Consider the following 46,708-nt stretch of genomic DNA (forward strand, 5'->3'; position numbering starts at 1 on the left):
CGTGATCAGGCCGTCGCGGATGTTGCCGGGGCTGGGGTTGTCGGCGAAATGCGTGCCCACGGCTTCGGCGCGCGCTTCGAAATCGCGCATCAGGCCCAGGAAGCGGCGCTTGTCATCGTCGTTTTCGCAGCGCTCGATCAGGTTGGCCTCGACGCCGCACAGTTCCGGGAATTCGGCCAGGATGGACGAGCCGCCCACGGCCACCACCATGTCCGACACCAGGCCCATGGCCGGGTTGGCGGAAATGCCGGAAAAGCCGTCCGAGCCGCCGCACTTGACGCCGATTTTCAGGTGCGACAGCGGCACCGGCTGGCGCCGCACCTTGTTCGCTTCCTTCAGCTGCGCCAGGGTATCCGTCAGCACGGCCTTCATCATGGCGTCTTCGCTGTCCCATTTCTGCTGCTCGTAGATCAGGCAGGGCTTGTCGAAATGCGGGTTCTGTTTTGCCAGCGCGTCCTGGAACATGGCGATCTGCGCGTTCTGGCAACCGAGGCTGAACACCGTGATGCCCGCCACGTTCGGGTGGTCGGCATAGGCGGAGAGAATCTTGCACAGCGAACGCGCATCGGCGCGCGTGCCGCCGCAGCCGCCGTTGTGCGTGATGATGCGCACGCCGTCCAGGTTCGGGAACGGACGCACGACGGGCTTCGGCGCTTCCATGTCCTCGCCCAGCAAGGACAGGGTGAACGACGCCAGGTCGTTGCGCGTGTAGCCCAGCGGCGCCTCGAGCGCATTGCGCAAGTGCTCGACGTTGCGGTTTTCGCAGAAGACTAGGGGGAAGATCAGCCAGTAATTGGCCGTGCCCACCCTGCCGTCGGCGCGCACCACGCCGGGGAAGGTGGCGCCATCGAGGCGCGCCACGTCAGGCGGCGTCCAGCTGTATGGCGCCTGCGGCTCGAGCTCCACTTCGGCCGCGTAATGGTGCAGGTTTTCCGTGGTGACGGCTTCGCCGCGGCGGATGGCCACGGTGGCCTTGCCGACGGGGACGCCGTACAGGCGCAGGATGTCGCCTGCCGCGAAGGCGCGGCGGGCCAGCTTGTGCTTGGTCTTCACGGCGCTGCTGATGAGGATGGACTCGCCCTCCCAGTTCACCACTTCGCCGGCGGCCAGATCGGACAAGGCGACCAGCATGTCGTCGTCGGGATGGATACACAACACTTTTTGCATGACTAATTCCTGGCGGCGGCTATGGGATTACAGCTGAAAATACTTCTGCGCGTTTTCGTAGCAGATGCCGCGCACGATGGTGGCCAGCGCCTCGAAATCGTTCGGGTATTCGCCGCCGTGCACCCATTCGCCGATCTGGCGGCATACCAGGCGGCGGAAGTAGTCGTGGCGCGGGTAGGAAGCGAAGCTGCGCGAATCGGTCACCATGCCGACGAATACGCCCAGCACGCTGTGGTTGCCGAACCCCACCAGCTGCTGCAGGTTGCCTTCCTTGTGGTCGTTGAACCACCAGGCCGGGCCGAATTGCAGCTTGCCCGCCACCGTGCCGTCCTGGAAGTTGCCCACCATGGTCGACAGCACTTCATTCATGTTCGGATTCAGGCAGAACAGCATGGTTTTCGGCAGGCGGTCGTCCAGGTCCAGCGCGTTGAGCAGCGAGGCCAGGCCGGCGCTGCAGCTCATGTCGGAAATCGAGTCGTAGCCCGTGTCCGGTCCCAGCAAGCCGCGCATGCGGTCGTTGTTGTTGCGCTGCGCGCCGATGTGCAGGCACATGGTCCAGCCGTAGTTCGCATACACGCGGCCGATCGCTTCGAGCAGGCCGCGCAGGTACAGGCCGTTTTCCACGTCGGTCAGCAAGGTGCCTTGCAGGCGCTTGGCGAACAGCGCTTCGAGCTCCTCGGCGCTGGCCGCCTGCACGGGCAGGGTCACGTCGACGGCGTGGTCGGAGATGCGCGCACCGCGCGAGTGGAAAAATTCCACGCGCACGGCCAGCGCGGCGATCAACGAGGCAAACGAGGTGACGGGAACATCGGCCACCGCGCTCAGGCGCTGCAGGTAGTCAGGGAAGCGCGGCTGGTTGATGCGCATGGCCTTGTCAGGACGGTAGGCGGGCAGCACGCGCGTCTTCAGGCCGGAGGCGGCGATTTCCGCGTGCTGCAGCAGGTCGTCGGCCGGGTCGTCGGTGGTGCAGGCGATTTCCACGCCCGCCTGTTCCAGCAAGGACCAGGTATCCATGGTGGCCAGCATGTCGTTGGCCTGTTCCCAGATGGCGTCCGCATTCGCCTCGTTGATGATGAGGTCGATATTGAAGATGCGGCGCAGTTCCAGGTGGCTCCAGTGGTGGATCGGATTGCCGATGGCCAATGGCAGCACCTTGCAGAAGGCGCGGAATTTTTCCTGGTCCGAGCGCTCGCCCGTGATGAATTCCTCGGCCACGCCGGCCGTGCGCATCAGGCGCCATTTGTAGTGGTCGCCCGCCAGCCACAGTTCGGCGATGTTGCGGAAGGTCTTGCGGCTGGCGATCTCGCCCTGCTGCAAATGCGAGTGGTAATCGATGATGGGCAGGTCGGCCGCCACTTCGTGGTACAGCTTGCGGGCCGTCTCGGTGGTGAGAAGAAAATCCTGATTCATGAACTCGGTCATCGTAGCCATCTCCTTGCTGCGCGCGACGGGCATCGCGCTGTGTTTTTGTCGTGGCACCAAACTGGCGCACTCTGATATATCAGGATATTAAATGTAATATATCAGTAAAAGCAAGCGCAAAAATCAAGCGGGGGTCGCAGATGGGCGTGGAAACAACAGGCGGTCAAGCTCAAGGAAAGGAGGGCAACGTGATTACGCCACATGACGCAATCAAGCGCGCAAGATACCGATCTGGCGGCACACCAGGGACGGGAAACAACCGACGGCAACGTCTACAGTTCCGGTTTTACTCACCGAACGAGTATGTCTTGCAGACCATGAAGCAGGCAGCTGAAGTGGCGCTGAACGTTCTCCAAGTGCAAAAATAGAGAAAATTATCCCGCCTTGCCCAACGCCTACTACGTCTTCCAATATTTATACACAGTGCGGTGCTGCTGGTAAAACGGCAACCAACGTTAAACTAACAATGTAGCCAACTACTCGTGCAGGCTCTGCCAACACCGCGTCGCGCTAAGGCCCAATGGCTAAACGCATCCCGTCAAGCACGATTTTCAAGTACTTAACACTTTTTTGATGAAGAAATCATTCATTGAATTTCTTTACACCCATCTATTTTCCCTCATCGAAATGTTAAACAAAACTTACAAAAAAACAGAACCAACAAAAAAAATAGCTGTCACACAAAAATACAGCAAAAAAGCTTTTCTAAAAATGAATTTTATAAAAAAATTTACAATTTTCTGAAATTAAATGAATAATATATTTAAAAAACTTCTGCAATTTTTCTCCACACCAAAAGGAAAACAGTGGAGGCACATTGCATCTTATTTAATTGTATTTTTAATACTAATCATTCCAGTATCATTTTCAATTCCACCTCAATGGAGAACGTCTTTTATTTTTTTTCAAACAAGAATATTTCTTTTCTTCACAGCCATCGCTGCTTGCGGAATTATTTTTCCACGCACACGCCAAGCTGCATTATTTTGCATTAGAAAAATACAAGACAGCGATAAAATTCTGAATCAGTCTCAACGCCTTTACCGAAATGTCACACTTCTAGGAATTGGCATTTTCGCGTTATCTTTGATTGGCGGAAATAATTCCGCAACACCTTTGGCTTGGATATTTTTATCTTTTTGCATTATTGTCGCGCTCTACGATGCATATCGTTGGTATCGATCAATGTCCGAGCACGCAGTTGGAAAAGCCGCTCTTGGGCTTGGTTTTGCTGCAGCAAGCACGCTTGCATATGCCATTGCCCGGCAAGAAATTGCCGATATTATTCATGTTACGCCAATTAATTTTACCCATACGACATTACTAATGGCAATCCTGATGATTCCAACTCTACTTGTGTTATCTGGCGGATTAATCTATATAACGTGCATGGTCGCATCCTTGCTCGTTGTACCTTTTTTACTATTAGCTCGCAACTTGCCACCAGAAATAAAGGAATGGTTATTTGCCGATATCTTTAAGAGTAACCCTATAAAGTACCCGCTAATTACAAAATTTTTTCAGTTCTTCTTCTATGGGACTCTCGGCCTGCTAATTATGCGAACAGGAGGAATCGCCCTACCACATTACGAATCCACCATTCAAAAACTTATACCCTCCACCATCTATCATCTCGACATGTACCATGGACAAGAGTGCAAACTTCAATCAGGAGAGAAACTAGCTCCATTGGGAGACTCAAAATTTTTAATTGGAAAACCAGTTGTGGGAGTAGAGACTGAAATTTTTCAAATAATCAAATGTGATGACATACCGGCACATTGAATATCAACATTCCCTATTTAACTATCACAGACAATAAATCTGACCATTTTTTTTGCTTTTCAGCATACGATAAAGTATACGCCGGGCTGCTCGACGGCAGCTCCACGATCCGGTAATGCGGGGCCTGTCCGCCCAGCACCTTGATGCCCAATTTGGCGGCCGTGCCGCCGTTGAAGGCAATGGCGCGGATGGCAGGAAAACGGGCCAGCAAGCCGGGCAGATCGTTGTCGTCGCGGTTGCGGATATTGCTGTCGAGACTACCGCTACGGTGCGCCTGCGCCACCACATCCCACAGGCCGACACCATGCGCCAGCAAGGTTGCCAGACGCGCCTCATAGGGCAGGCTTTTCAGATCCACACCCAGCACCTCGCCCAGCAGCATCCAGAACTTGTTTTGCGGATGCGCATAGTACTGGCTGTGCGCCAGCGATTTTTCGCCGGGCAGGCTGCCCAGTATCAGCAAGCGCGTATCGGCATCGACGACGGGATCGAAACAGCGCTTGCGGGTGTCGGCCAGGGGCGCTTGCACGGAAAGAGGAGAGCTCAAGGCGGATGTCCTGCAGTGTCGAAATAGGCCATTTTACCTGCGCCACGGCGGCAAACCGGCGACAAGCCGCCGGTGTAGAATTGCCGGATAACCACTCCTACAAGAGACGCCCATGCGCACCATCGACATCCTGCTGGCCCAGTATGGCGAAAGCCACCGCAACCACGTCAATGAATGGGTGCACATCGTGTGCGTGCCCTTGATCGTTTTCAGCCTGCTGGGGCTGCTGTGGAGCGTGCATGCCAGCGTGGCGCTGCTCGGCAGTATTCTGGCCTTATACTACTATTACAAGCTGTCGCGCCCGTTTGCGGCGGGCATGCTGGCGATGCTGGCCGCCATGCTGGGCCTGCTGTTGCTGATGCCGGCGCTGACCATCCTGCCCGTGTCGCTGGCGCTGTTCGTGCTGGCCTGGATAGGCCAGTTCATCGGCCACCAGATCGAAGGCAAGAAACCGTCGTTCCTGGACGACTTGCGCTTCTTGCTCGTGGGACCGCTGTTCGTGCTGGGCTTTCTATACCGGCGCCTGCGGCTCGCGTATTGAGCGGCAAGCGGCATTGTGGCCTGCCGGGCCGTAACAGATTTTTACTATTCGCAACTAGTTATATGAGGCAAGTGTCCTTATGATAAGTCATCATCTGCCGGTCAATGTAACCGGCAACTAACTTTTGTCCAAGGGAGTCCCACATGAAAGCACCAATTATTGCAGTGGCATTGCTTGCCACCCTGGCCGGCTGCGCCGTACAACCGAACTCGGCGAATGTGTACAACGCGCGCCAGGCGCAGAATGAACAATCGGTCCGCATGGGCACGGTTGAATCTGTGCGCCAGGTCACCATCGACAAGGGTGAAACGGGCACGGGCGTGCTGGCTGGCGCGGCGCTGGGCGGCGTGGCCGGCTCGGCAGTCGGTGGCGGCAAGGGCGCCATCGCGGCCAGCATCCTGGGCGCCGTCGCCGGCGGCATGGCGGGCAAAAGCATCGAAGCGAACGCCTCCAACAAACCCGGCCTGGAAATCACCGTACGCCTGGACAATGGCGACATGCGCGCCATCGTGCAAGACGCGGACGAACTGTTCCGTCCGGGCGAACGCGTGCGCCTGCTGTCCGATGGCCGCAAGACCCGCGTCACCCACTGATCTGCTTGCCGGCGCATGCGCTCAGCCGAAGGCGCCGGCAGCGAGCAAGGCAGAAGGGTGCAGCCAGATGGCAATCACGGCAGTCACGACGACATACACAAGCACGCTCCATACTTTGATCTGCAGTGAGGCTGGCATGGTGGTCCCCTTCAAAGATGCAATTCAGAAAATATTTACTTTATAATAAAGTAAATATTTTCATAAATTTAACATTTTCCAGAAGCACTGCGCTGGCTCAATGCCTGCTGTCTGCTGCCCCCTCGTTGAGCAAGCTCGGCCAAGACTCGCCATCCCCGCGCGATGCCCGTATACTTGCGCGATGTCCTCTCCTCTCCTGTTCATCATTGCCTGCCTGATCTGGGGCTCCACCTTCTGGGCCATCACCTTGCAGCTGGGCGATGTGGCCCCCGCCGTTTCCGTGGTCTACCGCTTCGGCCTGGCTTCCGCCACCCTGTTTGCCTGGTGCGCCGTGCGCGGCGATACCTTGCGCCTGCCCTGGCGCGCGCAACAATGGATGCTGCTGCAAGGCCTGGCCTCGTTTGCCCTCAGCTATGTGTGCACCTACAGTTCCGAACAGTATCTGGTTTCCGCCCTCGTCAGCGTGCTGTTTGCGCTGATGGTATTCTGGACACCGTTGCTCAACCGCATCGCTTTCGGTACCCCCATCACCTGGAGCACCTGCTGCGCGGCGTTTGTCGCCATCTGCGGCATCGTGCTGCTGTTCTACCAGTCGATCGGTGCGGCGCTGCACGATATTCTGGGCGGCGGCAATGGCCACTTCCTGCTCGGCTTCATGCTGGCCCTGGTGGCCACCGTCTCCAGCACGGTGGGCAACGCGCTGGTCATGAAGGTGCGCGAACAGTCGGGTAACGTGATGCTGACCATGGCCTGGACCATGCTGTGGGGTACCTTGATGGTGGCCGTGTGGGCCATTGCCACGGGCCAGTCCTGGCAACTGCCCGCGCGCCCCAGCTACTGGATGGGATTGCTGTATCTGGCCATCTTCGGCTCCGTGATCGCCTTCAGCGCGTATTTCACCCTAATCGCGCGCATCGGCACGCAAAAAACCGTGTATATCGGCGTCGTCACGCCCGTCATTTCCGTGCTGCTGTCGGTGCAGTTCGAACATTACCGGCCCGCCGCCATCGAATGGGTAGGCATGGTGCTGTGCCTGTCCAGCGTGGCCTGGGCCCTGACGTCGGGCGCCCGCAAGACGGCTGCCGTCGCCTCCATTTCCACCCCTCCATCAGCAAAGGCAACATGAACACTACCAACGCCACTCTCGCCATCCGCCCTGCCCGGGAAACCGACGTGGCCGCCATCTTTGGCATGATCCATGAACTGGCCGTGTTTGAAAAACTCGAACACATGATGATCGCCAGGGAATCCATGCTGCACGACAGCCTGTTCGGCACCCATCCTGCATGCGAAGCGCTGGTGGGCGAGGACCATGGCGAGGTGGTGACCTTCGCCCTGTTCTTCCACAATTTTTCCACCTTCCTGTGCCGCAAGGGGCTGTATCTGGAAGACCTGTACGTAAAACAATCGGTGCGCGGCAAGGGCTATGGCAAGCAGATGCTGGTGGCGCTGGCGCAACTGGCCGTCGAACGCGATTGCGGCCGCTTCGAATGGTCGGTGCTGGACTGGAATGAAAACGCGATCAACTTCTACAAGGGCATGGGCGCGGACGTGATGCCGGACTGGCGCATCTGCCGCGTCGCTGGCGATGCCTTGACGCAATTGTCGGCCGGAACACCGACACCCGCATAAACCGATTGCCCAAAAAAATCCCCGCGGGCTAGCGGCACCGCGGGGTGAACCCATTGTCAAGTGGGAGGGGGAGAATGCAATCAACGGTTATCAATATAAACGCTACGACTTGTCACCGTACCGACCTTTACATTTGCTTACCGGGCCTTACATTTTCCTTAAAGTAGTGCGCTCACTGTCCCCCCCTTTGCCACAGTTTATTTCCGTGGCTCAATCAATGTGCCGTGCAAACCGATATGTTGTTGCGTAAGACCATTGCCGCCCTGCGAATTTTTATAGATTTGGTACACTGTCAGGCAGGCGGTGCAGCCAGCAACCACGGCAAAAATGACCATGCGACGCTCCTTGAGTATGCTTGAGGGAATCGGAACCTGCGGCCAATGCGGGCCAGGCCAGGCAGGGAAGATTCAGTGTGGCATCTTCTGCTAGTGGGGCATTGCGGCATATCAAACGCGTCAACGTGACGGCGTGCTGGCGTTTGATGCGTCGCAAAATGGCAGCAATGCGCTCACACACAATGAACGAATCGTTATGTATACGGGAGCCACATCATGAATGTCTCTGCCAAACCGCTCGTCATGAAAATCTACCGCGCCTACCTGCGGTCCCGCCTGGAACGCTACACGCGCGACCTGCAAGCCATCGCCGAGCAGCGCGAGAACGACTTCCAGGCTGAACGCATCCTGCACCAGGCCGTCGTCTCGGTGCGCTCGAAACTGCATTCCCTGTGATGGCGTCAGCGTTGCTGGCCGGTTACGGCCCAGCGCTCCACCAGTTCGAACAAGCCTTGCGTCAGCAGGGCCAGCACGGCTGCGGGGATCGCGCCTGCCAGCAGCATGTCGTTGTCATTCAGCGCCAGGCCGATGGTGATGCGTTCGCCGTAGCCGCCCGCGCCGATGAAGGCGGCGATGGTGGCCGTGCCCACGCTCATCACGGCCGCCGTTTTGATGCCCGCCAGCATCACGGGCAAGGCCAGCGGCAAGTCCACGTGCAGCAGGCGGTCGCGCTTGCTCAATCCCAGCGCCAGCGCCGCCATGCGCAAGCCTTGCGGCACCTGCACGATGCCCGTGCAGGTATTGCGCACGATGGGCAGCAAGGCGTACACGAATAGCGCGACCAGCGCCGGCACGGTGCCGATCATGCCCAGCAGCGGAATCAATATCGCCAGCAGGGCCAGCGACGGCACCGTTTGCAGTACACCCACGAAGGCCAGCACCGTTTGCCGCAGCGGCGCCGAAAACGCCGCCAGCACGCCCAGCGGAATGCCGATCACGCACGCCAGGGCCACCGACAGCAGCAGCAGGGTCAGGTGCTGGCGCGTCAAGGTCCACAGATCGTCGCCGATGATTTTATCGAGCAGCTTGCTGCGCGCGGCGGCCGGTTTTTTCGCCGACGTGCCGGACGCCAGCCACTGGTGCGCCACGCCGGAAAAAGTCTTGCCATCGATTTCCACGGCCGCATTCATGGCGATCATGTCGCTCTCGCTGATGCGCCCCTGCAAGCCTTGCAGCGCCAGCCAGGCGGCGGGAAAGCGGGCCGGCACGTCGAGCCGGTACAGCAGCATGGCATCGTAGCGGGGAAAATACTGCTGCGTGTCGGCCAGCACGCGCAAGCCGTACTGGCGGATCTTCGCATCCGTCGAATAGATGTCGATCACGTCCACCTGGCGCTGCGCCAGCGCTTCATAGGCGATGCCGTGATCGAGCCCGCGCGGGCGCTGCGGCAAGCCGTAGCGGGCGGCCAGGCCCGGCCAGCCATCGACGCGGCCGATGAATTCATGCGACAGGCCGAACTTCAAGGCGGGATGCTGCGCCAGCTGCCCCAGGCTGGCGATGCGCGTTTCATCGCCGCGCATGGCCAGCGCATAGGTATTGTTGAACCCCAGCGGCACGGCCACGCCCAGGCCCAGCGCCGCCAGCTCGCGCCGCATCTGTTCCAGGTCAAGCGGCTTGTCGTGCTTGAGGATTTCGCTGGCGATCGTGCCCATGTATTCGGCATACACGTCGATGCTGCCCGCCTGCAGCGCGGCGAGCACGATGGCCGTGTTGCCCAGCCCCTGGCGGTGCTCCGCCCTGACGTGCGGCGCGGCGCTCTGCTTGACGATTTCGCCGAGGATGTAGGATTCCGTAAAGCGCTTCGAGCCCACTTTCAGGGTACCGCTGTCCATGGCAAGGGAGGACATGGGAGCGGCGGCGAAGACAAGTAACAACAGCAAATAAGCAGCACGCACGCGGCGCTCCAGGACGGATGATCAATCCGTCAAGCTTACCACCGGTGCGCGCCAGACACCGCCGTGTACCACGCCCGCGCACGGGTTCAGGCCCAGCGCATACGACAGGTCGGCCGGACGCGCGATGCGCCACAGGGCGAAATCGGCGCGCTTGCCCACCGCCAGGCTGCCCGTTTCCTGCTGCAGGCCCAGTGCGCGCGCCGCGTGGCACGTAGCACCAGCCAGCGCTTCCTGCGGCGTGAGGCGCCACAGGGTGCACGCCATGTTCATCGCCAGCAGCAAGGACGTCATGGGCGAGGTGCCCGGATTGCAATCGGTGGAGACGGCCATCGGCACGCCGGCCGCGCGCAATGCCGCGACAGGCGGCGGCTGCGTTTCGCGCAAAAAGTAATATGCGCCGGGCAGCAGCACGGCCACCGTGCCGTGATGCGCCATGGCGGCGACGCCCTCTTCCGACAAAAATTCCAGGTGGTCGGCCGACAGGCCGCCGTAGCGGGCGACCAGCGCCGCGCCGCCCAGGTCGGACAGCTGCTCCGCATGCAGTTTCACGGGCAGGCCCAGTGCCTGCGCCGCCTCGAACACCCGCTCGGTTTGCGCCGGCGTAAAGCCGATGCGCTCGCAGAACGCGTCGACGGCGTCGACCAGGCCATCGCCGGCCAGCGCGGGCAGCATCTGCGCGCACAGCAGGTCGATATAGGCGTCCGCCCGGCCCGCATACTCGGGCGGCAGCGCGTGCGCGCCGAGAAACGTGGTGCGCACGGACACGGGCAGCGTTTGCCCGATCCGGCGCGCCACGCGCAGCATCTTCGCCTCGCTGTCCGCGTCGAGACCGTAGCCGGACTTGATTTCCAGCGTGGTCACGCCCTCGGCCAGCAGCGCCAGCACGCGGGGCAGGCTTTGCCGCAGCAACTCGTCGTCGCTGGCCGCGCGCGTGGCGCGCACGGTGGACATGATGCCGCCGCCGGCGCGGCTGATGTCTTCATAGCTGGCGCCGTTCAGGCGCGCCTCGAATTCGTCGCTGCGGTTGCCCGCGTGGACGATGTGGGTATGGCAATCGATCAGGCCCGGTGTCAGCCAGCAACCCTGGCCGTCGTGCAGCACGGCGCCGCTGGCCGGCAGCTCGTCGCCGGGGCCGAACCAGGCGATGCGGCCATCCTTGACGGCGATGGCCGCGTCGAGCAGCTCGCCATAGCCGTGCTCCATCGTGGCCAGGTGGACGTTATGGATGACCAGGTCCCACTCTTGCATCGCTTTTCTCCTAGGTAAACAAGTCGACGCACAGCACGGCCGAACGCTGCAAGGCGTCGAGCCGCCATTCCTGCGCATCGTCCGCGTCGAGCAGCAAGGCGTCGTAGCGGGCCAGTGCGAACTGCTGGTCGCTGGCGCGCGCCAGCACGGAACCTTCGCCGGCCACGAACAGCAGGGTCGCCGCGCTGCGCCGCGCCAGCTTGCCCGGCGCCGTGATCTTTTCCAGCTGGTGGCGGCAGCGGTCGCGCCGCGTCATCACGTTGAAATCCGTCGTGATCCCCTTGACCTGCGCCATGACGGCAGCCTCGCCGGGAAACCACAGCATGGGCTGCGCCGCGCTCAAGGCCACCTTGCGCGCGCCATCGAGCGTCAGCTGCACGCTGTCGCCATCGACCAGCATCAGGCTGCGGTCGATGCCGGGAAAGCAGGAAAACGGCCCGCTGGCCGTGATCGTCGCCAGGCTGATGCGCCAGTCGAAATCGTCGAAGCCGGCGCCCGCTGGCGAAATGGCGATCTCCGTCGTGCTGCCGCCACCATTTTTCCACGGCGCGGCACGCAGGCATTCATGCGGGATGAAAGTGGCCATCAGAGCGCCCTCAATTGCGCCAGGGTGCGCTTGTAGGCGGTGGCGATGGCGTCCTGCGCCACATGGCGACCGCCGCGCACCTGCCACTGGCCGCCGCACAGCACGTCGCGCACCAGGTTGTCGTTGCCGCAAAAGAGAAAACTGCCCAGCACATCCCCGATGGCCACGCCGCCCAGGTTCACGTGTGCCTCGTCGAGCACCAGCAAGTCGGCGCGGCAGCCCGGCGCCAAGGCGCCCAGCTTGCGCCCGGCCGCCTGCGCGCCGCCGCGCAAGGCCGCCTGCCACAGGTAGTCGCCCACACGGCGTTCATCCGGCCTGGCGGCGACATTGCGCTGCTGGCGCTGCAGACGCTGGCCATATTCGAGCCAGCGCAATTCCTCCACGGGCGACTGCGACACATGGCTGTCGCTGCCGACGCCGAAAGATCCGCCGGCCGCGATGAATTCGGCCAAAGGAAACAGGCCATCGCCCAGGTTTGCTTCCGTCGTGGGACACAGGCCCGCCACGGCGCCGCTGGCAGCCATCAGCGCCACCTCGTCGGGCTGCACATGCGTGGCGTGCACGAGGCACCAGCGCGCATCGACGTCGGCGTGATCGTATAAATACTGCACCGGGCGCCGGCCGCTGTAGTCGACACACTGGCGCACTTCGCCCTGCTGCTCGGCGATGTGGATGTGGATGGGACGGTCCGCCGGCAGTGCTTGCGCCACTTCGCGGATCTGCGCCACGCTGGCCGCGCGCAGCGAATGGGGCGCGAAGCCCACCTCCACCTGCCCGCCGCGCAGCGGCGCCAGCGCTTCGATGATGCGCAAGACGTCCTGCGCATCCGTGCGAAAGCGCGCCTGCTCGGCTTTCAAGGGCTGCTCGCCGAAGCCCGCATGGCTGTACAGCACGGGCAGCATGGTCATGCCGATGCCGCTGAGGCGCGCCGCCGCCAGCACCCGTTCGGCCGTTTCGGCGGGGCGCGCATACAGCGCGCCTGCCCCATCGCGCTGCAGGTAGTGAAATTCGCACACGGACGTGTAGCCATGGCGCAGGCATTCGGCAAACAGCTGCGCGGCGATGGTTTGCATCTGCTCCGGCGTGATGTGGCGCGCAAAGCGGTACATCAGTTCGCGCCACGTCCAGAAGCTGTCCGGCGCATTGCCCGTTGCCTCGCCGGCGATCTCCGTCATGCCGCCCAGCGCGCGCTGGAAGGCGTGCGAATGCAGGTTGACCATGCCGGGCAAAACGTATTGCGCCAGTTCCACGCCGGCAGGCGGCGCGGTGCTTTCCATCACCGCAGTCAAGTCGCCGGCCACATCCCATTCCAGCAGCACGTCGCGGCGCCAGCCCTGCGGCAGCAGCGCATGGCGCGCGAACAAACAGCCGCTCAACGCGCCACCCATGCCACGGCTGCGCCCATCATCTGGCGCAGCAGCGGCTGCACCTGCGCGGCCAGGTCGGGCCGGTAGGCAAACGGCGCCGCTTCATCCATGTACACGCACTGGCACATCTCCAGCTGGATCGCATGCACGCGGCCTTCCGGCTGGCCGTAGTGGCGCGTGATATGGCCGCCCTTGAAGCGGCCATTCAAGGCCACGGTAAATTGATCCTGCGCGCGCGCGATATCGACCACGGCGGACGTCAGCCCGCTGTCGCAGCTGGCGCCGTCGGCCGTGCCGAAGTTCAGGTCGGGCAGCTTGCCGTCGAAAAAGCGCGGCACGTGCGAGGCGATGGAATGGGCATCCCACAGCACCACGGCGCCATGCACGCGCAGCAGGCGGTCCAGCTCCGCGCGCAATTGCCGGTGATACGGCGCCCAGTAGCGTTGCAGGCGCTGCTGCACATCGGCTGCATCGGGTTCGCGGCCTGGCAGGTACAGCGGCTCGCGGTGAAACGTATCGCTGGGCAGCAAGCCCGTCGTATCCTGTCCCGGATACAGATTCGTGTCTTCCTGCGGCCGGTTCAGGTCGATGGTGTAGCGCGACCAGCGCGCCGACAGCACGGACGCATCCATCTCCTGCAAAAAGCCATACAGTTCGCGCAGATGCCAGTCCGTATCGGCCTTGACCAGGGCCTGCGGCGTCATGCGCGCGGCGATATCGTCCGGTATGTCGGTGCCCACGTGGGGCATCGACACGAGCAGCGGGATGCTGCCTTCATTGAAGCGGAAATCCATGCTTGTCTCCTTGCGCCCGCTCAGGCGTACAGCGGGGCGAACAAATTCTTGCACGTGCTGCTCAACTCGCCATGCAGCACCATCTGCTTGGCCGCTTCGATATCGGGCGCGAAGAAGCGGTCGGCATCGAAGAACGGCACCTTCTGGCGCAGCTGGTGATGCACGTGCTCCAGGTGCGGCGAGGTTTTCAGCGGACGGTGGAAATCGATGCCCTGCGCGGCGGCCAGCAGCTCGATGCCGACGATGACGGCCGTGTTATGCGCCATGTCGTCCAGGCGGCGCCCGGCGAACGTGGCCATGCTCACATGGTCTTCCTGGTTGGCAGACGTGGGCAGGCTGTCGACGCTGGCCGGATGCGCGAGCGACTTGTTTTCCGACGCCAGCGCGGCGGCCGTCACGTGGGCAATCATGAAGCCGGAATTGACGCCCGGATCGCGCACGAGGAACGGCGGCAGGCCGGAAAGCGTGGCGTCGATCAGCAGCGCGATGCGGCGCTCGGCCAGCGCGCCGATTTCAGAAATCGCCAGCGCCAGGGTGTCGGCGGCAAAGGCCACCGGCTCGGCGTGGAAATTGCCGCCCGAGACGATTTCCGCCTGTCCGTTGGGACCATCCTGGAAGATCAGCGGATTGTCCGTGACGGCATTGGCTTCGATCAGCAGGGTGCGGCCCACATTGCCGATCAAATCGAGGCAGGCGCCCATGACTTGCGGCTGGCAGCGCAGGCTGTACGGGTCCTGCACGCGCTCGTCGCCTTCCAGGTGCGAAGCGCGGATGGCGCTGTGCGCCACCAGCTGGCGGTACATCTGCGCGGCCAGGATCTGCCCCGGCTGTCCCCGCACGGCATGCACGCGCGCGTCGAACGGCGAGTCGCTGCCCTTGGCCGCATCGAGCGACAGCGCGCCCGTGACCATGGCCGCTTCCAGCAGGCGCTCGGCCATGAACAGGCCATGCAGCGCCAGCGCGTTCGATACCTGGGTGCCGTTGATCAGCGCCAGGCCCTCTTTTGCCGCCAGCACCACGGGCGCGATGCCCGCCTGCGCCAGCGCTTCGGGGGCCGCCATCAATTCGCCGTTGACGCGCACATCGCCCACGCCCAGCATGGCCAGCGTCATGTGCGACAACGGCGCCAGGTCGCCCGAGGCGCCCACGGAACCCTTGGCGGGAATGGCAGGCATGATGCCCGCGTTGTACAGGGCGATCAGGGTGTCGACGATCAGCGGGCGCACGCCGGAAAAGCCGCGCGCCAGGCTGCCGATCTTCATCAGCATGATCAGGCGCACGACGGCGTCCGACAGCAGCTCGCCCGTGCCGACGGAGTGCGACAGGATCAGGTTGCGCTGCAATTGCTCGAGCTTCTCATCGGGGATGCGCGTCTTCGCGAGCAGGCCGAAGCCCGTGTTGATGCCGTAGGCTGCATCGCCCTTGGCGACGATGGCCTGCACGGCGGCGGCCGACGCCTCGATGACGGGATAGGCCTCGGCAGCGAGGATCAATTTTGCCGGCGCGGCCCAGACGGCGCGCAGGTCGGCCAGGGTCATCGCGCCCGGCTTCAGGGTCCAACTTTTGGCATGCTGTGTCATAGTCATTCGGATCAAGGTCTCAAGGAAGCATGGGAAGAATCAGGCCGTTGCGCTTGGCGCAGGCGGCCGCCGTTTCATAGCCGGCATCGGCATGGCGCATCACGCCGGAACCGCTGTCGTTGACCAGCACGCGCGCCAGGCGTTTCGCCGCCGCTTCGCTGCCGTCGGCCACGATGACCATGCCCGCATGCTGAGAATACCCCATTCCCACGCCCCCGCCATGGTGCAGCGAGACCCAGGTGGCGCCGCCTGCCGTATTGAGCATGGCGTTGAGCAAAGGCCAGTCGGACACGGCGTCCGTGCCGTCCTTCATGCTTTCCGTCTCGCGGTTCGGGCTGGCCACGGAACCCGTGTCCAGGTGGTCGCGGCCGATGACGATGGGCGCCTTCAGCTCGCCCGTGCGCACCATCTCGTTGAAGGCCAGGCCGGCGATGTGGCGCTCGCCCAGTCCCAGCCAGCAGATGCGCGCCGGCAGGCCCTGGAAGGCGATGCGCTCCCGCGCCATGTCCAGCCAATGGTGTACCTGCTTGTGGTGCGGGAACAGCTCCTTGATCTTCGCATCCGTTTTATAGATGTCTTCCGGGTCGCCCGACAAGGCCACCCAGCGGAACGGCCCCCGTCCTTCGCAGAACTGCGGGCGGATGTAGGCAGGCACGAAACCGGGGAAGTCGAAGGCGTTCTGCACGCCCTGGTCGAACGCCACCTGGCGGATGTTGTTGCCGTAATCGACGGTGTGCACGCCCATGGCGTGGAAATCGAGCATGGCCTGCACGTGGGCGGCGCAGGAATCGGCGGCCGCCACCGTCAGGCGCGCGTGGCGCTGCGGGTCCTGCTGCGCCGCCTTCCAGTCCGACACGCTCCAGCCGCGCGGCAGATAGCCGTTGACCAGGTCGTGCGCGGAAGTCTGGTCCGTCACCAGGTCCGGCACCAGCCCGCCCGCCTTCGCGCGGCGCACCAGTTCCGGCAGCACTTCGGCCGCGTTGCCCAGCAAGCCGATGGAGATCGCTTCCTTGCGCTGCGTGTGGTATTTGACCAGTTCCAGGGCTTCATCCAGGCTGGCTGCCTGCTTGTCCAGGTAGCGCGTGCGCAAGCGGAAGTCGATGCTGCTTTGCTGGCATTCGATGTTGAGCGAGACGGCGCCCGCCATGGTGGCGGCCAGCGGCTGCGCGCCGCCCATGCCGCCCAGGCCCGCCGTCAAAATCCAGCGTCCGCCCCAGTCGCCGCCGAAATGCTGGCGGCCCGCTTCGGCGAAGGTTTCATACGTGCCCTGCACGATGCCCTGCGTGCCGATGTAGATCCAGCTGCCGGCCGTCATCTGGCCGTACATGAACAGGCCTTGCCGATCGAGTTCGTTGAAGTGTTCCCAGTTCGCCCATTTCGGCACCAGGTTGGAATTGGCGATCAATACGCGCGGCGCGTCCGCGTGGGTCCGGAACACGCCCACCGGCTTGCCGGACTGGATCAGCAAGGTCTGGTCGTCTTCCAGTTCGCGCAAGGAGGCGAGGATCTGGTCGAAGCAGGCCCAGTTGCGGGCGGCGCGGCCGATGCCGCCGTAGACGACCAGGTGCTGCGGATTTTCCGCCACTTCCGGGTCCAGGTTGTTTTGCAACATGCGGTAGGCCGCCTCGGCCTGCCAACTCTTGCAAGCCATGGCCGTGCCGCGCGGGGCGCGGATGACACGGCTGGCATCAAAGCGTGGATCGTTGTCCATTGTGCTGTTCATGCTGTCTCCTCGTAGGGTGCGAGCGGGCGTATCTAGCCTGATACCTGGCCCGCTCTTGTACATCCAGCATAGGTTGTCTATACAACCAAGTCAACAGGTTTTTGTAAACGTAAACTGCCTATTTTTTCTCGAACACGCGCTTGCCCGCCACCCACGTCTGCAGCACCTGCGTCTTGCCGATGGCCTTTGGTTCCACGCTGAACAGGTCCTGGTCGACGACGATGAAATCGGCCCATTTTCCCGCTTCCAGGGTGCCGATGACCTTTTCCTGGTGCGCCGCCCAAGCCGCGTCCAGGGTGAAGCAGCGCAGCGCTTCCGTCACCGTCATGGCCTGCTGCGGATACCAGCCGCCGGCCGGGAAGCCTTCGCTGTTCTGCCGCGTGACGGCCGCGTGGATGCCCTCGAACGGGTTCGGCGATTCGATGGGAAAATCCGAACCGCAGGCGATGCGCGAACCCTGCTTGAGGAAGGTGCGCCACGCATACGCGCCCTTGATGCGCTCGTGGCCCACGCGCTGCTCCGCCATATTCTGGTCGGAGGTAGCGTGCGTGGGCTGCATCGAGGGCACGATGCCCAAAGTCTTGAAGCGGGGGATATCGGATAACTGCACCACCTGCGCGTGCTCCATGCGGTGGCGCAGGCCCACGCTGCGGTATTGCGCGGTCAAGGCTGCATAGCCGTCGAGGATCTGATGGTTGCCCGCATCGCCGATGGCGTGCACGTTGACCTGGTAGCCGGCGCGCATGGCCTTTTCCATCTTCGCGCGCATGGCGGCGTCCGGGTAGAACAGCAGGCCGCGTGTGCTCGGATCGTCGCTGTACGGCGCCAACAGGGCCGCGCCGCGGCTGCCCAGGGCGCCGTCGGACAGCAGTTTGACGGCGCGCAAGGCATACATGTCGCGCGCGTAGCTGTTCAATGGACCATTTTTCGACAGCGCGTCGAAGTCTTCCGTCGTGTCAAAAATCATGCCGTACACGCGCACCGTCAGCTTGCCGTGGTCCGCGTAATCGCGGAACAGGCTGTCCTGCATCTGGCCGATGCCCGCATCGTGCACGCTGGTCAGGCCCACTTGCGACAGCTGCGCCAGCGCGCCATCGAGGGCGGCGCGGTTTTCCGCGTCGCCCGGCTTGGGCAGCACGGCATCCATCAAGTCCATGGCGCTGTCGACCAGCACGCCGGTGGCATTGCCGTCCGCGTCGCGGACTATCTTGCCGCCGGCCGGATCCGGTGTGGCGCGCGTGATGCCGGCCAGCCCCAGCGCACGGCTGTTGGCCCAGCCCGCGTGGCCGTCGACCCGGCGCAGCCACACGGGCCGCGCGCTTTCCGCCGCATCGAGTTCTGCTGCCGTGGGAAAGCGTCCCAGCTTCCAGATTTCCTGGTTCCAGCCATTGCCGACCACCCAGCTGCGCTCGGGATGCGCGCGAGCGAAGTCGCCCACGGCCTGCACGGCGGCCGGCAGCGACGCAGAACCGTACAGCATCACGCCGCTGGCGATCGTGCCCAGGCCGAACACGTGGCCATGCGCGTCGATCAGGCCAGGCAGCACGGTTTTTCCCTGCACGTCGACGTGCAGGGCGCCCTTGGCCGCCTTGCGTTTCACCTGCGCGGCACTGCCGACGGCGAGCAGCTTGCCTGCGTCGTCAAACGCCAGCGCCGTGAAGCGCACCACCTTGCCGGCAGCATTGAGCGTGTAGCCGTTGGCATTGTCGATGACGGTATCGGCACGGGCGTGGGGCAGGGCGAAGGCGCCCAGGCAGGCGAGCGTGAGCAGGTTGCGGCGCAGGGTCGGCATTTCCATCTCTAGGTCTTTTAGTCGTTAGCAAAAAGACGAGTGTATAGAAATTGGCAAAATGGTCAATCAGGCAGCGCGGGGCGGTCGTACCATCAGCCAGTAGTCGCAGCCCGTGACGGCTTCCGCATACCGCCCTGCCACCACGAAGCCCAGGCGGGCATAGAACGGCAGGCTGCGCTCGTTGTAGGTCTCCAGGAAGCACGCGGCGCCGGCCGCATCGACGGCCGCCAGGCCCGGCGCCAGCACGGACGCGCCCAGCCCCTGCCCTTGCGCGGCGGGAGCGATGCCGGCGATCGACAGATACCACGCATCCTGCAGACCATGCGGCGCCAGCGCGTGCTCCATGTTTTCCACGATGGCCGTGAAATGCGCGAAGCCGCGCTCTCCCAGCAAGTCGCGCAAGGCGGCTTCGCGCTGCGCATAGGCGGCCTGGCGCACGGCTGGCGGCGTATCCGTCGTCCAGATGGCGGCGCCATTGCCCGCCGCATCGGCCAGGTCGACGCGTCCCGCCTGCTCGCCCTCGGCCAGCGCCAGCGCGAAATAGGTTTCCAGCATGGCCAGCCGCGCCGCCGCGTCATCGCCGCACGCCACCGTGACGGTGCGGTAGAACGGATCGCCGGCCAGGGCGGCGGCCAGGCTGCGGGCGGTGCGGGAAGCTGCGGTGCGGGAGGGGCTGGACATGGTTCTCTTTCTGTTCATGGAAACGCCCGGCATCTTAACGCAAGCGCGCAGGCCTTGCGCCCGGTCAATACCCGCATCGCGGCGCGGGCCTATCCGATCCCACATCGCGCTACTCGGCAGATTTTTGCCTGCTCACAGCACCTTCCGGGGGATTTCACGGCGTTCAACTGACAAACGAAATGCCTGTGCCCCCGAAGAAAAGTCACGACAGGGTATGCATCCTCAAGAAACCGGTCACAGCACTCAAGGCTTGGGAGGCGCCACTTGACTCGAGTCCTCCCCCCGCTTCGCCGGCGCCCTGAACCATTCTTCCGGCGGCACCACGTGCGACTCTTTCGGGTCGTCGATGTAGTGCGGCGAGGTGATTTGCACGTCGAATTCGTTGAAGACGTCGATGATGTTCTGGTGCAAGCGGTTCAGCACTTCGGCGCGCTGGCGGGGGACTTCGGCGCTGGCGTAGGCCACCAGGCGGTATTGCACATAATAATCTTGCAGGGCCAGCTGCATCACGTACGGTTTCGGCGTGGTGGACAGTTCCGTCGTGCGCGACGCGGCCAGTTCCAGCATGGCGTGCACTTGCCGCCACGGCGTGGCGTAGCCGATGGTGACGGTGGAATCGAGCACGAAGCCGCCGCCGGGTTGCGCGCGCGAATAGTTTTTCGTCGTCTGCGACATCACCCACGCGTTCGGCAAAGCCACTTCTTCACCCAGGCCCGTGCGCAGCCGCGTCTCGAACATGCCCACGTCGACCACCGTGCCTTCGCTGTCGCCCACGCGCACATATTCTCCCTTGCGCAGGGCGCGCGTGTACATGAGGATCAGGCCGCTGGCGCCCTGGCCCACGATGCTCGACGCGCCGATCGACACCATCAGGCCCACCAGCACGGACAGGCCCTGGAAGGCGGCCGTATGCGAGCCTGGCAGATACGGATACGCCATGGCCAGCGCGAACAGCCAGATCACCACGCTGGCGATGCGGCGCGTGGGCAGGGCCGTGTCCTTGTCGAGCCAGCCGATCTGCAGTTCCCCGCTTTCCACGCGCTTGAACAGCGAGGCGGCCGTGGCCGCGATCAGGCGCGCAATGGCGAAGATCACGCACACCAGCACCAGTCCCGGCAAGGCGCCGATGATGGCATGGAAGACGTCGGCCGCCACGTCGAACAAGTAGCCGCTCAGGCTTTCGCCCCACGAGCGCGTGTAGGGCAAACGGCCCAGCACGAAGGCGGCCCACAGATACGTGGCCATCAGGCGCAAACCCCACAGCACGGCGCTGAGCAGCTGATACGCAAAGGCGATGTAATGCTCGGCATCGAGCACGCGCACGTTCTTCAGGCGCACGTCGCGCAGGCGCGAGGCCAGCAGGATGCCGCTGCGGCGCTTGGCCCAGTGGTACAGGCGCGTCAGCCCCATCCACACGAGCCAGAACACGAGGGTGGCGGCCGCGCACACGGCGGCCGCGATGGCCAGGTAGCGCCAGCTGCCCTGTTCGCGGTAATCGAGCACGGCCTTGCTCAATTCCTCGGCCGCCGTTTTCGCCACGCTTTCCGTCGTGTCGCCGGCCAGCAAGTTGACGTCGCCGGGCACGACGACGAACAGCTGCACGCCGTCGAGCAGCACTTGCGTGCCTTCGGGAATCGGACGCGTACTCGTCCGCAAGGGGCCGTTCTTGGCCAGCACGCCTTCCAGGCGGCGCTGTGCGCCGATGGCCCGCTCATCGGGCGGATAGCCGGCCAGCGCGGCGCGGAAGACAAATATCTTGCGGTTGGCAAACATCAGCGGCGCCGTCCGGACGGCAGCGGCCTGTGACGGCGCCATGGCGGACGCGGCCTCCGAGACGAGCGCGGACACGCCCTCGTCCGCATGGGCTGCGGGCAGCAGGAAAATGGTCAACAGGTACAACAGGCGGAGCAGCGCGGACATGGCAGAAATGAAAAGTAACAGGAAGGGCCATCATGCCATGTAATCCTGGAAACTCAAGCGCCGCAGCTACCGTTCAGCTCGCATCATGGAAAATGATGCCCAGCGTGTGGCGCAAGCCTGTGCGCAGGCGCGACACGCCGTGGCGCATGTTCACGCGGTAACTGCCGCGCGTGCCATTGACGGGACGCTGCGCCACGGGAAAGAGCACGGCGTCGCCCTGCGCCAGCGGCACGACTTCCACGCGCGACTGCATGCGCGGGCGCTGCTCCGTCAGCACGAACTCGCCGCCCGTGAAGTCTTCCTGCGGGCGCGACAGCAGCACGGCCAGTTGCAGCGGAAACACGTGCTCGCCATACAAGTCCTGGTGCAGGCAGTTGTAATCGCCCTCGCGGTAGCGCAGCAGCAAGGGCGTGGGCCGGGTTTGCCCTGCCGCATGGCAGCGCGCAAGAAAGTCCCCGTGCGCCAGGGGAAAGCGCCCATCCAGTCCCATGGCCGCCTGCCAGCGGTTGGCGATGGCCGCCAGCGGGCCGTACAGCTGTTCGCGCAAGGCGGCCACGAGGTCAGGCAATGGATAGGCGAAATACTGGTATTCGCCCTGGCCAAAACCATGGCGCTGCATCACCACCCTGCTGCGGAAATGCGCAGCATCGTCATACCGGGCCGCCAGCGCGGCGCAGGCGTCCGCGTCCAGCAAGCCCGGCACGACGGCGCAACCGTATTGATTCAGATCATCTTCGATCCCGCGCCAGTCCAGCGCCCTCACCGCTCGCCCTCGCGCTCGAGCAGCGCCTGCTTGCGCTCCACGCCCCAGCGGTAGCCGGACAGCGCGCCATCGTTGCGCACCACGCGGTGGCAGGGGATGGCGACGGCCAGCGCATTGGCCGCGCAGGCGCCCGCCACGGCCCGCGCGCCTTTCGGGGCGCCGATGCGCCTGGCCAGCTCGGCATAGCTGACCGTGCTGCCGGCAGGAATCTCGCGCAAGGCTTGCCACACGCGCTGCTGGAACACGGTGCCGCGCACGTCGAGCGGCAAGTCCAGGCCCAGGCCCGGCGCCTCGACCAGGCCCACCACCTGCGCCACCGTCCGTTCGTACTCGGGCTCGGCGCCGCGCAGCTCGGCGCGGGGAAAGCGGTCCTGCAAGTCGCGCAGCAGCACGTCCGGGTCGTCGTCGATCAGAATCGCGCAGATGCCCTTGTCCGTGCTGGCCACGAGGATGGCGCCCAGCGAGCAGGCGCCGATGGCGAAACGGATCACGGCGCCGCTGCCGCCATCGCGAAACGCGCCCGGCGTCATGCCCAGCAAGCCGGGCGTGGCCGCATACAGGCGGCCGCTGGAATTGAAACCGGCCGCATATAAGGTTTCCGTGACATTCGCCGCGCCCTGCAAGCCGGCCTTGAGGCGCTCGCCGCGCCGCGCCGCCGCATAGGCTTTCGGCGTGATGCCCGTGTGCGCCTTGAAGACGCGGTGAAAATGAAAACGGCTCAGGCCGGCTGCCTGCGCCAGGCTGTCCAGGTCAGGCAGCTCGTCGCTGGCGTCGATCAGGCGGCAGATATCGGCCACGAGGGCCGCCTGGCGCTGGGCCAGCGGCGGCAGGTTGGGCTTGCAGCGCAGGCAGGGACGAAAGCCGGCCGCCTCCGCCTGCTCGCAGCTGGCGTGGAAAGCCACGTTGCGGCGCAAGGCGGGGCGCGCGGCGCAGGAAGGGCGGCAATACACGCCCGTCGTGCGCACCGAGTAGTAAAAGACGCCGTCGGCATCGGGCGCGCGCCGCTGCAGGGCATCCCAGCGTTCATCATCGGTCGAGTAAGAGTGTTTCATGGCCAACTCCATGCAAGTCAATAGTAAGTCACCAGCATAGCCAGTCGCCGCGCGCGCCACACTCCGGCGCTTGCTTTTGAATTCGAAAAAAGGCTGGCGGCGGGCATCGTGCTCGGTGCTAAAATCGGCCATCGCGCCTCCAGCCGGCGGCGCGTCCTGCCCGCGCCCCGGAGAAACCGCATTGGACGATCACAATACACAAGAAAATACGCCCATTTTCCAGCGCATCAAGGATTTTCTGCTGGCCGGCATCGCTGCCGGCCGCTGGAAGGAAGGCGACGTGATTCCTTCCGAGCAAGCACTGGTGAAACAATTCGGCGTCTCGCGCATGACCGTCAACCGCGCCGTGCGCGAACTGACGAGCGAACAGGTGCTGACGCGGCGCCAGGGTTCCGGCACCTATGTGGCACAGCAAAAATACCAGGCGACCTTGTTGGAAATCAAGAGTATCGCCGATGAAGTGCGCGCGCGCGGACATATCCACCGCAGCAGCTTGCAATTGCTCGAACGCACCAAGGCGTCGGATTTGCTGGCCAAGCAATTCGGCTTGCCGCCGGAACACCCGCTGTTCCATTCGCTGATCGTGCATTTCGAAAACGGCGTGCCGATCCAGGTGGAAGACCGCTGGGTCAATCCCGAGTGCGCGCCCGACTACATGACGCAGGATTTTTCCAGCATCACGCCAAACGAATACCTGATGGCCGCCGCCCCCCTGCAGGGCGCCACCTACAGCATCGAAGCGCTGTCCGCGCCGCGCGACATCGCCGAAATGCTGGCCATCGACACGAAGCAGGCTTGCCTGGTGCTGCGCCGCCAGACGCGCTCGGGCGGCAAGATCGCCTCGATTGCCACCATGTGGCATCCCGGACACCGCTACCAGTTCGCCGGCAGCTTTAGCTGAGAACACCTGAAAAACCTGCTGCGCGTCGCGCTTTGCGGCCTGTGATGCTCACCGTGCTACAGCACGGTTGCGCTTCTCAGCCACAAAACGCTGCCGCTCGCTACGGTTTTATCAGGCATCTTCCCATCTGGTGGTTCAGTAGCACGATTTCGCGCAAACTTTGTCACAGATTCTCACCAAATCGCGAAAAAAACAGCCATGACGGGGCAAAAAAAACGCCGTTATGGCCGTTTCTGAACTTAACTACTCCGAGTAAATATTCGATGCTATAGTTGCCGCCAGAAAGCGCCGCAGGCGTTTATATGAGCGCGTCTCATGCACTGCCAGCACAGTCCAATCACGCCCCAGAAAGGGATGCATTTGTCGTATTGCAGCCACACGAGTTTCAGCGCACCACGCCCACGGCGCCCTGCGCTGCGCCGGCTCGCTCGTACGATGCTGGCGGCCGGCATGGCGCTGTCGCTGCCGGCGCAGGCGGCGGTCCACGGCATGGCGCCGGCACTGCTGTGGCCGTATGCTGCCGCCAGCGCCACCGCCCTGGCGGGACTGGCTTGCTGGCAAGCCTGGCGCCTGCGGCAACAGCTGCACCGCCTGCTGCTGCCCGCGCATGCGCTGGCCGAACAGGATGCGTGGCAAGCCTTGCGGGGCGCCTCGCTGGCTGGCTGGACCTGGCGGCGCCAGTCCGACCGGCTGCAGTTCGCGCCCCAGTACCAGGACGTGCTGGGCGACAAGAGCGCCAAGCTCGACCAGACATTGAGCGACTGGCTGGCCGAAGTGCACCGGGACGACCGCGCGCGCCTGAGTCTGGCATTTCGCCAGCATCTGGACGGCCAGGCGTCCGGCACCTTCAATTGCGAATTCCGCTTGCGCCACAGCGACGGCCACTGGCGCTGGCTGCTGGCGCGCGGCGCCGTGCTGGCGCGCGCCTCGAATGGCGCCGCCACGCAGGCCAGCGGCATCGTCTGCGATATCAGCGAACGCAAGCAGGACGAGCAAGCGCGCATGCGCTCGATGCTGGAAGCGGCGCCCGAAGCCATGCTGATCGCCGATGTCGAGGGCAAGGTGCATTACGCCAACCAGATCGGCGCGCGCTGCTTCGGCTATCCGCTGGCCGAACTGACGGGCATGTCGCTGGAACAATTGGTACCGGAAAGCACGGCCAGCCAATCCGTGGGCGACCCGCAAGCGCGGCACAGCCTGCCGGGCCGGGTGATGATGGCGCGCCGCCGCGACGGCACGCATTTCCCTGCCAAGGTCAGCCTGTCGCCGCTGCGCATGGCAGGCCAGGTGTTTTCCATCGTCTCGCTGCGCGACATGACGCAGCGGCAACGCGCAGAAGAAGCGCTGCACGCCAGTTCGGAACGCTACCGCCTGATCGTGCAGACGGCGGCCGAAGGCATCTGGATGACGGATGCGGACGGCAAGACCACCTTCGTCAACCCGAAGATGGCGCACATGCTCGGGTACACGGTGCAGGAAATGCTGGGACGTCCCCTGCTCGACTTCATGGACCGCGACAGCCAGCTGCTGATGCAGCGCCGCCTGGCCAGCCACGGCAGCTTCGCCAGCCAGCCGGACCAGGTCGACTTCCGCTTCTTCCGCAAGGACTTGTCCAGCCTGTGGGGCTTGCTGTCGAGCACCAGCATCCAGTCGGACAACGGCGAGCCGGGCGGCACCCTGGCGATGATCACCGATATCACCGAGCGGCGCCAGGCGTCGATCGCGCTGTCCAATTCCAGCCAGCGCATGGCCTCCGTCTTCGGCGCCGTGACGAATGGCCTGGTGGTACAGGACAGCCACGGCCACATATTGGAAAGCAATGCCGCCGCCGAGCGCATGCTGGCGGCCAGTCCGGCCGGCAACAGCCTGTGGCAAGCCATCCGCGAAGACGGCTCCGCCTTCGACCAGCGCAGCCATCCCGTGCACATCACCCTGTCGACGGGCGAAGCCATGCGCGACGTGCTGATGGGCGTGAAGCAGCCCGACGGCAGCCTGTCGTGGCTGTCCGTCAATACGGAAGCCATCCGCGATGAATACGGCAAGGTGGGCATGGTGGTGGCCAGCCTGACGGACATCACGTATCACAAGCGCAGCGAGAGCGCCTTGCGCGAGCTCAACGAACACTTGGAAGAACGGGTGGCGCAGCGTACGGAACAGCTCGACCAGGCCAAGCAGGTGGCCGAAGAAGCCAGCCTGGCAAAGGGGCAATTCCTGGCCAACATGAGCCATGAAATCCGCACGCCGATGAATGGCGTGATCGGCATGGCCTACCTGGCCCTCAAGACGGAACTGGAACCGCGCCAGCGCGATTACCTGGAAAAGATCCGCTTTGCCGGCGAACATCTGCTGGGCATCATCGACGACATCCTCGACATCTCGAAAATCGAGGCGGGCAAGCTGGAGATCGAGCGCGTCAACTTCAGTTTCGACCATGTGGTGCAAACCCTGATGACGGTGGTGGCGCCGCGCGCCGCCGGCAAGAACCTGGAACTGCTGTTCGAAATCGACCCGCAACTGCCGGCCGTGCTGGTGGGCGACCCGCTGCGGCTGGGGCAGGTACTGATCAACTACGCCAATAACGCCATCAAGTTCAGCGAACAGGGCAGCATTACCGTGAAAGTGCGCAGGGTGGTGGCCGATGCGAAACACTGCCTGGTGCGCTTTGAAGTGTGCGACCACGGCATCGGCCTGTCGCAGGACGAGATGAGCAAGCTGTTCCAATCCTTCCAGCAAGCCGACACCTCCACCACGCGCGAGTATGGCGGCACGGGCCTGGGCCTGGCCATCTGCAAGCAGCTGGCGCAGCTGATGGGCGGCGACGTGGGCGTCGACAGCCGTCCCGGCGCCGGCAGCACCTTCTGGTTCACGGCCAACCTGGGCATTTCCGACCAGGCGGCGCCAGCCATGCTCGACAGCATGGTGCAGACGGCTGCGGCCATGCGCGCCAGCGCCGACGCGGCCCTGGTCATGCGCACGCTCAAGCATGCGCGCATCCTGCTGGTGGAAGACAACACGTTCAACCAGCAGGTGGCGCTGGAATTGCTGGAAGAAGCGGGCGCCTCCGTCTGCCTGGCCAACAATGGCGAGGAAGCGCTCGACCTGCTGCGCCAGACGCAGTTCGACTGCGTGCTGATGGACGTGCAGATGCCGCTGATGGATGGCTTGCAGGCGACGCGCCATATCCGCGCCGACCCGCAGCTGGCGCACCTGCGCGTGCTGGCCATGACGGCCACGGCCACCAGCGAAGACCGCGTGCGCTGCCTGGACGCGGGCATGGACGATTTCATTTCCAAGCCCATCCAGCCGGCCATGATGTACCAGACCATCGCCAGCTGGCTGCCGGCGCGCGAGACGCCGCCGCCGCCCGCCCGCAGCCGCGCCGCGCCCGCCTTCAAGACCACCCTGGCCGGCGACCCGCAGGTGATCGACCTGTCCATCCTGGCCAAGCTGCTCGGCTACAACCCGGAAAAGGTGCGCAAATTCGCCTTCAAGTTCCTGCAGACCACGCAGGATGGCTTCGGCGACATCGATGCGGCCCTGGCGCGCGGCGACGTGCACCAGGTGCGCGAACTGGGTCACCGCATCAAGTCGTCGGCGCGCACGGTGGGCGCGCTGGGGCTGGCCGAGCTGTGCCACAACCTGGAAACCCTGGCGCCGGGCGAACCGGCCGACGAGGCCGAGCGGGCGCGGCACATCGTGGCGCGCCTGTGGCCCCTGCTGGAACAGATTACCGAACAAATCATGAACAACACCAGCTTTGCCAATGACGATTAGCTACCGCCAATTGGGTTGCGGCAAGGTATCGGCATCGACAGCGATGCAGCATATCCATAGAAAGACATGACGATGAATACAGTATCAAACCAAGCAGTCCGCGAACAGAATGAAGCAGGCCTGGCACCGTTGCGCGTGCTGCTGCTGGATGACGACGTTTTCATGCTCGACGTGCTCAGCGACATGCTCGAGCAAATGGGCCCGTTCGACATCCGCTGCGAGTCGCACAGCGAACAGGCGCTGGCCACCCTGAAGCAGCACCAGCCCGACCTGCTGATCTGCGACCTGTCCATGCCCGACATCGACGGCATCGAATTCCTGCGCATGGCGGCGGACAATGGCTTCCGCGGCGGCGTGGTCCTGCTGTCGGGCCTGCACTCGGCCGTGCGCCTGGCGGCCGAACGCCTGGCCGTGGCCAATGGCCTGCATATATTGGGCACCTTCCGCAAGCCGATGGAAAGCGCGGAATTGCAGCTCATGGTGAACTTGCAACTGCAGCACACGGCCCGCCTGGCCAGCGTCCAAGCCTGAGCGTGGAGGCTGGCCGCAAGGACGGACACGGCGCTGCGGGCCAGCAGGCATGCGGCTTTGCCGCCATGCCGGCACGCGCGGGGACGATCTGCCGCAAGTTTTTCTGCAATAATCGCCACGCTTTGAAAAAATGGGTTATTATTTCAGCCATCCCCGCCTGCATACCTCTGGTCGCACCTTCCAAGAACATTGAATTTGTGCCCATTGCCCCCATCTTCTAACTGCATTCCAGGAAGCATGGATGGCGAACCAGCGTATGGTTAATTCCAGGCATTATTGATCCCACCCTCATTTGAGGAAAATATGAGCGAATATATCAAACACATTAGCGATGCATCTTTTGAAGCAGACGTCCTGAAATCCGAAGTGCCAGTACTGGTCGACTTCTGGGCAGAATGGTGCGGTCCCTGCAAGGCCATCGCCCCGATCCTGGAAGAAGTGGCCAAGGAATATGCGGGCCGCATCGTGATCGCCAAGATGGACGTGGACGCCAACCAGGCTGTTCCTGCCAAGTTCGGCATCCGCGGCATCCCGACCCTGATCCTGTTCAAGGATGGTGTTGCAGCTGCTCAAAAAGTGGGCGCCATGGCCAAGGGCCAGTTGACCACTTTCGTCGACAGCAACATTTAATGTATGATGGGCAGCGCTGCGCCCGCAGCGCCGCCTGATTGGACACACCGGAAAGCGGCTTTGCTACCATTCATGCAAAACCTTCCCGAATAATTAATCAAGCCACGCAGTCCCCTCCCCTACCTTTACATCCCGTCTCGGGACACTCAACACATATGCATTTATCCGAACTAAAGGCCCTACACGTATCCGCCCTGCTTGAGATGGCGATCGGTCTTGACATTGACAACGCAGCCCGCTTGCGCAAACAGGAGCTGATGTTCGCTATCCTGAAGAAACGCGCCAAGTCCGGCGAACAGATTTTTGGCGATGGCGCCCTGGAAGTGCTGCCTGACGGCTTCGGCTTCCTGCGCTCGCCCGACGCCAGCTACATGGCGTCCACCGACGACATTTACATCTCCCCTTCGCAAATCCGCCGCTTCAATCTGCACACCGGCGATTCGATCGAAGGCGAGGTACGGACCCCGAAAGATGGCGAACGCTATTTCGCACTGGTCAAAGTAGACAAGGTCAACGGCGAATCGCCGGAAGCCTCGAAGCACCGCATCCTGTTTGAAAACCTGACGCCGCTGCACCCGAACGAGCCGCTGCGCCTGGAACGTGAAATGAATGGCCAGGAAAACATCACCGGCCGCATCATCGACCTGATCGCCCCGATCGGCAAAGGCCAGCGCGGCTTGCTGGTGGCATCGCCGAAATCCGGCAAATCCGTGATCCTGCAGCACATCGCGCATGCGATCACGGCAAACCACCCCGATATCACGCTGATCGTGCTGCTGATCGACGAACGTCCGGAAGAAGTTACCGAAATGCAACGCTCCGTGCGCGGTGAAGTCGTCGCCTCGACCTTCGACGAGCCGGCCACGCGCCACGTGCAAGTGGCCGAGATGGTGCTGGAAAAAGCCAAGCGCCTGGTGGAAATGAAAAAAGACGTGGTGATCCTGCTCGACTCGATCACCCGCCTGGCCCGCGCCTACAACACCGTGATCCCTGCCTCGGGCAAGGTGCTGACCGGCGGTGTCGACGCGAACGCGCTGCAACGTCCAAAACGCTTCTTCGGCGCCGCGCGCAATATCGAAGAAGGCGGCTCGCTGACCATCATCGCCACGGCGCTGATCGAAACGGGTTCGCGCATGGATGACGTGATCTTTGAAGAATTCAAGGGTACCGGCAACATGGAAGTCCACCTGGAACGCCGCCTGGCCGAAAAACGTGTCTATCCGGCAATTAACCTGAACAAATCGGGTACCCGCCGCGAAGAACTGCTGATCAAGCCGAACGAGCTGCAAAAAATCTGGATCCTGCGCAAGTTGCTGTACTCGATGGACGAGATCGAGGCGATGGAGTTCATTCTGGACAAGATGAAAGCCACGAAGAACAACGCAGAGTTCTTCGACATGATGCGCCGCGGTGGCTGATTTGCGGGGTCAGACCCGACGGGTCTGACCCCAGCCCTCCGTTGAACATCTCGCGAAAGCCGCTCCCTGAGCGGCTTTTTTATTGCCTGCGGCCCGAAAGCGCTATATAATCGACGGTTGCATTATTTTAAACCCTGGCAAGTGATCGGCAATCGGGTCAAGAAGCAAGACGACCGACGAAGTGCTGTTTGGCTACCTACTTAGAGAGAATCCCATGAAAGTCGATACCCATCCAGAATACCGCGAAGTTGTTTTCCACGATCTGTCGTGCGATTTCAAATTCGTTACCCGCTCGACCATCCAAACCCGCGAAAAAATCACCCACGACGGTAAAGAATACCCACTGGTGAAGATCGAGGTTTCGGCTGAATCGCACCCATTCTTCACGGGCAAGCACAAAATCGTCGATACCGCTGGTCGCGTCGAGAAGTTCCGTCAGAAGTTCGGTTCCGTTGGTTCGAAAACCGCAGTCGCAGCAGGCTAATTTTTGCCGCTCTGCGGCAAAGAAGGGCAGCTTCGGCTACCAGAGAAAAGGCAGCTACGGCTGCCTTTTTTGTCTTTGGCCGCTTTACTTTATACTCGCGCATACCCGACGCCATTCGTCGCGTCTTGCCATTTTTTTCTGATACCGACTATCGATGAAGCCAGTCCGCCTTCCCGCCGCTGCCACACTCGCGCTGCCACGATGGGCCTTGTTTGCGCTCGGCCTGCTGTACATCCTGCCTGGCCTGATCGGCCGCGAACCGTGGAAGAACGATGATGCCGCCAGTTTCGGCATCATGTGGACCATGGCGCATGGCGGCCTGAACGACTGGCTGTGGCCCAACGTGGCCGGCCTGTCGGTGCCGGACGAGGGCCCGCTGGCCTTCTGGCTGGGCGCCATCTTCATCAAGCTGTTCGGCTGGATCGACGGCGACGTCTTCGGCGCGCGCATGTCGACCATCGGCATCTTCGTCGTCAGCACCCTGTCCGTCTGGTACACGGCCTTCAACCTGGGCCGCCGCAACGACGCCCAGCCGCTGCGCCTGGCGTTTGGCGGCCACCCGGAGCCCGACGATTTCGGCCGCACCCTGGCCGATGCCGCCGTCCTCATCTATTTAGGCTGCCTGGGCCTGCTGCAGCACAGCCACGACATCACGGCTGAAGCGCTGTATGTTTCCCTGATGGCTTACCTGCTGTACCGCGCCGTGCGCTATATGGAAGGCCCGTCCGTGCGCAATGCGGCCCTGCTGGGCCTGGCGCTGGGCGGCCTGACCCTCACGCGCGGCTGGATCACGCCGGCAGCGCTGAGCATTGCCCTGCTGCTGTGTACCGTATTCCTGCGCCTGCCGCTGCTGCGCAGCGTGCGCCACCTGGCGCTGGCCATCCTGATCGGCGCCGCGCTGACCCTGGTCTGGCTGCTGCCCGGCGAATGGCTGAAGCCATACGGCCATTCGCCGATCCAGGCATGGATGGAGTGGAATTGCCGCCAGTTCAGCGCCCCAAGCCTGAAAAGCGTGCAGTATTTCATGCGTGTCGGCATCTGGTTCTTCTGGCCGGCGTGGCCTTTCGCCGCCTGGGCCGTGTATGCCTGGCGCCGCCAGCACCACGTGCTGCACATCGTCGTGCCGCTGACCTTTGTCGCCATGCTGGCCATCCTGGGTCTGTGCCATCCCGATCCCGACCCCAGCCAGCTGCTGCCCCTGCTGCCGCCGCTGGCCGTGATGGCGGCGTTTGGCTTGCTGACCATGAAACGGGGCGCCATCAACGCCATCGACTGGTTCTCCGTGATGGTGCTGACCATTTGCGCGGCCACGCTGTGGCTGTTCTGGTTCGCCACATTGACGGGCTGGCCGCCGCGCCTGGCCCACAATGCCTTGAAACTGTTGCCTGGATTCAAACCCGAGCTGGACGTGCTGGCCTTTTTCGTGGCCGCCTGCGCCAGCGCGGGCTGGGTGGCGCTGGTGCACTGGCGCATTTCGCGCCAGCCGGCCGTGCTGTGGCGCGCCGTGGTACTGTCGTCCGGCGGCCTGATCCTGATCTGGGTGCTGATCATGACCTTGTTCCTGCCCCAGCTGAACTACAGCAAGAGCTACGCCAGCGTGGCGCACCAGATTTCCGTCCACCTGCCGCCAGGCAGCAAGTGCATCAACAGCAATGTGGGCGCCGCCCAGCGCGCCTCGTTCGCCTACTTCGGCCACTTGCCGTTTGCCAGCGTGGGACAGCAGCAATGCGATGTGTTCCTGTTGCAAGATAGCATCAAGGTTCCCGACAGCAAGGAACAGCTGCCCGAGCACCACGGCGCGGACTGGATCAAGCTGTGGGAAGGACGCCGCCCCACCGATGACGTGGAGCGTTTCCGCCTGTATCAGCGCGTCAGGTAAGCAGCAAAAAACCGGGCCAGTCCCGGTTTTTTTTTGCCCGCCAGACAAACGCCGGCGATGGCAAAAGTGTTGCTTTTAAATATAGTTAATTAACTAAAATGAACTAGAATTGTTTTTTAGATTATAATGATGGCTTGCGCGATGGCGGTGTCTTGCTTTCCCGCCCGATTCGTCCCCTAATTCACTATGAGAGTGTTCATGAAATTATTTTCCACACGCACCTTGCCGCTCATCAGCGCCGCCCTGTTTGCCTTCTCCTTCAGCGCTTCGGCCCAGGCGACCGTGATTGACCTCGGCGTCGCCAACGGCTACTCGGCCTTCATCTTCGGCAATATCGGCAGCAGCGGCTCCAGCGGCTTCACCAGCGTGGGCGGCAGCCTGGCCGCTGGCGGCAATATCTACCTGGACAGCTACAGCGTCGGTACCAACAAGAAAGCCGGCAGCGCCGCCAACACACTGGTCGCCGGTAACAGCCTGAACATCGGCAACGGTACCATCAGCGGCACGGGCGTGTACGGCGTCAGCAATGCCAACGGCACCGTGACGGCGCCATCGTGGTACCCAACGGGCACCTTCAGCAAAGGCAATGCCTCCACCCTGGACTTTGCAGGCGCCAAGCAGCAACTGACGACCCTGTCGGGCGATGTGGCCAAGCTGCAATCGAACGGCACCGTGGTCTCCCAGTACGGCAACATGACCCTGGTAGGCAATGTCAACGCCGACGTCAATATTTTCAATATCGATGCGTCGAACCTGCATAACCTGACCCTGGACCTGTCCTCGCTGAAAAGCACGGCCAGCATCATCATCAACGGCACGGCCACCAACATCACCATGAGCGGCGGCTTCGACAATTTCGGCAGCTTTGCAGACCGCACGCTGTTCAACTTCTCCAACGCCACCACCACCAACCTGAACAACGTTGGCATCAACGGCAGCATCCTGGCGCCGAACGCCGCGTTTTCCGGCTCGGGCAGCATGAACGGCACCCTGGTCGCCAATTCCGTCAGCTCGATCAACTATGGCCACGTTTCCATGAACGGTTCCGGCTTCAACACGGTCAACGTCTCGGCCGTGCCTGAACCAGGCACCTACGCCATGCTGCTGGCCGGCCTGGGCTTGCTGGCATTCATGCGCCGCCGCACGCCAGCGCGCGCACCGCAAGCCGCGATGGCCTAAGCTTCACGCTGGACCAATCAAAAAAACACCGGGCCGCGCGAGCGTCCCGGTGTTTTTTTATGGGCAGCCGAAAAGCCTAGTCCGCGCCCAGCCCCAGATCCGTGGCCACCTGCTTGCGCAGCAAGTATTTCTGGATCTTGCCCGTCACCGTCATGGGGAATTCCTCGACGAAGCGCACATAGCGGGGAATCTTGTAATAGGCGATCTGGCCATCGCAGAAGGCGCGGATGTCCTCGCTGGTAGCCTGCGTGCCCGGACGCAAGATAATGCAGGCACACAACTCTTCACCATACTTGGCATCGGGCACCCCCACGCATTGCACGTCGAGCACGCTGGGGTGGCGGTACAGGAATTCTTCCACCTCGCGCGGGTAGATGTTTTCGCCGCCGCGGATGACCATGTCTTTCGAGCGTCCCACGATGCTGCAAAAACCGTTGGCGTCGATCACGGCCAGGTCGCCCGTGTGCATCCAGCGCGCCGTATCGATGGCTTCCGCCGTCTTTTCCGCGTCGCCCCAGTAACCCTGCATCACGGAATAGCCGCGCGTGAGCAATTCGCCCTTTTCGCCGCGCGGCACGATGCGCCCTTCCGCATCGACGATTTTCACTTCCAGGTGCGGGTGCACGCGGCCGATGGACGAGACGCGCATTTCGCGCGGGTCTTCGATTGCCGTCTGGAAGCTGACGGGCGAGGTTTCCGTCATGCCATACGCAATGGTAATTTCCGCCATGTGCATCAGCTCGATAACCCTCGTCATGACTTCCATCGGGCAGGGCGAACCGGCCATGATGCCCGTGCGCAAATTCGACAGATCGTATTGCTTGAAATCAGGATGATCGAGGATGGCGATGAACATGGTCGGCACGCCGTGCAAGCCCGTGCAGCGTTCGGCCTGCACTGTCTCGAGCACGGCTTTCGGATCGAAGCCTTCGCCGGGAAACACCATGGCCGCGCCATGCGTGACGCAGGCCAGGTTGCCCAGCACCATGCCGAAACAGTGGTACAGGGGCACGGGAATGCACAAGCGGTCCTGTTGCGTGAGGCGCATCGCTTCGCCGATGAAAAAGCCGTTATTCAGGATATTGTGGTGCGTCAAGGTGGCGCCCTTGGGCGCGCCCGTGGTGCCGGACGTGAACTGAATGTTGACGGCATCGTCAAACTGCAAGGTAGCGCTCACTTCTGCCAGGTGGGCCAGGTCGGCGTCGGTGATGCCGTCCATCAAGGCATCAAACTGGTGCATGCCGGGCGTGGCGGCCGTGCCCATGCGGATGACGTGGCGCAATTGCGGCAGGCGCGGCGATTGCAGGGCGCCGGCGCGCGCACGGGCGATTTCCGGCACCACGTCCTGCACGATGGCCAGGTAGTCGCTGGACTTGAAGCTGGGCGACAAAATCAGCGCGCTGCATTGCACCTTGTCGAGCACGTATTCGAGTTCCGAACGCCGGTAGGCGGGATTGATGTTGACCATGATCAAGCCGGCTTTCGCCGTGGCAAACTGCGTGAGCACCCACTCGGCGCAGTTCTGCGACCAGATGCCGACCCGGTCGCCCGGCTGCAGGCCCAGCTTCAGCAAGCCGGCGGCCAGGCGGTGCACGCGTTGCTGGAATTCCAGATACGTCCAGCGCACGTCCTGGTGCGCCACGATCAGCGCATCGTGCTGGCCATAGCGGGCGGCGATGCCGTCGAGGTAAGCGCCTATCGTTTCGCCGATCAACGGCGTCTCGTGGGCGCCGTGTACATAACTCATTGCTTGCATGCTGTCTCCAGGGTAATGGCGCGACGCGCTCTTCTTATGGTCATCGACTACAAAAATTATAGCCGCAACCGCCCCCACCCTGCACCGGCTTGCTGTAATGTGCAGACCGGCACACACGATACCCACGGCAACTGACGGCACCATGACAGGCAACACGCAGCACCCGCCCGAACAGGGCTTTATCCTGACCCGCCACTGGCGCGACACCAGCGCCGGCACGGAGGTCGATTTCTGGCTGGCAACAGATGCCGGGCCCCGCCACGTGCGCCTGCCCGTGCAGACGGCCGTCGCCTTCATTCCCATGGAGCAGCGCGAACAGGCGGAACTGCTGCTGCGCGGCGAACGCCATGCCGAACTGCGCCCCCTGTCGCTGTCCGATTTTCACCACCGTCCCGTGCTGGGCTTGTATTGCAAGCAATACCGGCACTTGCTGAAGCTGGAAAAGCAATTGCGCGCGCATGGCGTCGACGTGTACGAAGCCGACATCCGCCCGCCCGAGCGCTACCTGATGGAACGCTTCATTACGGCGCCGGTGGCATTTGACGGCGCCATCGCGGGCGAGAACGTCCATCTGAAACCCGCTGCCGGCTACCGTCCCGCATTAAAACTGGTGTCGCTCGATATCGAAACGACGGCCCACGGCGAACTGTATTCGCTGGCGCTGGAAGGCTGCGGCCAGCGCCAGGTCTACATGCTGGGGCCGCCAAACGGCGTCGACGGGGAACGCGATTTCGACCTCGAATACTGCGACTCGCGCGCGCAGATCCTCGAGCGCCTGAACACGTGGATGGAACGCCACGATCCCGACGCCATCATCGGCTGGAACCTGGTGCAGTTCGACTTGCGCGTGCTCAAGCAACATGCCGAGCGCTATCAAGTGCCCCTGCGGCTGGGACGTGGCAGCGCCGTCATGGAATGGCGCGAGCATGGCGGCAAGCAGGAACACTATTTTGCCGCTGCCGCGGGACGGCTGATCATCGACGGCATCGAAGCGCTGAAGTCGGCCACGTGGAATTTCTCCTCGTTCAGCCTGGAAAACGTGGCGCAGACCTTGTTGGGCGAAGGCAAGTCCATCGACAATCCGTACCAGCGCATGGCCGAGATCGACCGGCGCTTCCGCGAAGACAAGCCGGCCCTGGCCCGCTACAACCTCAAGGATTGCGAACTGGTCACGCGCATCTTTGCGAAAACCGAATTGCTGACCTTTTTGCTGGAACGGGCCAGCGTGACGGGCCTGGCGGCCGACCGCAGCGGCGGTTCCGTGGCCGCCTTCGAACACCTGTACTTGCCGCTGATGCACCGGCAAGGCTACGTGGCGCCCAACCTGGGCGACGTCTCGGGCGAAAACAGCCCGGGCGGCTTCGTCATGGATTCGCAGTCCGGCCTGTACGATTCCGTGCTCGTGCTCGACTATAAAAGCCTGTACCCGTCCATCATCCGCACTTTCCTCATCGACCCCGTGGGCCTGGTCGTGGGCACCAGCGGCGACGAGGCCCATACCGTGCCTGGCTACCGGGGCGCGCAGTTTTCGCGCGTCAAACACTGCCTGCCCGCCATCGTGCAACAGGTGTGGCAGGGGCGCGAGGCGGCCAAGCGCGAGCGCAACGCACCGCTGTCGCAAGCCTTGAAAATCATCATGAACGCGTTTTACGGCGTGCTGGGCTCCAGCGGCTGCCGCTTCTTCGACCCGCGCCTGGCCTCGTCGATCACCCTGCGCGGCCACGACATCATGCACCGCACGCGCGAACTGATCACCGAGCAGGGCTACCAGGTGATCTACGGCGACACGGACTCCACCTTCGTGTGGCTCAGGACAGCGCATACGGATGACGAGGCGGGCAAGATCGGCCGCGCCCTGGTGGCGCACGTCAACGCCTGGTGGGACGCGCATCTGCGCGCAGAGTTTGGCCTCGACAATGCGCTGGAACTGGAATTCGAGACGCATTACCGGCGTTTCCTGATGCCTACCATCCGCGGCTCGGAAGAAGGCAGCAAGAAGCGCTACGCGGGCCTGGTGGGCAAGCCCGACGGCAGCGAAGAGATGGTCTACAAGGGCCTGGAAACGGTGCGCAGCGACTGGACGCCGCTGGCGCAGCAATTCCAGCAGGATCTATATAGGCGCATCTTCCAGCGCAGCGCCTACCAGGACTATGTGCGCGACTATGTGGCGCGCACGGTGCGCGGCGAATTCGACGCTTTATTGGTCTACCGCAAGCGCCTGCGCCGCCCCCTCGACGATTACCAGCGCAACGTGCCGCCCCACGTGCGCGCGGCGCGCACGGCCGACGCCTACAACCTGGCGCAGGGGCGGCCGCTGCAATACCAGAACGGCGGCTGGATCAGCTATGTGATCACGGTGGCGGGGCCGGAACCGCTGGAAACGCAGCGCTCGCCCATCGATTACCACCATTACCTGACGCGCCAGCTGCAACCGGTGGCGGACGCGATACTGCCCTTCCTGGGCGACGATTTTTCGCGCCTGGTGTCCGGGCAGCAGGATTTGTTTTAAATCAATTTTACTGACCAGCATGACCAAGCTGAGGTAATATCGGCGCCTGCCGGGCTTATCTGGCCCTGTCTGCGGGCGTTGTACGCTGCGGCAGCGTAAAATACGCCATGGCGAAAGAATAAGAACTGCACGAAGAAGAAAATGCCATTCCAGACGAGAATCGTTCGCAACAGGATTTTCCACGCTGAAATGGCGCATAATTTCACACTATGTTGAACCAGCGGGCAGCGCGTTTAGCCGTCTGCTCCGCTAATTTTTGAATGAATTGATACCATGACCGAGATCACGTCCTTAAGAGACATCCCGCAAAAAAATATCTTCCGCAAGGGCGACACCTTTGTGCTGTTCGGCGAGCTGTTCGGCCGCGGCTATGTCAATGGCTTGCTGGACGAAGCGCGCAAGGCGGGCATGAATATCGTCGGCATGACGGTGGGCCGCCGCGATGAAAACATGGCGCTGCGCCCGCTGAACGCGGAAGAGCTGGCCGAAGCCGAAGCCAACCTGGGCGGCCGCATCATCAATGTGCCGCTGATGGCCGGTTTCGACCTGGACGCGCCGGCCGGTGAGCCGACCCCGACGGCCCTGCTGGCCGACATGACCCTGAAAAGCTGGCAGGAAGACAAACTGGACTGGGCGCAGATCGAACGCTGCCGCGAAGCCGGCATCGCCCGCTTCAGCGCTTCCGTGGCGAAAGCCATGGCCGAGCTGGACAGCCTGATTCCTGACGGCAGCAATGTGTATTTCGCCCACACCATGGCCGGCGGCATTCCGAAAGTCAAAGTCTTCCTGGCCATCGCCAACCGCATCTACAAAGGCCGCGGCGAGCGCTTCATGTCCTCGCGCGCCCTGCTCGACAGCGACCTGGGCAAGCTGATCCTGATGAACTTCGACGAAGTCACGGCCAACACCCTGCAGCACCTGATCGACGGCAGCGCCGCCATCCGCGCCCGCATCGAGCAAACGGGCGGCCAGGTGCGCTACAGCGCCTACGGCTACCACGGCACGGAGATCTTGATCGACGGCAAATACCAGTGGCAAACGTACAGCAACTACACGCAAGGCCTGGCCAAGATGCGCCTGGAAAACGTGGCCAAGGCCGCGTGGGAAAAAGGCATCAAGGCGACCGTCTTCAACTGCCCGGAAATCCGCACGAATTCGTCCGACATCTTCGTGGGCGTGGAACTGTCGCTGTTCCCCCTGCTCGACGCGCTGAAAAAAGAAGGCGGCGCGGCCTGGGCCGAAGAACAGTGGAAAATCTGCCAGGGCTTGCTGGAAGACGGCGTCTCGCTGCAAGATTTGCTCGACCGTATCGCTGCCTACAATGGCGACGCCACCAGCGTGCAATTCCGCAACTTCGCCGCCTGGCCGATGGACAACACCCCGGAACTGGCCGAAGTCATGATCGGTACCTCGGACGACATCACCAAACTGCACAAGGACCGCAAGGAACTGATCACAGACCACCTGAGCTCGCTCGTACTGGAAGGCACGGGCCCGCTGATGTTCCACGCCATGTCGGAACCGCAAGCGCCCGTCGTCTGGCTGAACCACGACATCATCGCGCGCCAGCTGAACTCCGTGCATAACTGATTCAGCATCGCCGCAGCCTGACCACGCCGTCCCCGGTTCGCGCCCGGGACGGCGTTTTTCATGCCAGGGCAGCGCCCGATAAATGGGCTAAACCGTTTGCAAAGCAAAAAACTTGCCGGATCACGATAAATCAGTGATAATGCGTCTCGCGTTGCCGGGATGGCGGAATAGGTAGACGCACGGGACTCAAAATCCCGCGCTGGAAACAGCGTGCCGGTTCGATTCCGGCTCCCGGCACCACCAGACATCGCAGCACTGAAAAACAACCACTCATCCTCAGGATCGGGTGGTTTTTTTTCGCCTGATTTTCCGCACTTTCGCCGCCCCCTGCGTGTCACAAGCGTACCCTACGCACCCGACTTGCTAGTCACCTTCCCGCGCCACCGGCAGCGCAGGCCCGGCAAACGGCAGAAATGGGGTATTTCATGCTGTCAAGAAAATCTTGCATTGCGATAAAAACATGTGGCGCAAAAGTAAATTAATTTAAAGCCAATATTTCATTTCACTTGTGCAAGCGGCATACTAGCGCCTCAGGCAATCGCCCACGTTCCGGCTCACGCCTGGGCACGCAAGCCGCCGCCATGCCTCGACGCACAGGATGCATTGTTGAATGTCCATTAATTTTTCGATCTTACCTTCCGGTGCCTATGAACTCCCTCTCTGAACTTGCGTCCGCCACGAAGCAAAATGACTTTGCCTATTTTCGGGAACTCAATGCGCGGCTGGGAACCCTCAAGGCGGCCAACTATGACGTGGCGTCAAAATGCAATTTGCGCTGCGAGGGTTGCCTGTTCTTCGAGGGCGAGGAAAACGAAGGACACGAAGACAGCCGCTCGCTTGCCGAATGGGATGCCCTGTTTGCCGCCGATGCGGCGCGTGGTGTCACGCTGGCCTACATGGCCGGCGCGGAACCCAGCCTGGTGCCCGACAGGCTGCGCGCAGCCCAAAAGTACATCCCGCATGGCATTGTCTTTACCAATGGCACGATACGCTTGCCTGACGATATCTTTTATCGCATCCATATTTCATCCTGGGGTGTCGATGAAATCGGCAGTTCATTGCGCGCCGGCGACGTGCTGACCAAGGCCATGAACAATTACCGCGACGACCCGCGTGCCGTCTGCGTGTTTACCATCACGTCGCTGAATATCAATCAGATCATGATCATGGCAGAGCTTGCCAACAGTCACGGCTTGCCGCTCACCTTCAGCTATTTCAGCCCCACTACCCGCTATCTGGACAAGCTGGAAAACAAGGTGGATAACGACAAGGCGTATTTCCGCATCAGCAGTGCCACGCAAAGCCTGGCCCTGACGCAAGCCGATTTTGCCCATGCACGCGCGGAAATTGTGCGCGCCATGCTGGCCTATCCGGAAACGGTGCAGTATTCGCTCCACTATGACGACTGGGTCACGGGCGACAAGCTCTATGACATCGATCCCGTCACCAAGATCGCCAAAAACTGCGGTTTCCGCGTCACCAAGCAAGTGCATGTGCATGTCGATCATCAACCGGGCAAGGGCAAGTGCTGCAGTTCGAATATCGACTGCAGCAACTGCCGCGCTTATGCGATGGGACAATCGACCTATCTGTCGCGTATCCGCGAAGCCGTCAGGAAACCGGACGAACTCGCCAAATGGATTGAAGTCAGGGAGATCTGGGCCCGTCTGTTCCTGAACGCCGATAAACCGGCCACCGCACACCGGTAATCGAATGAGTTTCACCTCGTATTGGTTTGCCCTGGCCTTCTTGCCGCTATCGGCGTACGCCTACCACCGACTGATTTCAACTCGCCAGCTCCACCTGCTGCTGCCGCTGGGGATTTCGCTGTTTTTTTATTACCTCAATGATGCGCACAACCTGCTGCTGTTTTGCGCGTCGATCGGCGCAAACTGGCTGCTCGCCGGCGCCATTGGCAGGAACCGCGGAAAAAACCGCTACCTGGCGCTGGCGATTGCGGGAAATTTATGTTTCCTCGCCTTGTATAAGTATGCGAAATTCTTCGTCGCGCCCGGCACGGCGATTCCCGCCTTACCGCTGGGCATATCGTATTTCACGTTTACGCAAATCGCCTTCCTGGTCGACACGGCGCGGGGACAGGCCCGCAGCACCAATCCGCTCGAATACGCACTCTTCGTGGCCTGGTTTCCCCACTTGCCTGCCGGCCCCCTGCTGTCGCACAAGGACATGCTGCCGCAATTCCTGGCCGCGCCGGGCACGTCGTCAGCCCTGCATCCGGCGCCGCGCGACTATGCCGTCGGCCTCACCCTGTTCGCCATGGGGCTGTTCAAGAAATCCTGTATTTCTCCCATTTTCCTGCACGCGCAGGGCGACGTTTTCGTGCGCGCGGGACAAGGCGACCCCATCGGCCTCGTCGAGACCTGGATCGCCTGCCTGGGTTTCCTGTTTGAAACGTATTACGATTTTTGCGGCTATTCGGAAATGGCCATGGGCATCAGCCGCATGTTCGGCATCCACCTGCCCGTCAATTTCCATGCCCCCTTCAAGTCGTCCAGCCCTGTCGAATTCTGGACGCGCTGGCATGTGACCCTGGGAGCCTTCATGCGCGACTACCTGTATCGTCCTCTGACCAAAAAACGCCAGGTATGGCGGCATTACGCGGCCCTGTTCGTGGTGATGATGGCTGTCGCCATCTGGCATGGCGCCACCATCCCATTGCTTGTCTTCGGCGTCTATCAGGGCCTGCTCGTCACGGGCAATCACGCCTTGCGGCGCTGGAATCTCGTGTCGCGCAAAGGCGGCAAGCTGCAGCACTGGGCCGGCAGAATCTTCACGCTGGCGGCCATCGGCTTTTCCGTCAGCCTGTGGGCCACGCCTGACTGGCAGGAGGCCAGACATGTCATTCTCGGCTTGCTCGGTGCCGGGCAGGCAGGCGCCTGGCCCGGAGGTTTTTTCGGCATTGCCGCCATCCTCGCCGCCATTGCATTCAACTGGTCTACCCCATCCCTGATCGACCTGGTGGCAAAGGAGCTTCCCGCCTGGAGTGTACAGTTGAAAAAATCCGCTACCAGCAAACTGGCCTGGAAACCCAGCCTGGCATGGGCTGCAGCGGTGGCTCTGGCGCTGTGCCTGACGCTCATCAATCTATCCGGTGTCAAAGAATTCAAATATGCAGGGTTTTAATCAAGAAATGCCCATCGCACGCTTTTTCGCCTGCATTTTTTTCATTGCGGTCGGATGGGTACTCCTTATTGCCGGCTTCGTTTTTAGCGTGGATCCCTATGCCATTTGGCGGCAGCAAAGCCACAAAATCAATGCAGTCATATTGGAGGTTCCATCTGCCAGCCAACGAGGAACGGCTGTATTGCGCAACGCCCTGCTCGCACCTGACATACTGATGCTGGGTTCCTCGCGCTTAAGGCGCGGCTTCAACGAGAGTCTCGCCTCCCGCCTATACGGCAGCAAAGTCCAGGTCGTTGGCATCGATGCCTTGCCGCTGTCGAACGCCAGCGATCTGTTTTTCGCCATCAGCCAACAGGGAAGGATCAAACGGCTGTATTTGGAAGTCAGTTACCTGACATCCAATGCTTGCAAAGCGAAAAATGAGGCCGAACAAAACAAGCTCGACTTCCCATTCGATTATCTTTCGCCTAGGGATGCCGTCAGCCACAGCGTAAAAACACTGAAAAAAAACCTGTTCCCCATGCGCTACAACGAGAACTATTTTGACGCGCAAGGACGTTTTCATGAACATCAGGCTGAAGGACCTACGCGTGCGGAAAGGGTAATCAATGACTCGCGCTTCGACCATATAATCCAGACGAGGATAGATGCTTGCAACGGTCATGCCTTCAATGCCGCCGACGCCAAGAACTTGACAGGCATATTTCAGCAGGCGCAAATCGAAGGGACAGAGGTCATTTTGCTGATTTTACCTGTCACGGCAAAATGGCATACACGCATCCAGCAAGCGGGGCAATCGCCACGAGCGGCGCAATGGAAAACCGGGATAACCGAGCTCGCATCACAATTTCACGTGCCGGTGCTCGATTATGAACAGCGTGGCGACCTGAGCGCCCTCGCTGAAAACAGCAACCACTCCATGCCGATATTTTGGGATGAACTCCATTTTTCCAATCGCCTGGGCGACCATATATTGAACGACATGGCACACGCCAGCCCTGTGACCAGGGTCCCATTCACTCGCCACGACAGCTTAGCGCCCCAGCCTTAACATCAGCCCCGCCTTCACGGCCTCCCACTCCGTATCGATGATGCTGAAACGCACGGAGTTGCGCTTGCGCCCGTCCGGCATGATGCGCTCGTGGCGCACGATGCCTTCCTGGACGGCGCCCAGGCGCGCAATGGCGGCGCGCGATTTTTCGTTCAGCTCGTCGGTGGTCAATTGCACGCGCACGGCCTGCATGGCTTCGAAGGCATGCGTCAGCAGCAGCAATTTCGCTTCCGTGTTCACGCCCGAGCGCTGCACGGAGGCGGCCAGCCAGGTGTGGCCGATTTCCATCTTGCGGTTGATACGGTCGATTTTCCAGAAGCGCGTGCTGCCGACGATGGCGCCCGTGGATTTTTGCACGACGACGAAGGGCATGACGGTGCCCGCACGCCGGCCGTCCAGCGCCGTGGCGATATAGGCGGCCATGGTGGCGGGCCCCGGCACCACGGTGACCGTCATGTTCCACAGTTCGCCATCGGCGGCCGCCTGCAGCAACTGCGGCGCGTGCTCGGTCTGCAGGGGCAGCAGCTCGACCAGTTGGCCGCGCAAGGCGATGTCCGTCGTCTGTTCCATCTCCATCCTCATCTCCATCAATAGCCAAACGGCCGCACGCCAAACAGCACGCCATGCAGCCAGAACGCCAGCAGCAGCCACAGCACACCGCCCGCGCCGATGGCGATCACGGTGCCTTGCGCGGTACCGCCCTCGTACGCCACGCCGGCCGCGCGGTCGCGCTGCACGGCGGCGTACAGATCAAACGATGCCCAGACGAGGAAGCCGCCGAACAGCAGCACGTCGGCCACGTTGCCGTTGGCCAGCAGATGCGCGACGGCCCACAGTTGCGTGCCCAGCAGCATGGGGTGGTGCACCCGGGTCTTGATATGGTTGCGCGGCACATTGGCCGCCGCCAATAAAATCAGCGAGAACAGCATCAGCAGGCCGCTGGCGTGGCGCAAGCCCATGGGCGGCGTCCACAGCACTTGCGGCTGCTGGCGCGCCAGGCCGTAGCCCCAGATGATCAGGCCCAGCCCCACGAACGCCACGAGCGAATACACACCCTTCCAGCGTTTTTCGCCGAGGCGCGCCAGCTGGGCGCTGCGCCAGCCGTCGGCGACGATGCGCACCGAATGCAAACCCAAGAACAGCAGCAAGCCGATTATCAGCACCGTCATCGTCGTCTCCCCAGTCATTGGCAGTTATCGATCATAAACGGCGCCGCGAGCGATGCCGTGCGCGCAGATCAACGTTCTTCGCGATAGTAGTCGCAGCCTTCGAACGTGGTGCGCAGCGCCTGCTGCAGCTGGGCGTAGCGCTCGGGCGTCAAGTTGAAACGCACGTCGATCTGACCGTCGTCGTCCATCTGCATGGCGGCCTCGGCATCCATCTGCACGGACAGGCGGTTCGGATGCAGGATCACGGCGTGCATGTGGCCATACCAGGCAAATTCCTGGCCCCCATATTCGATGTAGGGTTCGTCCATGCCCATGGCCACGTCCTGCTCGTCGTACTCGTCGGCGCGCTGCAGCATCAGGTAGACGGGCTCGCCTTTGCCCGCCGGCGCGGCCAGGGTGGTGATCAGGGCGTCGTCTTCATTAATAATGGACAACTCGGTGGCGGTAAATCCTGCGGACATGGCGTGCTTTCAACAAATGGATGGATGACGCCACCATAGCGCAAAAGCGGCGCGGACAACATAGTGCGCGACGAATAAAGCGTGCCGCCCCGGAAACCCATGGCCGCCTATAATTGCCGCTCCAAACCAGTTCAACAGGAGACCGCCTTGACCGCAGCAACGCCCTACACCACCCGCCTGGCCATTCCCGCCATCGCCACCTACCAGCACCTGCGCGTCGCCGCCGGCCTGAGCGCGAAAACCATGGAAGCCGCCGCCAGGGGCTTGCCGAACTCCCTGTTTGCCGTGCAAGTGCTGCTGGGCGACGAAGTGGTGGGCATGGGCAGGGTCATCGGCGATGGCGGCTGCTTCTTCCAGGTGGTCGATATTGCCGTGCTGCCCGCCCACCAGGGCAAGGGCCTGGGCAAGCTGATCATGCGCGAAATCCGCCAGTTCATCGACAGCGACGTGCCGTCCAGCGCGTATGTCAGCCTGATCGCCGATGGCCAGGCGCAAGACCTGTACGCGCAGTTCGGCTTCCAGCACACGGCGCCCGCCTCCGTCGGCATGGCGCTGAAGCGCTAGGCCCCCGATGCCTGCCTGGCTGCTGTGCGCCATGGCGCTGGCACTGCTGCTGTCGGCCGGCGCCTGGCGCGCCGAGCGCGTGCGGCAGGGGCGCGGGCGCGCGACGC

General features: G+C 62.4%; 40 protein-coding genes and 1 tRNA gene (1 of these 41 cut by a window edge). 21 read left to right on the plus strand and 20 right to left on the minus strand.

Features of this window, described 5'->3' with window-relative positions:
* Positions 1 to 1,167: the 5' portion of a UxaA family hydrolase gene (locus tag GCN75_RS12865; RefSeq protein ID WP_152282872.1), read on the minus strand. It extends 432 nt beyond the left edge of the window; only the first 1,167 of its 1,599 coding nucleotides appear in the window; it begins with the start codon at positions 1,165 to 1,167; its stop codon lies off the left edge, out of view.
* Between the two features lie 27 nt (positions 1,168 to 1,194).
* Complete coding sequence (gene uxaC, locus GCN75_RS12870; protein WP_152282873.1) at positions 1,195 to 2,589, minus strand: glucuronate isomerase; 1,395 nt, start codon at positions 2,587 to 2,589, stop codon at positions 1,195 to 1,197.
* A 750-nt stretch (positions 2,590 to 3,339) separates the two neighbouring features.
* On the opposite strand from uxaC, the gene GCN75_RS12875 reads away from it, so the two are divergent.
* Entirely contained in the window at positions 3,340 to 4,374 is a 1,035-nt protein-coding gene (locus tag GCN75_RS12875) for a hypothetical protein (RefSeq protein WP_152282874.1), read from the plus strand.
* 13 nt (positions 4,375 to 4,387) lie between these two features.
* Here the strand turns inward: GCN75_RS12875 and GCN75_RS12880 are convergent, their stop codons facing one another.
* Complete coding sequence (locus GCN75_RS12880; protein ID WP_226941354.1) at positions 4,388 to 4,921, minus strand: DNA-deoxyinosine glycosylase; 534 nt, start codon at positions 4,919 to 4,921, stop codon at positions 4,388 to 4,390.
* Positions 4,922 to 5,033: 112 nt separating this feature from the next.
* On the opposite strand from GCN75_RS12880, the gene GCN75_RS12885 reads away from it, so the two are divergent.
* From GCN75_RS12885 to GCN75_RS12900, 4 genes are all read left to right on the plus strand, one after another.
* Positions 5,034 to 5,462 (plus strand): Mpo1 family 2-hydroxy fatty acid dioxygenase, encoded by a 429-nt coding sequence (locus GCN75_RS12885; protein ID WP_152255017.1) that lies wholly within the window; start codon positions 5,034 to 5,036, stop codon positions 5,460 to 5,462.
* Positions 5,463 to 5,605: 143 nt separating this feature from the next.
* On the plus strand, positions 5,606 to 6,055 hold the full coding sequence (locus tag GCN75_RS12890) for an outer membrane lipoprotein (protein ID WP_046684332.1): 450 nt from the start codon (positions 5,606 to 5,608) through the stop codon (positions 6,053 to 6,055).
* 319 nt (positions 6,056 to 6,374) lie between these two features.
* On the plus strand, positions 6,375 to 7,319 hold the full coding sequence (locus GCN75_RS12895; RefSeq protein WP_152282875.1) for a DMT family transporter: 945 nt from the start codon (positions 6,375 to 6,377) through the stop codon (positions 7,317 to 7,319).
* Positions 7,316 to 7,825: a GNAT family N-acetyltransferase gene (locus GCN75_RS12900; RefSeq protein WP_152282876.1), complete on the plus strand. Its 510-nt coding sequence runs from the start codon at positions 7,316 to 7,318 to the stop codon at positions 7,823 to 7,825. The genes GCN75_RS12895 and GCN75_RS12900 overlap by 4 nt, the downstream gene beginning before the upstream one ends.
* 197 nt (positions 7,826 to 8,022) lie before the next feature.
* Here GCN75_RS12900 and GCN75_RS29170 read toward each other — a convergent pair whose 3' ends face one another.
* Positions 8,023 to 8,160 (minus strand): hypothetical protein, encoded by a 138-nt coding sequence (locus tag GCN75_RS29170; protein WP_193317486.1) that lies wholly within the window; start codon positions 8,158 to 8,160, stop codon positions 8,023 to 8,025.
* A 216-nt stretch (positions 8,161 to 8,376) separates the two neighbouring features.
* Here GCN75_RS29170 and GCN75_RS12905 point away from each other — a divergent pair, with 216 nt between their 5' ends.
* Positions 8,377 to 8,556 carry a hypothetical protein gene (locus tag GCN75_RS12905; protein WP_034746290.1) on the plus strand — a complete coding sequence of 60 codons (180 nt, stop codon included), beginning with the start codon at positions 8,377 to 8,379 and terminating at the stop codon, positions 8,554 to 8,556.
* 5 nt (positions 8,557 to 8,561) lie between these two features.
* Here GCN75_RS12905 and GCN75_RS12910 read toward each other — a convergent pair whose 3' ends face one another.
* From GCN75_RS12910 to ada, 12 genes are all read right to left on the minus strand, one after another.
* The gene (locus GCN75_RS12910) at positions 8,562 to 10,007 is read right to left on the minus strand and encodes a glycine betaine ABC transporter substrate-binding protein (RefSeq protein ID WP_152282877.1); all 1,446 of its coding nucleotides are present in this window, start codon (positions 10,005 to 10,007) and stop codon (positions 8,562 to 8,564) included.
* Between the two features lie 69 nt (positions 10,008 to 10,076).
* Positions 10,077 to 11,303 carry an imidazolonepropionase gene (gene hutI, locus GCN75_RS12915; RefSeq protein ID WP_152282878.1) on the minus strand — a complete coding sequence of 409 codons (1,227 nt, stop codon included), beginning with the start codon at positions 11,301 to 11,303 and terminating at the stop codon, positions 10,077 to 10,079.
* A 10-nt stretch (positions 11,304 to 11,313) separates the two neighbouring features.
* Positions 11,314 to 11,889, minus strand: a complete 576-nt coding sequence (locus tag GCN75_RS12920) for a HutD/Ves family protein (RefSeq protein WP_152282879.1) — start codon at positions 11,887 to 11,889, stop codon at positions 11,314 to 11,316.
* Complete coding sequence (locus tag GCN75_RS12925) at positions 11,889 to 13,277, minus strand: formimidoylglutamate deiminase (RefSeq protein ID WP_152282880.1); 1,389 nt, start codon at positions 13,275 to 13,277, stop codon at positions 11,889 to 11,891. The genes GCN75_RS12920 and GCN75_RS12925 overlap by 1 nt, the downstream gene beginning before the upstream one ends.
* On the minus strand, positions 13,262 to 14,050 hold the full coding sequence (gene hutG / locus GCN75_RS12930; protein WP_152282881.1) for an N-formylglutamate deformylase: 789 nt from the start codon (positions 14,048 to 14,050) through the stop codon (positions 13,262 to 13,264). Before hutG ends, GCN75_RS12925 begins: the two co-directional genes overlap by 16 nt.
* Before the next feature lie 20 nt (positions 14,051 to 14,070).
* The gene (gene hutH / locus GCN75_RS12935) at positions 14,071 to 15,630 is read right to left on the minus strand and encodes a histidine ammonia-lyase (RefSeq protein ID WP_152282882.1); all 1,560 of its coding nucleotides are present in this window, start codon (positions 15,628 to 15,630) and stop codon (positions 14,071 to 14,073) included.
* Between the two features lie 19 nt (positions 15,631 to 15,649).
* Complete coding sequence (gene hutU / locus GCN75_RS12940) at positions 15,650 to 17,353, minus strand: urocanate hydratase (protein ID WP_152255008.1); 1,704 nt, start codon at positions 17,351 to 17,353, stop codon at positions 15,650 to 15,652.
* A gap of 118 nt (positions 17,354 to 17,471) precedes the next feature.
* Positions 17,472 to 19,145, minus strand: coding sequence for an amidohydrolase (locus tag GCN75_RS12945; RefSeq protein ID WP_152282883.1), 1,674 nt, complete (start codon positions 19,143 to 19,145; stop codon positions 17,472 to 17,474).
* Between the two features lie 66 nt (positions 19,146 to 19,211).
* On the minus strand, positions 19,212 to 19,826 hold the full coding sequence (locus GCN75_RS12950) for a GNAT family N-acetyltransferase (RefSeq protein WP_152282884.1): 615 nt from the start codon (positions 19,824 to 19,826) through the stop codon (positions 19,212 to 19,214).
* 243 nt (positions 19,827 to 20,069) lie between these two features.
* Entirely contained in the window at positions 20,070 to 21,746 is a 1,677-nt protein-coding gene (locus GCN75_RS12955; RefSeq protein ID WP_152282885.1) for a mechanosensitive ion channel family protein, read from the minus strand.
* 73 nt (positions 21,747 to 21,819) lie between these two features.
* Positions 21,820 to 22,509 carry a 2OG-Fe(II) oxygenase gene (locus tag GCN75_RS12960; RefSeq protein ID WP_152282886.1) on the minus strand — a complete coding sequence of 230 codons (690 nt, stop codon included), beginning with the start codon at positions 22,507 to 22,509 and terminating at the stop codon, positions 21,820 to 21,822.
* Positions 22,506 to 23,561, minus strand: a complete 1,056-nt coding sequence (gene ada / locus GCN75_RS12965; protein WP_152282887.1) for a bifunctional DNA-binding transcriptional regulator/O6-methylguanine-DNA methyltransferase Ada — start codon at positions 23,559 to 23,561, stop codon at positions 22,506 to 22,508. Before ada ends, GCN75_RS12960 begins: the two co-directional genes overlap by 4 nt.
* A 181-nt stretch (positions 23,562 to 23,742) precedes the next feature.
* Between ada and hutC the strand changes: the two genes are divergently transcribed.
* The 8 genes from hutC to GCN75_RS13005 all read left to right on the plus strand — a co-directional run bounded on the left by hutC (position 23,743) and on the right by GCN75_RS13005 (position 34,357).
* Complete coding sequence (gene hutC, locus GCN75_RS12970) at positions 23,743 to 24,462, plus strand: histidine utilization repressor (RefSeq protein WP_152282888.1); 720 nt, start codon at positions 23,743 to 23,745, stop codon at positions 24,460 to 24,462.
* 450 nt (positions 24,463 to 24,912) lie between these two features.
* Complete coding sequence (locus GCN75_RS12975) at positions 24,913 to 28,236, plus strand: PAS domain-containing hybrid sensor histidine kinase/response regulator (RefSeq protein WP_152282889.1); 3,324 nt, start codon at positions 24,913 to 24,915, stop codon at positions 28,234 to 28,236.
* 72 nt (positions 28,237 to 28,308) lie between these two features.
* Positions 28,309 to 28,767 carry a response regulator gene (locus GCN75_RS12980; protein WP_152255000.1) on the plus strand — a complete coding sequence of 153 codons (459 nt, stop codon included), beginning with the start codon at positions 28,309 to 28,311 and terminating at the stop codon, positions 28,765 to 28,767.
* A gap of 303 nt (positions 28,768 to 29,070) precedes the next feature.
* Positions 29,071 to 29,397: a thioredoxin TrxA gene (gene trxA, locus GCN75_RS12985; RefSeq protein ID WP_152254999.1), complete on the plus strand. Its 327-nt coding sequence runs from the start codon at positions 29,071 to 29,073 to the stop codon at positions 29,395 to 29,397.
* A 155-nt stretch (positions 29,398 to 29,552) separates the two neighbouring features.
* Positions 29,553 to 30,815: a transcription termination factor Rho gene (gene rho, locus GCN75_RS12990; protein ID WP_010401543.1), complete on the plus strand. Its 1,263-nt coding sequence runs from the start codon at positions 29,553 to 29,555 to the stop codon at positions 30,813 to 30,815.
* Positions 30,816 to 31,029: 214 nt separating this feature from the next.
* Positions 31,030 to 31,299 (plus strand): type B 50S ribosomal protein L31, encoded by a 270-nt coding sequence (locus GCN75_RS12995; protein WP_034746247.1) that lies wholly within the window; start codon positions 31,030 to 31,032, stop codon positions 31,297 to 31,299.
* Between the two features lie 154 nt (positions 31,300 to 31,453).
* Positions 31,454 to 33,178: an ArnT family glycosyltransferase gene (locus GCN75_RS13000; protein ID WP_152282890.1), complete on the plus strand. Its 1,725-nt coding sequence runs from the start codon at positions 31,454 to 31,456 to the stop codon at positions 33,176 to 33,178.
* Positions 33,179 to 33,376: 198 nt separating this feature from the next.
* Positions 33,377 to 34,357: a choice-of-anchor A family protein gene (locus GCN75_RS13005; protein WP_152282891.1), complete on the plus strand. Its 981-nt coding sequence runs from the start codon at positions 33,377 to 33,379 to the stop codon at positions 34,355 to 34,357.
* Between the two features lie 76 nt (positions 34,358 to 34,433).
* Here the strand turns inward: GCN75_RS13005 and GCN75_RS13010 are convergent, their stop codons facing one another.
* A complete protein-coding gene (locus tag GCN75_RS13010) occupies positions 34,434 to 36,113 on the minus strand; it encodes an AMP-binding protein (protein ID WP_152282892.1) in 1,680 nt (559 codons plus the stop codon).
* A 142-nt stretch (positions 36,114 to 36,255) separates the two neighbouring features.
* Between GCN75_RS13010 and GCN75_RS13015 the strand changes: the two genes are divergently transcribed.
* From GCN75_RS13015 to GCN75_RS13040, 6 genes are all read left to right on the plus strand, one after another.
* Positions 36,256 to 38,622 (plus strand): DNA polymerase II, encoded by a 2,367-nt coding sequence (locus GCN75_RS13015; protein ID WP_152282893.1) that lies wholly within the window; start codon positions 36,256 to 36,258, stop codon positions 38,620 to 38,622.
* 273 nt (positions 38,623 to 38,895) lie between these two features.
* Positions 38,896 to 40,212, plus strand: coding sequence for an enoyl ACP reductase FabMG family protein (locus GCN75_RS13020; protein WP_152282894.1), 1,317 nt, complete (start codon positions 38,896 to 38,898; stop codon positions 40,210 to 40,212).
* Between the two features lie 153 nt (positions 40,213 to 40,365).
* Positions 40,366 to 40,452 (plus strand) — tRNA-Leu (locus GCN75_RS13025).
* 341 nt (positions 40,453 to 40,793) lie between these two features.
* On the plus strand, positions 40,794 to 41,921 hold the full coding sequence (locus GCN75_RS13030) for a radical SAM protein (protein WP_152282895.1): 1,128 nt from the start codon (positions 40,794 to 40,796) through the stop codon (positions 41,919 to 41,921).
* Between the two features lie 4 nt (positions 41,922 to 41,925).
* A complete protein-coding gene (locus tag GCN75_RS13035; protein ID WP_152282896.1) occupies positions 41,926 to 43,356 on the plus strand; it encodes an MBOAT family O-acyltransferase in 1,431 nt (476 codons plus the stop codon).
* Positions 43,343 to 44,407, plus strand: a complete 1,065-nt coding sequence (locus tag GCN75_RS13040; protein ID WP_152282897.1) for a hypothetical protein — start codon at positions 43,343 to 43,345, stop codon at positions 44,405 to 44,407. Before GCN75_RS13035 ends, GCN75_RS13040 begins: the two co-directional genes overlap by 14 nt.
* Here the strand turns inward: GCN75_RS13040 and GCN75_RS13045 are convergent.
* The 3 genes from GCN75_RS13045 to GCN75_RS13055 all read right to left on the minus strand — a co-directional run bounded on the left by GCN75_RS13045 (position 44,390) and on the right by GCN75_RS13055 (position 46,037).
* Positions 44,390 to 44,977, minus strand: coding sequence for a GNAT family N-acetyltransferase (locus GCN75_RS13045; RefSeq protein WP_152282898.1), 588 nt, complete (start codon positions 44,975 to 44,977; stop codon positions 44,390 to 44,392). The two genes, GCN75_RS13040 and GCN75_RS13045, sit on opposite strands and share 18 nt — an antisense overlap.
* A 17-nt stretch (positions 44,978 to 44,994) precedes the next feature.
* Positions 44,995 to 45,576 carry an NnrU family protein gene (locus GCN75_RS13050; protein ID WP_152282899.1) on the minus strand — a complete coding sequence of 194 codons (582 nt, stop codon included), beginning with the start codon at positions 45,574 to 45,576 and terminating at the stop codon, positions 44,995 to 44,997.
* Positions 45,577 to 45,644: 68 nt separating this feature from the next.
* Positions 45,645 to 46,037 carry an Imm10 family immunity protein gene (locus GCN75_RS13055; protein ID WP_152282900.1) on the minus strand — a complete coding sequence of 131 codons (393 nt, stop codon included), beginning with the start codon at positions 46,035 to 46,037 and terminating at the stop codon, positions 45,645 to 45,647.
* A 147-nt stretch (positions 46,038 to 46,184) separates the two neighbouring features.
* On the opposite strand from GCN75_RS13055, the gene GCN75_RS13060 reads away from it, so the two are divergent.
* The gene (locus GCN75_RS13060; protein ID WP_226941356.1) at positions 46,185 to 46,601 is read left to right on the plus strand and encodes a GNAT family N-acetyltransferase; all 417 of its coding nucleotides are present in this window, start codon (positions 46,185 to 46,187) and stop codon (positions 46,599 to 46,601) included.
* The last annotated feature ends 107 nt before the right edge of the window (positions 46,602 to 46,708 follow it).

The sequence above is a fragment of the Janthinobacterium violaceinigrum genome (assembly GCF_009208555.1).
Taxonomy (GTDB): Bacteria; Pseudomonadota; Gammaproteobacteria; order Burkholderiales; family Burkholderiaceae_D; genus Janthinobacterium; species Janthinobacterium violaceinigrum.

What these genes read in the sequence shown, in the direction of transcription:
- GCN75_RS12945 (WP_152282883.1), bottom strand. Translation starts at nt 19,145, where the DNA reads ATGCCGACCCTGCGCCGCAACCTGCTCACGCTCGCCTGCCTGGGCGCC.
- rho (WP_010401543.1), top strand. Translation starts at nt 29,553, where the DNA reads ATGCATTTATCCGAACTAAAGGCCCTACACGTATCCGCCCTGCTTGAG.
- GCN75_RS13055 (WP_152282900.1), bottom strand. Translation starts at nt 46,037, where the DNA reads ATGTCCGCAGGATTTACCGCCACCGAGTTGTCCATTATTAATGAAGAC.
- GCN75_RS13045 (WP_152282898.1), bottom strand. Translation starts at nt 44,977, where the DNA reads ATGGAACAGACGACGGACATCGCCTTGCGCGGCCAACTGGTCGAGCTG.
- GCN75_RS12925 (WP_152282880.1), bottom strand. Translation starts at nt 13,277, where the DNA reads ATGGGTGGCGCGTTGAGCGGCTGTTTGTTCGCGCGCCATGCGCTGCTG.
- GCN75_RS12885 (WP_152255017.1), top strand. Translation starts at nt 5,034, where the DNA reads ATGCGCACCATCGACATCCTGCTGGCCCAGTATGGCGAAAGCCACCGC.
- GCN75_RS12920 (WP_152282879.1), bottom strand. Translation starts at nt 11,889, where the DNA reads ATGGCCACTTTCATCCCGCATGAATGCCTGCGTGCCGCGCCGTGGAAA.
- GCN75_RS13040 (WP_152282897.1), top strand. Translation starts at nt 43,343, where the DNA reads ATGCAGGGTTTTAATCAAGAAATGCCCATCGCACGCTTTTTCGCCTGC.
- GCN75_RS12895 (WP_152282875.1), top strand. Translation starts at nt 6,375, where the DNA reads ATGTCCTCTCCTCTCCTGTTCATCATTGCCTGCCTGATCTGGGGCTCC.
- ada (WP_152282887.1), bottom strand. Translation starts at nt 23,561, where the DNA reads ATGAAACACTCTTACTCGACCGATGATGAACGCTGGGATGCCCTGCAG.
- GCN75_RS13050 (WP_152282899.1), bottom strand. Translation starts at nt 45,576, where the DNA reads ATGACGGTGCTGATAATCGGCTTGCTGCTGTTCTTGGGTTTGCATTCG.
- GCN75_RS13010 (WP_152282892.1), bottom strand. Translation starts at nt 36,113, where the DNA reads ATGCAAGCAATGAGTTATGTACACGGCGCCCACGAGACGCCGTTGATC.
- GCN75_RS13000 (WP_152282890.1), top strand. Translation starts at nt 31,454, where the DNA reads ATGAAGCCAGTCCGCCTTCCCGCCGCTGCCACACTCGCGCTGCCACGA.
- GCN75_RS13015 (WP_152282893.1), top strand. Translation starts at nt 36,256, where the DNA reads ATGACAGGCAACACGCAGCACCCGCCCGAACAGGGCTTTATCCTGACC.
- GCN75_RS12900 (WP_152282876.1), top strand. Translation starts at nt 7,316, where the DNA reads ATGAACACTACCAACGCCACTCTCGCCATCCGCCCTGCCCGGGAAACC.
- GCN75_RS12910 (WP_152282877.1), bottom strand. Translation starts at nt 10,007, where the DNA reads ATGTCCTCCCTTGCCATGGACAGCGGTACCCTGAAAGTGGGCTCGAAG.
- GCN75_RS12875 (WP_152282874.1), top strand. Translation starts at nt 3,340, where the DNA reads ATGAATAATATATTTAAAAAACTTCTGCAATTTTTCTCCACACCAAAA.
- trxA (WP_152254999.1), top strand. Translation starts at nt 29,071, where the DNA reads ATGAGCGAATATATCAAACACATTAGCGATGCATCTTTTGAAGCAGAC.
- GCN75_RS13020 (WP_152282894.1), top strand. Translation starts at nt 38,896, where the DNA reads ATGACCGAGATCACGTCCTTAAGAGACATCCCGCAAAAAAATATCTTC.
- GCN75_RS12975 (WP_152282889.1), top strand. Translation starts at nt 24,913, where the DNA reads ATGGCGCTGTCGCTGCCGGCGCAGGCGGCGGTCCACGGCATGGCGCCG.
- hutG (WP_152282881.1), bottom strand. Translation starts at nt 14,050, where the DNA reads ATGGATTTCCGCTTCAATGAAGGCAGCATCCCGCTGCTCGTGTCGATG.
- hutH (WP_152282882.1), bottom strand. Translation starts at nt 15,630, where the DNA reads ATGACACAGCATGCCAAAAGTTGGACCCTGAAGCCGGGCGCGATGACC.
- GCN75_RS13035 (WP_152282896.1), top strand. Translation starts at nt 41,926, where the DNA reads ATGAGTTTCACCTCGTATTGGTTTGCCCTGGCCTTCTTGCCGCTATCG.
- uxaC (WP_152282873.1), bottom strand. Translation starts at nt 2,589, where the DNA reads ATGACCGAGTTCATGAATCAGGATTTTCTTCTCACCACCGAGACGGCC.
- GCN75_RS12905 (WP_034746290.1), top strand. Translation starts at nt 8,377, where the DNA reads ATGAATGTCTCTGCCAAACCGCTCGTCATGAAAATCTACCGCGCCTAC.
- GCN75_RS13030 (WP_152282895.1), top strand. Translation starts at nt 40,794, where the DNA reads ATGCCTCGACGCACAGGATGCATTGTTGAATGTCCATTAATTTTTCGA.
- hutI (WP_152282878.1), bottom strand. Translation starts at nt 11,303, where the DNA reads ATGCAAGAGTGGGACCTGGTCATCCATAACGTCCACCTGGCCACGATG.
- hutU (WP_152255008.1), bottom strand. Translation starts at nt 17,353, where the DNA reads ATGAACAGCACAATGGACAACGATCCACGCTTTGATGCCAGCCGTGTC.
- GCN75_RS12890 (WP_046684332.1), top strand. Translation starts at nt 5,606, where the DNA reads ATGAAAGCACCAATTATTGCAGTGGCATTGCTTGCCACCCTGGCCGGC.
- GCN75_RS12950 (WP_152282884.1), bottom strand. Translation starts at nt 19,826, where the DNA reads ATGTCCAGCCCCTCCCGCACCGCAGCTTCCCGCACCGCCCGCAGCCTG.
- GCN75_RS13005 (WP_152282891.1), top strand. Translation starts at nt 33,377, where the DNA reads ATGAAATTATTTTCCACACGCACCTTGCCGCTCATCAGCGCCGCCCTG.
- GCN75_RS12955 (WP_152282885.1), bottom strand. Translation starts at nt 21,746, where the DNA reads ATGTCCGCGCTGCTCCGCCTGTTGTACCTGTTGACCATTTTCCTGCTG.
- GCN75_RS12995 (WP_034746247.1), top strand. Translation starts at nt 31,030, where the DNA reads ATGAAAGTCGATACCCATCCAGAATACCGCGAAGTTGTTTTCCACGAT.
- GCN75_RS29170 (WP_193317486.1), bottom strand. Translation starts at nt 8,160, where the DNA reads ATGGTCATTTTTGCCGTGGTTGCTGGCTGCACCGCCTGCCTGACAGTG.
- GCN75_RS12980 (WP_152255000.1), top strand. Translation starts at nt 28,309, where the DNA reads ATGAATACAGTATCAAACCAAGCAGTCCGCGAACAGAATGAAGCAGGC.